Origin of the sequence: Pseudoalteromonas sp. CF6-2 (assembly GCF_021729425.1) — a bacterium.
Lineage (GTDB): Bacteria > Pseudomonadota > Gammaproteobacteria > Enterobacterales > Alteromonadaceae > Pseudoalteromonas > Pseudoalteromonas arabiensis.
In genome coordinates this window covers 305,514-363,184 of record NZ_CP091442.1, presented here as the reverse complement: position 1 = coordinate 363,184, position 57,671 = coordinate 305,514, and the positions used below count along the sequence as shown (strand labels likewise).

The following is a 57,671-nucleotide window of genomic DNA, read 5'->3' as shown; positions in this document are numbered from 1 at the left end:
ACCAATATGTAAGCTTGAAGTAGAGTCACCTCTCCAAAGGACTCAACACCTAATGCTTTCAACGAGAGGGCGACTGAGAAGAAGTTCAGGACAGACGCAGATAAATTTCCGCTGATCAGCGTTCCAGTCTGCCTAATTAATTTACTTAGCATTACCTAGGTTGTTCACTAATACAGAAGCAATAACAAAGCTATTGCTTAACTTTATGAGCCTTTCCCTCTGGCTGCTTTTTTGAAACACCAAAAAATCGGCGAGCACGTACTGTTAATCGCCATATGTTAACCATAACTTGATGATATACGATTAAACAGAAAATAAAGCCGTAAAACATGTAGTAGTCAGGAACAGCATTTAACTGGGCTAAAATACCCACTAACGCAAAACAACAACCTAGCATAGAAATAACAAACAAGGTCATCTTAGGGCCAACCCCTAATCTTTGCAGAATATGGTGTAAGTGCTCTCGGTCTGGCTTAAATGGAGACTGACCTTTTTTGATTCTACGAATAATAGTAGAAATTGCATCCATAATTGGAATAGCCGCCACCCATAGCCCTGTTACAGGATTAAAGGCTGCATTACCTGACTGTGAACCTTCGAGTAAAAGCCAAACAACACTAAAACCTATCACCGTGCTGCCAGCGTCGCCCATAAATATCTTAAAGCGCTGACCTAAAGGAATACCTAAATTCATTAATATATAAGGAATCGTCGCTGCAACTACAACCATACAAAATACAGCTAGCTGGACTTGACCATTAAAATAAAATAACAGACCGAGCGAAGCAAACGTAATGGTCGCTAATGCGCCTAATAAACCATCGATTCCATCAACCATGTTGTAGGCATTAATCGCCCCCACTACCACAACAACGGTAACGAGATAACTAAAATACGACAACTCTAAATCAAAGCCACCGACGATTTGCCCTGCATTGGTAAAAACCAATTCGCCAAACACCATCATCATGGTTGAAATAAACGCTTGTACTAATAACCTTAATCGGAAACTAATATCGTATAAGTCGTCAAAAACACCTATGACTAATAATATACTGGCGCAAAACAAATAAATAAAAGTGGAAGAGATTGAATCGGGGTAGATAACTAAATAACTGAATACAACAACAAAAACAGCCAAACCACCCACTAGAGGGACAGGGCCGTTATGATGTTTACGCATATTTGGCTGATCAACAAGATTTATATAAATGGCAAATTTTCGAAATACAAAAAGGCTCAAAAACGAGCACATAAAAAGTGCAATAGTTGTTAAAATCACAGAAAATAAACCTTAATCAACATGAAGTACCCCGAAACATCATCAAAACGCCTATCATTATAGATGATTACAAATAAAAAGACATAAACGTTTTAACAGCTGTAACCCTTGTTTTACTAAAAACCTAACTTTAGCTACCGATTAGTACCTATAAGCTATAAAACTAAAAACTAAACTTTAACCCACACATATAAATCGTACCCTTTACAGTTACAACCGAGACAAAGGCCGAAAATAATATAAGAATTACAATCACCTTACAAGCAAACATAAAAACAAACTGTAAAACTTCGTTACTAACATGTAATCATACAATTAAGAACTGAATTAAAGCTGACTTCCCCCTGTCAGTTAGCGCAACTTTTAATAGTGAGCCAAAAAACAGTTACTGTATGGTAGACAGCAGCGTTTGCCACATGTCTTTACTTTGCTGCTTATACTTCATCGCATAATTTTCTAGCTGAGACTTTCTTTCAGTGTTTTCGTTCAAACACGTATTGAGTAAAGCATCTAAACTAGCTGGTGAAACATTAGCAGGAAGCAGCGTTTCCTCAGAGCCGTACTCTTTGAAAAGCTCTTGATACTTGTGGCTCCAGCCAGTTGCAATACATGGAATAGCCTGAGAAAGCGCACTCACACAACCGTGAAAGCGTGAGCAAATAATCACTTTGCCTCTGGCAATTAATGCTTTGACTGACTCAGCATCTGCTGGCTCAACCACTTCGCAAGGCGTGTCTAGCAAGCGATTAATTTCATGGCACAGGGGGGCGTCATCTGCCCCACTGTGATTGAGAATAATCACCTTCTCCCCTTTTTTAAGAGCTTGGTTAGCCAAGTGAGCCAAGGTTGTGACATAGTTTTCTCGCCACCATGTGTTTTTATTTCTTTTACTGAGCATTTTTGAGTTAGGGATCAAAATAACATGATCCTGATATATGTCGTATTCAGGCTTGGCTGTTGGTACAAATAAATTCGTGAAATCAGGGGCTTGCTTAATATTAGTTGATTCACCCACAAGCTCTACAATGTGCTCATACGAAGGCTGTTCTCTTGCAAACACAAGGCTTGCATTAGAAAACGCGACCTTCGCATACTTTTTATTTTCATCGCGCGAGAAAGGCCCTAACGATTGCGGCATAAAAATATAATGCTTTGAGCGAGACTGAGTGCGTTTAACAACACTTGCCACTTGTCTTAAAACGAGATCAGACCATTGGTCGCCATAACTAAAACCTGACGCATCTAAAATCACATCAACATCCGCTTCAGTTACAATACCAAAGCGATTTTTAAAATAACGACGTATTGAAGACGGAATACAGTAAAATAGCCAATTAAGGTCAAGAATATTTTTGCACAGGTTGATCTTTTGGTATGCGCCTACTTTTGCTCGTTTTACATAAGGCGAGTTAGCATTATGCACTAAACAAATTTCAGCATTTGGTAACGCTTTATTTAACTGCGCAATAATCGATGCAAGCATCAACTCCGCACCCTTATTAACAAATTGAACACCCTTAATTTCAACTAACACAAGCAACCCAAACTGAATGAAAACGCAAAGCGAGTAAGAATATACAGCAATCTATAGTCATTCAAGCATTCCGTGCAATTTCTTTGATTTACGATAAACTACCCGTTCAAATAGGCAATAAAACACCTAAAATGAGCTTAAACGTTAAAAACTCACTACTGCTTATCATCGAAAAAGTTGTGCTACTCGGCCTTGGCTTTATAAACAATATTTTATTAGCACGGCTAGCAGGCCCTGACTTATTTGGCGAGTTTTCTTACATAGTTTCATTTGCCGCCATTTTCAGCCCATTGGCAGTCATGGGGCTTAATAATATTATTACTAAATACATCGTAAAATACCCTGCAAACAGCCACTACTATATAAAGTCTGCCTTAATTATTCGCTTATTAGGTGCCATTGTCTCGTTAGCGATTACTACCTTAGTGTGCTTATACGCCTTTAATTTAGAACATCAGCAAGCAGGGCTAATAATCATGTTAGTCGCTATGCAAGGTTTTACATTTTTATATGTGCTGGAGTTTTTCTATATAGCTAAAAAGCAAGTATCTCAGTTGGTAAAGCTACGCCTAGTAACCATAACACTTATTAATATTGCAAAACTCATCGCTATTATTAATGCAGCTGATTTAACAACGCTTATTTTTTTACAAGGGCTTGAGACCGTACTGATCGGCGCGTGTTACTACATTATGTATACCAGCCAAAAGCATCATCAGGTTTATAAACTACAACCCAAAAAGCAAACTTACCTTGCGCTTTATCAAAAAGGAAAATGGCTGTTATTTTCAGGCGTTGCAGCCGTTATCTATTTAAAAATAGATCAGATAATGCTTGCTAACCTCATTAACACAGAAGCAGTGGCTTACTATGCCGCAGCGGCTAAGTTATCTGAATTTTGGTATGTGTTTCCAGTATTAATAGCCAATGTTTATACAACACAACTTAGCCATTGTCGTTTTAAACACCCTACCCTGTATCAACAGTTACTACAGCGGTTGATCCTGGTGCTAACTTGCTCTGCCGTTATTTTAAGCTTAGCGACTTGGTTTCTTGCTGACAACATCATTGCACTGATTTATGGCTCAGCATACACAAGCAGTGCCGCTATTCTTAGTGTTCATATTTTTGCGAGTTTGTTTGTTTTTCAGCGAGCAGTGCTATCTAAATGGCTTATTCTTGAAAAACTTTATAAATACAGCCTGCTCTCTAACCTTTTAGGGGCTGTTGTAAATATTTTACTCAACTTATTACTCATACCTAAATACCAAGGGTTAGGGGCTGCATGGGCAACAATTATTGCTTATATGGTTGCAAGCTATGGCTTTTTGTTTATTAACGTAAAAACTCGGGAGTACGCAAAAGTATTGCACCAAGCTGTGTTACACTCTGTGCCAATTTTGACAAACCTCATTCACGATTTAAAAGTACAGTATGAAAAGCACAGTAAAAAAAATAATTAACCGACTTGGTTACGACGTTGCCTTTAGACGTATTGCTAAAAACAGCCATAACCACGCAAAACCAATCTGCTTTGTACACGTACCTAAATCGGGAGGTATTTCTATTGATTTAGCCATGCGTGAGCAATTTGCGATTGCTGGTCAACCTCGCTTTAGCCGCGAAGGTGCCATTGCCATGAGCCTAGCAGGTATGAACCGCGAAATTACTGATTTAGATAGTATTAGTGAGTTTAGCGATCACCATGCTAAACAATTAACTGGCTTGCTTGCGTACCACCTTGCACAAGACTGGCCCTATATAAGTGGCCATGTAACAACAAACAAACAATTGCTTAATCAATTTGCCAATCAGTATCACTTTGTGACTGTGCTGCGTGAGCCAGTAAGCCGATTTAAGTCGAACTACCTATACAATAAACTGACCAACTCATTGCCAATGATGGCACCAAACAACTTAAACTACGATAACCTCACAGCAGAGGTCGACACCATTTTGCAGCACCGCAGGGGGTGGCAAATGGCCAATGTTACCAGTATGTGTATTGCTGGCCGCTTCGCTAGGGATGAGCATGATGCTAAAACAATGCAAAGTGAGTTCAGTGATAACCTTGAAAAATACAGCGTGGTGAGTTTTTTAGATAATCTGGATGGGTTTTCTTCTAAGATACACACGTTAACAGGTAAGCAGATTAACATTGGCAGTCATAATACAACCGAAAGCCATTTAGATAAGCGCAAGCAAAGTGTGAAAGACACACTGCAAAATTATTTAAATGAACCGCACATCAACCAACAAATACAGCATTTATGCCGATTTGAAACCGACAACTACCTACGCGCAAAAGACAAGTACAGTACGCTTTAAAATCAGCATATGTAGAGGTGAGGGTGAGTAGAGGTGAAGAGTAGAGGCGAGAAGTAGACGATTTTAGAAAAGTTAAAATCGTCTACAAAAAAAGCATTAAAGGCTAAATGAATTTACCAGTTTAGTGTATTCGCTTTTAATTTCATCACTGACTTTTTCATTACCACTTACAGAAATGGTAATTACTTGGTTATTCTTCTTATCGATCACAGCAAGGTTATGAATCACTTGCTTATTACCCGCTTTATCACCTGTAAATATATACTCTAGATGAGTTAAGTCATCTTTATAGGTCGCGTCATCTGCACCTACTCGAGTAAATTTAAGGTCTTTAAAACCTGCTTTCAAAAGGCCTTGAATTGCGTTATCAATAAACTGAGCAAACTCACCTTCTGAGCCAGTAAAGGCATGCCCCGTCAAATGTTGGCACATTACATTAGACGCAATTTTTGCATTCTTGACTACTTTGGTGGCAACAAACTGTTTAATGTCCATCGTAACGGAAGGAGACGCGTTCACTGTTTGACTATTTTCTTTAGGTTTTGATGAAAACTCTATATCAAATTGACATGCGCTGTCATTGCTATCATTTGCAACCACCATACCTGAAACCAATAAAGAAGCGGTAAATAAGAGTGCTTTGTACATCGTGTCATTATCCTTAAGGTAGTTTAGAGGCTTATATACACCATACTGCGAAGTCGCCATCATATTAATAACTGCGTCTGTGGGCAAGCATGATAGGAAAAAATCAGAAAGGCATTTTAGATTGTATTTTAAGTTTAGATTGTATTTTAAGTGTTAAACAGTACTTAAAAAATAAAAAACCCAGCCTAAGCTGGGTTTTTATCACTAAAGATTAAGTAATGTTAATTACTTACCTTTTTGTTGTGAAGTTACTAGTGATTGACGACCAGTACCAGCGTTGCTGAATGCGTACGCATTAACTACACCGTCAGTTGCATCAATGTTAAACGTAACGCTTAACTTAGTTGCTGAAGTGATACCGAATGCTTTCATGATATCAGTTTGCTTGTATTTAGTTACTGTATCAGCAGCTAAATCACCCATGTCAACAGCGTCGTATACTTTACCGCTGTTATCGATAGCAGTCATGATTACGTTAACATCTGCAGAACCTTCATTCGCGAAGTGTACAGAAGTTGAAACACCTTCGTAACCTACTGGGAAGTAAGGAACATTGATGATAGTTGCATCAACAATCCATTTACCTGCATCTGCATTTGAGAAAACAGATGTTGTAGCAGGAAGACCATAGTTAACATCACCAGCTAGAGCGAATGAAGTTGCTTTAATACGTTCTGAAGCAGCAATACGTGTAGCATTGTCTAATGTTACAGTGATATCACCAGCGATACCAGCAGCACCAGCGTCTGTTACCGTGAAGGTTGCTAGAGAATCTGTTAATGCTGTAAGTGCGATAGTATCATCAGAAGCTGCGAATGCTACATCAGTAGTAGTCGCTACTGTTTGATCAAAATCACTAAAGTCACCAGCTAATTTAAATGTAGCTACTGCACCAGATGTAACTGCATCTAAAAGCGTTGTGTCATCTTTAAGTGTAAGCACTAATGTATCAGTTGCGTCAGCTGTACCAGGGAAACCTGAAATGAACTTATCACCGTCTTTACGCTCAATAACACCGTCAAGCGCTGTTTTAACAGTTGCAGAGTACTGACTACGGAACTTAAGGAAAGTACCTGTATTATCACCTTTAGTGTCTTTAGCAGAACCGTCTTGCCAGCTAACTGCAGAGTAAGTTACTGTTGAATTTGCTTCTGTTGCAGTAGCTTCGAATGTATCTGCAGCAACAACGATTTCGAAAGACTCATCAAGCTCAACTGTGTAACCAGTGTCTAGCTCAAGTACTACTGTACCTTTAGCGAAGTCACTAGCAACTGCGTCAACAGTGAATGTGTAGTCAGCAGTACCATTATTGATAGAGATTTGACCTGAAGAAAGTGCACCACCAGTGTAAGCTTCTACACCAGTGATGTTGTCACCAAAGCCTTTACCAAACTGAAGTGTGATTCTGTCGCCAGCTTCTAGCTTTTCACGAACGATAACACGTACAGAACGGTCATCTGAAAGACCACCTGCAACTGAAGCAGCAAAACCTTCAGCTGAAGTAAATTTAACTGCATCAGATACGTCAGCAGCATGTGCACCCATTGCACCAAATACAGCCGTAGCTAGTAGTGCTTTTTTGAATAGTTTCATTATTTCCATTCTCCTAGTTTCATGAAACTGGCATATTGTTAATGAAGGCAATACACCAAGATTTTTTATTGTTCCGGCTGGAGGTTTGCCAGATCAATGCAAATTTAAGGGCTTATTATAGAGATGTCAAGTAATTACAGCTAAATTGCAACTTTGTTCACAATTTAAACTACTTTAAAAAAAATTTTGTTTGCTGTAGAGAGTTTTTAACGCTTTTCACAACAAACCTACTTAACACTCACCTGTCATTTACAACCGATTATTGCATATAACGAATAACTAACCCAAGTATAAAATTGTTACTGGCATGTGTTTTTAAATCATTTTTTGATTTAAGGCAAACACACACCTTATAACAAGCCTACATTACAGTTTTATGTAATGTTGTTTAGTACGCACAGTTGTCGTTTTATTACCGCTTTTTTATTACGTAACTTAACTTTGACTGAACAACCTAAAGTTATCTTTTAAGGCACATCTTTTCAAGTGATTATTTATACAATTTTGCCACTTTCGCAGCCGTTTAGCTCTTTTTTTGTTCGATTAGAGTAATTATACAACTAAAGAACCAAACTTAATCATTTGGCAATGAACGCAAATCACCTTTTAATATAAAAAGCTTAAACTAACCTTAAACACTAAAGCTAAGCCGTTTAGTGTAACCATCACTAAAGGCACCTTAGTATTTATATCGCCACTCTACTCACAGTACTTTAGCAATTTACAACAATTAAAAGGCAATGTTTTCTAAGCCTTTAATAAAGCTGTCTTTTACCCGTTGCCAGTCTTCTCTGTTTTGTACAATTTTAGGGGTGACTAATATTACTAACTCGGTTTTATCTGAGCTACTGCTGTCTGTTCTAAATAAGTGACCAAGCACTGGTAGGTCACCAAAAAATGGCACTGATGAGGCACCGTTTGATTTATTCTCACTAATTAAGCCGCCCAGCATCACTGTTTGGCCGTTGCCAGCCACGACCTCTGTACTTAAGGTGCGCTCAAAAATAGACGGGTTATCACCTGCCCCGCTGCTATCTGGTGATATATTCGAAATATTTTGTTCAATAGTCATAATCACCGTGCCTTGGGCATTAATGGTTGGCGTTACCGTTAAATCAACACCGGTTTTACGGTACTCCACTTGTGTGGTTTGGCGGTCACCACTAATTGGGTCTGTGGTGGTGCTGCCTATAGTTGGAATATCGTCACCCACACTAATATTAGCAGCGACACCATCGCGTACCAATAGCGTTGGGCGCGAAAGTACATTTACAAGGCCATCTGTTTGCGATAAATTCACGCTTATATTGCCAGGTAAGCCAACAATCGAGTAATTAAATGCCCCTCCCCCTTCGGTATTAAAGCTAAAGCTTTCTTTTCGACCTGTGGCCTCACCGCTTTCAATAGCATATTGCACACCTTTAGAAAAACTGCCGGTGAGTTTTACCTCAGCAATCACCACTTCCATCATCACTTGCTTAGGCATAACATCAAGCTGGCGAATAATAGGTTGTAGTTCTTGGTAATATTGCCCTGTCGAGTAAAAAATAAGAGCATTAGCGCGCTCATCCACCACTAAGCGAATATCGTCACCTTCAATACTGCTTACTGTGTTATTTTGTGTTTGGCTTGATGCATTACTTGGAGTAGGTGCATCAGTTGCCGCCTTTTCGGGTGTTTTTTTACTATTAAAGCTGCCACCTAATAATGGTGCAAGGCTTTGCCCTAGGTCAGAGGCTCTTGCATATTTAGGGTGATAAATATAAAAACTTTGCTCTGCACCTGTTGCAGGCTTATCCAACTCTTTTTGCCAATATTCAACACGGTCAATTATTTCATCAGCGGTTGCAAACACAACAACCTGCCCTAAATGCTCAATAGGTATAAAATAAACACTGGCAGAGGTTGAACGGCTTGCTTGCGCATCAATCCCTTCAAGCGCTAATAGCTCGGTTACTTTGGTAATAAATGTTTGCGAGTCTATATAGCTAAACTTCATCAACGCCACCGCTTTTTTGTTCATTGCAGCGCTATCCATTAAGTTTATAAGGCTTATAGCCCTTAACACTTGCTCACGTTTACCTTTAATTGTCACCATGCCTTGGGCAGGGTCAATACTCACCTGTGCGTCAACCAAACCTGCAATGGCACTACGCAGCCCAGTGGATACACCATATTTTGTAGGCACTAATTGCACTATATCACTTGCAACATTAGGGACCGATGCAGGGGTGCGGCCAAAGCCAAAAGCAACATCCGATTTACTCCCTTTAGGGTCAGCCGGAAAAATATAATACACCCCATCATTCAATGTAATGCTAATTTTATTTTGCGTAAAGATTTCTTGTACTAGTTGAAAATAGCGCTGAGCGGTTACTTTTTCTTTCAGTTCTAGTGTAACAGGGGTGGCTTTTGATTTAATTGATGGCTCAATTAAATACGATACTTGCAACAGCTCACCTAACGAATAATGAATGAACTCATTTAACGGTAACGCATTAACAGATACCTGAAACTGTTTACTGTTATTAAACTGCTTTGATAGGTCAACTTCTAACGTCAGTGACTGCCCATCTTCAAGTGAATTGACACGTTCAAAAGTCGTTTTTTTCTCGTCTTGTTGTTCAACTTTTACAGGCGCTGTGTCTTTAATTCCGTCGTCATTATCTTTTAAGTATGAATTTGTAACATCGACTTTATTTGCTTTTACATTGCTACTAGGCTCAATAAGCGATGCACAGCCAGTGCTAAAAAATAAAATAGCAAAAAGTAATGCGCTTGATTTATGAAGGTGATTGTTCATGAGACTGCCGTTGAAAAAGTTTAAATTCTTTTGTTTGTGTTTCGTTTGCAAGGGTAATGGTGTTATTTGTTACAGCAATTAACTTTACATTGCCGCCCAGTGTATCACCTATTGTTGCTTTTACTAACTGCTGTTGGTCATTTTTTATAATCACAAACACATTGTTCTGCTGGTTAAAAATACCTAATAAATGAAAAACCTGATCGCCGAATACGAGTTCATTTTCAGCCGCTGTTTTTTTATTTTTGCTCTCGGCTTGCTTTTGCTCGGCTAGTTGCTGGCGTTTTATACTGTTTGCTTCGTTTTGCAATTGAGTTAATAATAACGACGGTGAATCTTGCTTTAATGCTGACTCAGAAATAGTTAATGCTGCGATATCAGTACTATTACTGGATTGCTCTGTGCTTGAGTCAAGCAATTCAGGAACAGCAAAAAACATGACACTCATAACAGAGATGGCTGCGATTATCCAATTCATGCTGCTGGCTCCTGTTCTTGTGGTTGGAGCACTTGACGGTTATTCCACATAATAAGATCAATATCACCCGTTAATGACTGTGTTGTACTTCCATTCCACTCTCGGCTGGTAAAATTATATTCTGCAAAGCGTATTAAAGGCGTTAATGACTCTAGCTTTTTAGTGGCCTTTACAACACATAATGCATCACCGTTGAAGCGCACATTGAGTCGCCACTGGCTAATGTTTTCACTTATTGGAGTTTCGCCTCGCCACGCAACCCGTTCTATTGAGCAATTAACAGGCTCTAAAGTTGACTCCAAAAGTGTTTGAGCCGTGAGTTTAAAGTCGCTCTCAGAGGGTTTATTAAACATAAGAGCTTGTAATTTCGTTTTATTTTGCTCGGCTAACGCCAGTTGCTCAGCGAGTACTTGTTGCTCAGAAAGTAAGGCTGTTAATTTAGTTTCACGCTTTTGATTCAGCGTATTCGTTTGTTTAAGCTCATCGTAGGCTAGCATTAATGGTTCGGTAATATATAAACCAAAAATTAAAGCAGCGGTGACAATTAAATAATGCTTATATTTTATAAGTTCAGCCATTCGCTTTTGCTCCTGCAGGTACTTCTGTATGCAAGGTTATCTCAATTTCAAACTTTTCAGAACCTCTGTACTTGCGCACACCTGATTTAAAAATGGCACTATCAACCTGAGATAACTTAGCAATTGCAGCGATTGTCGTATTCGCGCTTTTAGATTCACCACTTAATGTGATCACTCCTTGGCGTGATGAAAACTTGTCTATTAACATGCCTGTACTTAATGCGCTGTGGACTATATCCCAGTCTGAAAAAACGGCCGGATTTTGTTTAACCTGTGTTTCAAGTAAGGTAACTTTATTGTTCAAATCGTCAAGTTGCTGCTTTTGCGATAATAACTGGTTAGCATTGTCAGCTTGATTTTCAATTGCTTGCTTCGTGGCATTAATACTTAACCACTGCCATCCAGCCATAACAGCAAAGTACAAGGTAACACTAATGAGTGGCCCCCAGTATAGGGCATGTAGCTGTGTACTTTTAATTTTATGCTGGTAATTAAATACACTTATTTTGGCTAAATCAGCAATGGCTAATGCATTAAATTGCTCAGCCAAAAAGCGAAAATAAGCGGATTGACTAATAATTGTTGGCTCTATGTCATCAGCAAGGCCAATACTGTGTTTATATGCCGCTATATTTTGAATGAGTCCCTTGCAGTAGGCACTATGAGTAGTTGTTCCTGAACGACTAAAAAACAATACACCTTGTGGCGTATTAAGCTCAAAAAGCTGTTTTTCTGCCGTGCTTTGCTTAGATAGAATAGCCGTTTCAGGGATCAGCACTTTGCTTCCTGTAGCAAGTGCTGCACACTCTTGATCAAAGACGATAGTTGTTACATCAAAACCATCAATTTCTTTGTTGGGCTTTATTTCAACTAACGGTTTTGCATCACTGTATTGTTGCTGATTTATTTTCAGTAATGCCTTTAGCTCTGTCATGTTAAGCGCAGGATAACTTTTACGAGTGATGCTGTAGTGCTTTCTAGCAACCACTACAAAAAACGGCTTAAAGTGAGTGCAGTCCTCATAAATAGGGGTTATTCCCCCATTAGCGAGATAGCCTAAAGTATTTTTAAGCTGCGTGTTTAATAATCTTGATTTTGTAAGTTGATTTAATTTCACGATTTATTCCAGCTAACTTGAGAGAACACCATAGGTTTTATGTAAGAACGTGGAGTAGCATCTAAAATATATTGCTTGCTCAACTGCGCACCATTTAAAACAACACGTAATTGTACTCTTATTTTGCTGCCAGTGACAAAATTTATAAACTCACCTTCTTCAATGCCTGTTAGCAAATAAAAGTCATAACTGCTTAGTGTTCCTGCTGCTCTGCGTTTCAACACTTTATTGGCTGTCGATTCATCCTTTATTATCGCTTTTAAAATAGCCTCTGGTGCGTTAATTGGGTTAAAACCTGTCACCATTTCTGTTGAGAAATAGCGTGCAAAGTATTCTTTCGGTATTTGCTCAGCGCCTCGAATAAGAGCCGCTTCATTTACGCTTTGTAAATAACCATTACGGGGAACATAACGTTTACCTTGCTGCTTATAGAAGCTGGCCTCAGCACCATTGACACGACTTACATCGTTTTCGTCTTTCCAGTCAGTCAATGAGCTTACAAAGGTTTGTGCTGTGTTTTCTTCAACATTGAGTTGAACTAACAAATTTTTGATCAGATCAGGACTTGAAATATTCAAACTAAATAATGATTTCATGTCCATTAAGCTTATAAATATTGAATCGCTTAATCTAAACTCTTCACCATAGAAGTTCCAATTTTTAACTAGTTGGTTATTACTATTAGTGTCTGGGTATTTTTTATGGGCTAATAAGGCTGAAAATAGCTGAGTTTCGGCCTCTTCCAGCTCCAAACGCATTGCAAACTTGTTTTGAATTTGCTGCGTAACTTTAACTTGTTGTTGTATCGACTGATTAATAAAAATCCCTAATAAGGCCAAAATAAAGGAAATAATAAGGACTTGTATAAGTGCAATACCTGTCTGAGCTTTCATATTAAACGTCCAGCCTTAAGTGTCTAACGAGGTCAAGGTACGAAACGTTAATCAAATCAACTTGTATATGAGTAACTTGCTGTTGTTCATTTTCAAAAAACAGCGCTAACTTATTAGGTAAAAGCCTGTTGTTAGGGAGGTTATGTTCTGTATACCAACGCCTTTTAACACGCGTTTCTCCAATTGATAGCTCAGCACTATCAAGGTTACCAGCAACGGCATTTTCTAAGGTTTCCCAGCCGTAAAACTGAAAATTTATCTTCGCAATGTCGTTTACTAAGATATGTTGGTACTGCCAGTTTTCTTCTATCGGGTAGTTTAACAACAGTGTGTTGTTTAAAGGCATTTCACTATAAAGTAAGCTTTGTAGTCCGTTTTCTTGGTCAATTGCTTTAATATTAATAAGCGCAGTTTCATTCGAAAATAAGCCTGTGTTGGTGACAAGTGTGATTTCAGTTTGCTGGCCTGCAAATAATATTGAAAATTGCTCTTTTTGATCGCGAACAATATACACACTTGCCGCTTCTAATGTTCTTATAATTGCCTCTGTACCGAGTGCACTTTGGTTAAGCTGCCAAAAATGATCCGCTCGCTTTTGCCATTTGTCTGTATATAGGCTGTATGCAAAGTAACCTGTAAACATTACCATAGACAACAGCGCTGTGGCTATCATAAGCTCAATGAGTGAAAAGCCTTTTTGCTTTACCATGCAACCACCCTAAATTGAAAAGAACGCCCAGACTTTGGTGCTTCCACTTCAACTAGAAAGATAGGAAAACGAGCATCAGGCGGGAAGTCTTCATCAACTTCCATTGGCGGGGTTATCATTGTTTGCGTTGTTGCTTGCCATTCAAATTCGAAACCGAAAGCTTGTGTTACGCCACTGTACTCTTTTTGTTTTGTGGTTTGATAACGCTCTCTAAGCTGCGACTTTATATTCGTTATAACAAGCTCAGCGCTTTGATAATACTGAGCTGTGTTTGCTGCTTTTTCGGCAGATAAGCTGCTTGCACTGTAAAGTTGTGCTGTTATTGCCAGCGATGAGAATAATATAACCGCAGCTATGAGCACTTCAATTAAGGTGAAGCCTTGGTTAGTTTTCATAAGGGGTAAACATACTCTCGAGTTTGTATTCTTGAATTGTGTCTGCGCGCAGTATTTTATAGCTATTTGGGGTCACTAATGAGTTAGTCGCAACTAGGTAGTCGTTAGGTGAAAACACTAATTGCTCAAATTGCATGCTAGATACTTGCTGATTAACTGTAACCGTGATCTCACTGCCTTGCATACGAACATTAATAGGAAAACCAGAGTAGTAAGCTTGATAACTGAGGCGTTTAAATAGTTGCCTCACTTTTTGCAATTCAACTTGGCGTGTTTGTTGATCAACCGCCTTGGTGACTAACCCGCCGGTCAAACCCATAACAATCGCCATGATTGCCATCACAACCATTAGCTCAATAAGAGAGAAGCCAGCGGCTTTTTTAGAATGGAACATCATTAATAGAGACCATACTCATTAACATTGTTATGACGATACCACCTACAAAGCCCCCCATAAAAATAAGCATGATAGGCTCAAGCATAGTTGTCAGCTTTTTAATCACACTTTCAAGTTCGGCTTTACTACGCTGTGCAACCTCAGAAAACACTCTAGGTAGTCGGCCTGTCTCTTCACCCACTTTAATAATAGATAAGAAAAAGTCAGGAAAAATACGTGTTTTCTCTAACACTTGGCTCAGTTGCTTACCCGTTTTTAATTGTTTTAACGCTAGTTTTGCATCGCGTTTCAGCTCTGGGTGTTTTAAGGTATTTGCAGTGAGCTCTAGGGTGGTGTCTAGTTGTAGGCCAGCCTCTAGCATCATCGCCATAGATTGCGAAAAGCGAATACGTTCTGCTGTTAAAATCACGCTACCAATGCCAGGTAAGCGCGAGATTTTTATGTAAAACCAATTTTTAACCTCTGGCCGCTTTAAGCCATATGACAGCCCCATAATTGCAGCCACCACAGAGCCAATAATAATCACTTGGTAATCAACAAAAAAGTTACTCACATTGATGATCATTTGTGTGTACCAAGGCGCTTGGCTAAGGTCGGTAAAAATACCCGACATTTTTGGCACAATAAAGGTAAGCACAAAGTAAACCGCCATAATACACACAAAAAAGATAACGCTTGGATACGTTAACGCGGTACTAATTTGTGTGCGAAGGTCTTTTTGGAACTTCAAATCGTTTGATAGGCGATTAAGCACCTCTGGTAAGTTACCCGAGGTTTCACCTATTTTCAGTAAGCTAATATATAAAGGTCCAAATAAATGCTCATGTTCTGAAAAGGCTTCGCTCAGTGACGAGCCCTTTTTTAAAGAAGCCGAGATTTGACTCAATAGCCGTGTTAATGCTGGGTGACCATTTGCTTTTTTAATGATATCGATACCGCGGTCAACACGTATGCCACTTTCGAGCAAAAGCGCCAACTCACTGGTAAAAAACTCGAGCTGATCCAAGTTTACTTTTTGTGAAAATAAACTACTGATGCTTGAAGCACTTGCTATAGGCTTAATAGATAATGCATTTAAACCATCTGCGAGGAGTTTTTTTTGTGCCTCGGCTTGGCTGGCAGCATTGACGACACCTTGATGCCGCGCCCCTTGGTTATCAATGGCTTTATATTCAAATTCCATTAGCCTGCAACCCGCAATACTTCATCTATGGTGGTCACGCCAGTAACCACTTTATACAAACCATCTTGCATCAGGTTACGGCGCTTCAATTGCGCATTATGGGCTTGTGCTTTAGAAATAAATTGATCATTTTTAGGCAGTTGCTTGATTTCGTCATCGCATCGCAAATATTCGTTAATCGCAATTCGGCCTCTAAAGCCGGTGTGATTACAATGTTCGCAGCCAACAGCTTGCTTGATGTTTAATTCACTGATTGCGGCATTTTTAGCAACTTGTTCTAGCGGATACTGGGCAAGTAATTCGCTTATATCTTCTAAAGGTGTCGCACAGTGCTGACATAGGCGTCTAGCCAAACGCTGAGCAACAACAGACACCAGCGCCGCATTAAGTAAAAACTCTTCAACACCTAAATCGAGCAAACGGGTGTAAGCACTTGCTGCGTCATTGGTGTGCACGGTACTGAATACTAAGTGCCCTGTTAATGCTGATTGCAAAGCGATACGAGCGGTTTCCGCATCACGTATTTCACCGACCATGATAATGTCTGGATCTTGACGTACTATTGAACGTAAACCCGCAGCAAAGTTAAACCCTATATCGTTATTAACTTGTACTTGGTTTACGCCTTCTAGTTGGTACTCCACAGGGTCTTCAAGCGTAATAATTTTGACATCAGGGCGGTTAAGTTCATTTAAGAACGTGTAAAGGGTTGTTGTTTTACCTGAACCTGTGGGGCCCGTAAGTAAGATAACCCCTGTTGTTTTACGTAGGTCTTGCTGAATAAGATTTTGTGTATCATTAGACAGACCAAGTACCGACATATCATAGCGAATTGAGTCTTTTAATAAGAAACGTAAAACAATACTTTCACCATCATTAAGCGGTAAAGCAGAAACACGTATATCAAGCTCTTGGTTAGCGATACGCAGTTCTATTTTACCATCTTGAGGACGACGCTTTTCTGCGATATCCATGCCTGATAAGATCTTTAGACGCGTTGTGATAGGTAACTGCATTTTAGGCGCAAGTTTATCTACTTCATGTAACACACCGTCTATTCGATAGCGCACACGAAAGCGCCCTTGATGCGGCTCAAGGTGCATATCTGACGCGCCTCTTGCCAGCGCTTTGGTGATCAATGAGTTTAACAGGTTTACTGTTGGTGCTTCTGAAGCAAGCTCTCTTAATCTGGCCTCTTCATCACCTGTGAGTTCATCATCCTCAATATTATTTTCTGAGGTACTTTGAATCTCGTAAAAGAAGGTTTGTAGCTGTGACTCAGTTGCAACAAGTATGTTGACATCGACATCATGCTGCTGGATAAACTGTGCCAGCGATAACGAAAGCGGGTCCTTACAGGCTAAAGTCCATACATCGCCCACCTCAAGTAATACGCAATCTAGTTCCTTGAGCGATTGAAGTAGTGTTACATCCACCCCTTCAGGAAGTTGCCAATTAGGATAGTCATCGACAGAAAACAGCGGATAGCCTAATAACTTACTGTACAAAGGGGCTAAATCATCTTCAGTTAAACAGCCCATATTAACTAAAATTTGCTCTAGCCTACCATCGTATCTACTTTGATATGACTTTGCTTTGTCTATGTCAGCGGCAGATACTTTAAATTGCTCAGCAAGTAATTGGCTAAGATCGATCATTTATGAATCACATCCTCATTTTCACCTTCACCACCCGGTTGCCCATCTAGGCCATAACTCATGATGGTATAAGGTGCACCGTTTTCACCCGGTACTTTATAAATATATTCTTTGCCCCACGGGTCTAGCGGAATGTCTTTTGGTAGGTAAGGACCATCCCAACTTGCCGATTCGCTTCTACGTAATGCTTGTAATGTTGGTGGCACGGTGCCCATATCTAAACGATACGTGTCGATAGCTGTTTCAAACATCTGCATTTGTGCAACCGCAGTTTTAATTTTCGATGAGCTTACTTTTGAGAATAATTTAGGAGCAACCAAAGAACCTAATAGCCCAAGAATGATAAGCACTATCATTAGTTCCATTAAACTGAAACCTTTATTTTTTTTCATGAAAACTCCTTAAATTTAAATTTGCTTGAGTATATCAAGCAGGAAAATAGCTGTCGATATAACGAATTTTCAAGCATTAAAGCTGCTTTAAAATATCTTTCGCTTGCTTTTTATCTGAATAAGGTATCATTCCTGAATTAGCGGGATAGCCTACAGCAATGAACATCACAACTCGCTTGTACTGCGGTAAATCAAGTAACTTAGCGACTCGTTTATCTAAAGTGATAAGTTCAGGCCAGTTGATAGGACAACTACTCAACCCTAAAGTTTCAAGTGCTAGCATAAACTGCATGGATGCAAGCGAGCCATCTATATATATCACATGCCGGTCTCGCGAAAATGGATAATACGATAAATCTCCAACGACGGCGATCAAATGTGGAATATTGTCTGCGAACCCTGCCGTCCCACCTGGTAAGTTAGCCAGTTTATTAAGCAAAGGTTGTTCTGTAATAGAATAAAATTCGAAAGGCTGCCTATTACACGCACTCGGCGCTTGCAGTGCAGCAGCGAGTGCTTTTTCAACTTTTTCTAGCTCAACTTGCTTTTGCTCAAACCAACGTACAGAGGTACGAAACTTGGTTAACGCTAAAAACTGCTCATAGCTAACTTGGTGTGGCTCTTTTTGCTGGTAAGCGTACGGCTTTTTCAAGCCGCTATGTGCCGTTGATAGCTGCTGAAAGACAGCATAATTTTTTGCAACAGTTGAATGCTGTTTATCTACAACAGAAAAGTACTCGCTGAGGACATCCGTTGCCCATTGCAACTCTGACTGTTCCACATTTGATTGGGTTACTGCAAGTTGGTAAGCCGCTAATGTCTCTGTTAAATAATCGAGTGCAAAGACACTACGCCTAGGCTGCATTATGAGCCCCTTTTCTAAGCGGTGTATATTGCGTCTTAATAAGGCACTTGATTTACCATGCATGCCTTGTTGATTGTTATATGCAAGACGAGCTTTAAGTATTGCTTGGTGCTCGTAAAAAAAATCTCGTGAGAAAAAAGTAAAATACAACCCAGACAGTATTGGTGATTTACTGCATAAAGGTAATAGAGCAACTTGAAGTTGCTCTATTGCACGTTTAAGTAATTTGATTACATAAGCTTTCATCAAATAGTCTAGTTACCTAATGAGCTGATTGCTGCAACTGCTACACCCATTTGATACATAATTTGTGTTGCTGAACTCCAAAGAGTTAAGTTATCAATGTAATCGGTATCAAGAGGTACCACAATTGTGTCCCCAGGTGATAGCTCAAAGTCGTTATTAACCGCAAACCAAGAACCTCGGTTTGGTACTTCGACTAGACCACTGGCTTTAATAATATAGATACGGTCTTCATCAGCACGCGGTTTTAATCCACCACTGCGTGTTAGGTAATCATCTAAGCTCAGTTCATTTTGATATAAATGCGAACCTGAGAAGTTTACTTCACCCACAACATCAACACTGTTACGTTTTGAAGGAACATACAACACATCGCTGTCTTCAACTTGTAAATCGCGTTTACCACTGGCAATGGCTGGTAAATCGATAACCAGTCGGCCAACCGCTTTCACTTTAGCTAAGTCTTTAATCAAGCTATCCATATCTTGATAAGAAAGTGATGCATCAGTAATTGAGTTATTGAAACTTTTAGACGCAATATCACGACGTAAGTCTTCTGATATTTTATTTAATTGCTGCTGTTGTTGTAGTCTGATTGCTTCACGGGTAAATACCGCCCCTTCAGGGAAAGAAAAATCAGTAAAGCCGCCGGCACGTTTGATTACGCTCGATAAGCTTTCACCTTTTGCAATACTGTAGATACCTGGGAATTTAACTTCGCCAAGAATATTAATTTTTCTGTCTTGCTGCCAATTAGGAATTGGGTAAACATTAATTGTGTCTTTACTTTCTAAAGCAAAATGCTCTGTCCCTTGTTTTGTATTTAAGGTCGATAAATCAATACTAATATGCTGTAAGTCTGAATTTTCTGTGTATCGCGTTACCTCAGCATTTTGTAAAAAAGCGGACTCTTTTAAGCCACCAGCAGCTGCAACCGCATCGTGTACGTCTGCATTAACAGGCATCGGATAAACGCCTTCGTAAAATACTTCACCACGCACACCAATAATCTGCAAGCCACTGTCTTTAGTTGCTTGTTGATTTAACTTGGCTAAAATTGGTTTTAGTAATTTCTTACGGCTAAATACAGCATACTCATCATCTTCTAACTCATCTTTGTTTGTGAGCATTTCTGTAATTGATAAAACTTCTTCCTCTTCTTCTTCAGCGACACTAAGTGCTAATTCTTTATCGAATGACGAGCCTAAGTCGATGAATTCATAGAACTTACGCTCTTCGTATTCATCCCATAATCTGATTTTTTCTTGCTGCTTTAACTGCTCTTTAGTAAGTGCCATTGTGTTTAAAGCATTTTCTTCACTTTCAATTGATTGAAAACGGCTAAATACCACAACGATATCACGCGGCTTAAGCTCTAAATCTTGCTTACCATTTACTGCATCTAAAAGAGAAAACTGATGGACTTCAATATCACCACGGACATTGATTTCACGTACAATGAGTGAGTAATCGTAATCAGCAATTGGCAGTAAATCAGATTTAAGCGAGTTAAATAACTGGCTAACCGTTTTACCTTCATGCCATGAATAGTTACCTGGGTGAGAAACCGCACCAATTAGAGTCACCGCATCATCTAGCTCTTGGCTTGATGAAGGCACTTTTACTGTGTCACCGTTTTTTGGTGTATAGGCGTTTTTATCGAATAGGTTTAATTGCAATACAGTTTTTGAGCTGTGACCTGTATAACGTTCTACCACTGACTTTTGAGGAAATGCAGCGGCACTAAAACCACCTGCCATAGCAATAAGATCTTGACTAGACTCGCCTTCTTTCAATTCAAAAATAGCAGGGCGACGTACTTCACCATCAACAGTAACTTGCATACCTACAGGCGGAATAAATACCACATCGCCAGGTTTTAAGATTACATCGTTACTACTGTCACCTTTAATAAGTAGGTTATATAAGTCAAGTGTAGTGACCGTTTTGCCCGCTCTTTTTAGTTGTATATTACGTAACGAACCAATTTCTGAAATACCACCACTAACAAAAAGAGCGTGGGTAATCGAAGCAAGTGAAGGAACCGTGTAAGCGCCTGGTTTATAAGATTCACCTAACACCATGATTCGAATCGAACGTGTTTTACCCATTGATACAAATGCTTCTGCACCAATCATTTCTTGCTGAACTTTTGCTTTAATTAACTGAACTACATCAGCATACTGCATACCTGCAACAGTCACAGGCTTAAGCGAACCAACCGTTAAGCGCCCTTCACGGTCAATCGTTGCCTCTTCAGTTGAAGCTTCTTTACCAAATAGGTTAACCGTTAATGTGTCACCAGCACCAACAATGTAAGTGTCTGGTACCAGTGCGCTCTCAGTTGGCGCGAATGTTGTTGGTTCACCTGAAAACAACTCATAACCAAAAGGCTTAAGCTCATCAGGTTGAGGTTTGAATTTTTCTTCATCCGTGAGTTCTTCTTTATTATCTTTTTTCTCACCGAATAAATCTCTTGGCATCACTGAGCTGTTATTCTCATCGTCAAGCGACTCGCCATCCTTATTGGTAGAATCCAGCATGCTTATATCCAAGCCATATTTCTTTGCTATAGCTTCTTGCTGTGATTTAGGTAGCTTTTTAAATTGTTCAATTTGCTGCTTGGTCGGAGTGACGGAGTGCGCTTCTGTTATAAATAAAAGCGACATAAAAAGAGCGATTACAAGCCTAAAAAACTTCACAAAGTTTCCCTTCTAAGAAAATAAAGATTAACCGCCGCATACTACATCATTTTTTAAGCAAAAAAAATGGGTAAACAAGTTTACCCATTCAATCTTAAAATAAAGCGCTTAGAAACTATAAACTAACGTTAATGATGTTTCTGTATCGGTATTTTCTTTGTCGTCTGCTACATCTGAGTTGTGGGTGATGTTATACGCCACTTTCATTTGTAGTGAGCCGTTGATTTTCGCCAAAATAGCTGATTCAGAGCGTGTTTTGGTATTTGTATCACCGTATTCCACAGATACAAGCTGAGTAAAACGTGCGCTTTCTGAAATTTGCCAGTTGTAATCAACCTTACCTAACGCAATGACTTCACCTTCACGTTCACCGGCAAGTGAGTTACCGTTGTCATCCATTTCAGTGCTGTCATCAGGGTATTGGAAGTATTTATAACCTGGACCAATTTCAGCGTTCAGCCACATGTCAGAACGGTCGATTAAACGTAAACCGTAACCTGCGGAGATAACTGTTTCGTTACGATATGCACCAAAATAATCAGATACGTGCGAGCCGTAGATGAATAAGTGTGAGTGCTTTTCGTTTAATTTATAGTTACCTTGCGCAGAGAATGAGTACTTTTCATTAGTACGCTGCGTTTCTTTTTCGCCCGCATCATTCTCAACTTCATCTTCTTTATAAAGACCGTCAAGTTTGTATTCGTTATTCCAGCTTTCAAGATTGTGTAATACCTTAATACCGCCTTTTAATGTGGTTGTTTCAGTATTACCGCTAGTGATAATTGCACCCAGTTCGCTGGTTACATCCCACGTTTTAGTTTCGTCAGCTGCGAATGCGCTAGTTGCAGCTGATGCTGCAACTAGAATTGATAAAGCTTTTAATTTCATTAAAAAATAACCTTTACTGCTTTTTATTTGACGCTTGCGTCTTCTTTATGCAAATGAACATCCATTTGCGGAAATGGGATAGTGATGTCTGCATCATCTAATGCGATCTTAATGTTTTCTACAAGATCAAAGTAGGTCGGCCAGTAATCAGACGAGTTGACCCATGGACGCACCACAAAATTAACACTTGAATCGGCAAGTTCAGACACAGCAACGGTATAAGCAGGGTCTTTAAGTAGACGCTCTTCTTTATCAAGCACTGATTTTAGCACTGCTTTTGCTTCTTTTAGATCTGCATCGTAGCCAACACCAATCACTAAATCGATACGACGTGTTGATTCGCGTGAGTAGTTAATAATGGCATCGCCCATGATTTTTGAGTTTGGCATGATAATCACTTTGTTATCAGGCGTGCGTAACTCTGTAGAGAAGATCTCAATCTTTTTAACCGTACCTGCTTTGCCACCAGCCTCAACGTAGTCACCTGACTTGAAAGGGCGAAGTAAAATGATTAGTACACCTGATGCAAAGTTAGATAATGAACCTTGTAGCGCTAAACCAACCGCTAAACCAGCCGCACCTAAAATAGCGATGAATGATGTTGTTTCAATACCTAGTTGCGAAAGTGCCATTAGGATTGTTGCAGCAAATACGATCGCATACACAATGCTTGCTACAAATGAACCTACCGCTTTATCCACTTTTTTCTTGTCGAAAGCTTTTTCAGTTAACCCTTCACAAAATTTGGCGATACGGCCACCGATAAGAAAAATAATTAGCGCCAACACACCCTGAATGGCGTAATGTATGATTAAACCTGAATTCTCATTGATCCAGTTCATTATAGTATCCATGTTCTCTCCTGAAGTTCATTTTTAGCATAACGCTGTATAAATTATATATGATCTTTGGTTAAAAAATCATTAAATTACAGACTGATTAAAAATGAGTGATTGCTCTATTGCAGAGGGCGAAAGTCTAATCTGCAAAACTGAATGCCACCTGACTGCATGAGCATTTCTGAATTTTCCGAGCAAAGAAACTTTTTTATAGTTTTTTCTATTTAGGGCTTCACAAGGTGATATTAATTATGTAATATGCGCGCCACACCAATCGAGGTGTGTCTCAGTGGCGGCTGTAGCTCAGTTGGTAGAGCCCCGGATTGTGATTCCGGTTGTCGTGGGTTCAAGCCCCATCAGTCGCCCCACTTTTTCCTCTATAAATATCCTTATTTATCAAATTAAATTTCACTTACTCTTTAAACTTCTTTGAAGTGCGCAATGTCGGCAAAACTCTCTCTTTAAAAGTAGCGTTTTTGTAGCTGTAAGATTAAAAGCTTTCCTCCTAAAAATAAGCTCTAAGCCCTAATACTAAATGTAATGTCATTTTCAGGCTACTTAGATAGTAAGTAGCCTTTTCGCTGCTGGTTAGTTTTTGTTGAAGCTGTAATACCTAAAATGCACGTCTCATAAATAGCGTTTTAGAACAACGATACAGTAAACTTAACAGTGATTTAAAAGCTGCGCCTTGTGCACGATATTTATTAAAGTATTTCACTGACTCTAAATATTTATTTTGCAACACGCTTTGAGTACATAATTGGCCAAATATGTATTGTTTTCTTATTTTTACATTACGAGAATATTCAGGCTCAAGGTAACGCTCTAGTTTATCTAGAGACTCTATCATGCGTAAGTTATGCTTTTTTAATTTCACGGTATTATTTACTGTTTCAGAAGACCAGGAGTTCTGACTTTCACGTCTGTAGACACTCATTTTTTCATGTAGATAAACAATCCCATTAATCCCAGAGAAAGCCTCCAAGAAAAAGTCTCCGATTGGCGCATCATAAAAAAAACTAGGTAAGTTATCCAAGACACTTTTTCTTATAAACATTGATGCTGTTGGGCAAAACTGTGAGTGTACTTTGTATATTTCAGCATAATCAATGATATGAGTAGCTTCTTTTCGTGTAGGAAACTGATATGAAGAGTGTGGCTCCTCTTCAGAGTTTATAATGTATGCATTGTGTACACATAGGTTCAGATCGCTATGTTTTTTAAGTTCCAGAATCTGCCTCTGCAACTTACAACGATCCACCCAAAAGTCATCCCCTTCACAAAGGGCAACATATTCTCCTTGCGCAATTGCTAACGAATGTTTGAAAGGCAAGTTAATGTTGATCGAAAACTGATTTACATCTTGTAGTATGAGTTTAATTATTGATGGGTATTTTTGCTGGTACTCTTGGATGATAGCCCGCGTGTTATCAGTAGAGAGATCATCGTGAATAATAATCTCAAACCGATACTCTGTAACTTGAGCTAGAAATCCTTCTATTGTATCGCGGATATAGCTTTCTTGATTAAATGTTGTGCAAATAATCGAAGTGAAAACTTGGTCAGCATATAACCAGTGTTTAGTAACCTCTTCCTCGCAAGGTGCGACTAGTTTTTCGAACATAATTCATTTTCCAGCGTTTCACAATTTCTGCTGCGTTGCTTGATTTTTTTAGCGGGTTGCCCTGCATATACAAAACCAGCCTCAAGAGATTTATTGACCAAAGATAGAGAACCAACTGCAACGCACTCTTCAATTATCACCCCTGGCAAAATAATGCTTCCAGCTCCAATTAAACTATGCTTTTTGATTGTAACCGGTGCATGACTTACATTGGTATATTGACTTGGAACCGTTGGGTTCGTCATATATTCGCCTGAATAGTCATCATTACTAGAGTAGACTGAACATCTTGATGATAGACATGTATAGTCTTCCATCGTAATTCTTCCTGCACCTATCAATGACGTATAAACAGCAATATGCACGTACTTGCCTATGCTAATCCCCTCTTTTCCCGCTGATAAAACGCAGAAGTCGTCGATTCTACTGTTATCGCCAATTTCTATGTTTGCCGCATTGTAAATAGATGCTAATTTTGACAATTTGACATTCTTACCTACATGCTTGAATCCCAAAGCTTCTAATTCAATTTGTGTATAAAAAGCCATATTTTCTACAATCCTTTTTTTACATTTTCGATAACGGTTGTAATATCGTGTAGTTTTAAATGCGCATGTAAAGGCAAGCACAAGATACTTTCTGATGCTTTTAAGCTATTGGACGTTCCGTAATTGTGTTCATCTACAAAGATTCGGTCTAATGAAGGAGCAAAGTAATTGCGGCTTTGAATGTTATTTTCTTCTAATGCTTGAGTCACTTTCTTTAGCTGTTTCTCACTGTCTAACAAGATTGGCATATAAGCACCATTGGCATTTGCTTCTGGGTGCCAAGTAGGTAACTTAACTACATCCTTTAAACCTTGTCTATATGCATGAAATAATTCAGCTCTATGATCAAGCACATCATCTATTTCTTCAAGGTTAACCAAACCAACAGCTGCTTGATACTCATTCATTTTTGCATTTATGCCAACATGGTTCGAATCACTTGGGTTAGAACCAAAATTAATGAGTCGCTCAGCTCTTTCATAACTGTCTTTATCTTTAAAAATAACAGCTCCACCTTCAACCGTATGAAAAACTTTGGTTGCATGAAAACTCAATGTACTCGCATCCCCATACTTTAAAATTGATTGTTCATTGATTTTCACACCAAAAGCATGCGCGGCATCATAAATAATTTTAAAGTCTTTTTGTTCGCCAAGATCTTTTAATTTAAGAACATCACAGGGGTTTCCATACACATGTGTAGCAACTAAAGTATCAGCTTTACAGCCTTGTTCATAAGCAGCTTTAATTGCATCTGGGCAAATATTTAAACTACTTGAGTCAATATCCGCAAATGCCACTTCATCTTTCTGCCATTTAAAAGCGCTAACAGTAGCTACAAAGCTAAATGGTGTTGAGATTAGAGAGTGGCTGTTAAGTGCCCTACCTGCGATTTGAAGTGCTGACGTACCATTATTTGTCAGTAAAAGGTTTTCTACACATAAATAATCCTCTAACTTTTCAGTTAATTCTTTATGCATAGGCCCAAAATTAGTGAACCAACTATTATCATTTATTTTTTCGAGTAATTTTTGGAGCTTTTTTAAGTTAGGTTTAACAGGGTTGTTTAAGGCAATCATTTATAATGACTCCATATAGGGTTAATTTTTTAATGTGTTTTTTAAGGCAATAAGCAATGATCGCTGCATCAGAATTAGAATTAGAATATAACTTCCTAGAGCAACACCTAACATAGTGATAATTTGAATAATATTGCTGCTGAAGTTCATACCAACGCTGTATCCTAAAAAGGCCGAAAAAGCGGTAATAAGCGCAATCGGAAGCAAGGCTATCAGCTGCTTATAAGCCGTTAAGCTCGAAAGCTTACCTGTGTAGTAAGTATTGATAAACAATGCCAAGTAAGAGCTGACAACCATACCTATACACATTGCTTTAATACCCATAGGTACCGTCACAACAAGTATTAAGGTAATCGTTATCTTCTTAATTATTTCTAATTTTAAGAAGAGGTCAGAACGTCCCTTCACTTGTAACATGTTTAAATTAATAGCATGAATTGGATAAAGCACTAACGCCATTGTAATGATACTGACGAGCTCTGCAGTACCCTGCCATTCTTGCCCTAATAAGATTTCAATCAACGGCTTGGCAATAATGCATAAACCAAACATAACAGGGAATATGACTACTGCAGCAAATTGCAAAGTTAATAAGTAGGATGCATCAAGTTTCTTCGTATCGTGTTGTATCGCACTTAACATAGGAAAAGTAACTTTTTGAATTACCCCTGTCAAAGTAACCGCAGGTAAGCTAGACAATCTATTCGCTTGATTGAATAAACCAAGCTGAACGGCTGTAAACTGCTTACCGATAATTAGGCTATAAATATTATTGTAAATAGTATCTAACAGGCCAGATAAAAGTAGCTTTGAACCAAAACCAAATAGGTTTTTAAAGGATTCTTTAGAAAACTTGCGCTTAGGCCTCCATGGCACCAAAATATTTAGCATCAATACATTGATGATTGCTAATGCTAGTTGTTGAGCCACTAATGCCCATACACCATGATCAAAATAAGCCAAAGCCAATGCTAATAGACTGCTACAAGTAAGTGCAATGAAATTGCACTTAGCTTGCGTTTTAAAGTTTAAGCTTACACTGAGTTTGACAATGGGAATTGCCGAAAAAGTATTAATCACGACAACAAGTGCAATAACTCTGGTTAGTGTAGTTAGCTCTGGCTGCTGATAGAATTGGGCAATATAAGGGGCGCAGAAAAATAGTAATAGGTAACAGCCTATGGATACACCAAGACTGAAATAGAAAGTAGTCGCAAAATCAGACTCATCTCTGTCTGTCTTTCGTATCAATGCAGCGTTGAACCCGCTATTAATAAACACATTAGCAACCGCAATAAATATCGCTAGCATGGCAATTAAACCAAATACTGCTGGACCTAAGATATTAGCCAGAACTAAGCTTGTAGCTAAAGCTATTGCTTGTGTGCCTAAACTATCTAATGCACTCCAAATAAAACCACTTTTAATTTTTTTCTTGTCGTGCATGAACTTAATTACTGACTAATTGTACAAGGTACTTACCATACTCATTTTTTTTCATTGGCTCCGCCAGCGCAAGTATTTGTTCTGCCGTTAACCAGTTATTACGCCATGCAATTTCTTCTAAACAGGCAATTTTAAGCCCTTGGACATGTTGAATTGTCTGTACAAAATTAGAGGCTTCATGAAGACTTTCATGTGTTCCCGTATCGAGCCAAGCAAAGCCTCGACCCAATAGCTCGACATGCAGTGTACCTTCTTCTAAATACATCTGGTTAATACTGGTTATTTCTAATTCTCCTCGTAATGAAGGCTTTACTTTTTTAGCTTTCTCAACGACTGAATTATCGTAAAAATATAACCCTGTAACAGCGAAATTAGATTTTGGTTTAGCTGGTTTTTCTTCAATAGAAATAGCTTTTAAGTTCTCATCAAACTCAACGACTCCAAAACGTTCCGGATCCTTAACATGATAACCAAATACAGTTGCACCACTTTCACGATGACTTGCACTCGCTAATGTTTTAGGGAAACCTTGACCATAAAAGATATTATCACCTAAAACCAAACACACAGAACTGTTACCAATGAACTCTTCACCGATAATGAATGCTTGGGCAAGCCCTTCAGGGTTAGGCTGTACTGCATACTCTAGTTGAATACCAAAATCTGAGCCATCACCTAAAATTCGCTGAAAACTCTGAAGGTCTTCTGGCGTGGTTATAATTAAAATATCTTTAATTCCAGCCAACATTAAAGTAGATAATGGGTAATAAACCATAGGTTTATCATATAAAGGCAGTAATTGTTTGGAAACACCACGAGTTAAAGGATATAGGCGTGTGCCAGACCCCCCAGCTAGAATAATCCCTTTCATATTATTGCTCCGTTTTGTTGAGGTTTATTTCACCAAGGCGTTCTCGTTGGTAGGAACCATCTTGCACATTTTGACACCAGTCGAGGTTATTTAAGTACCACAGTACCGTTTTTCTAAGGCCAGTTTCGAATGTTTCAAGTGGCTTCCAATTAAGCTCTTTGCTCATTTTTGTTGAGTCTATAGCGTAACGTCTATCGTGACCTGGGCGATCATTTACATGCTTTATAAGTGAAGAATATGTAGTTAATAATTCACCCTCTTTCGATTTCAGCTCTTTAAGTTTAATTGGGGCTAACTCATCTAAAAGATCGCAAATCATTTTTACGACTTCTATATTCTGCATTTCATTATGCCCACCAATATTGTAAGTTTCTCCGACTTTTCCTTCTGTCACTACTTTATATAAGGCACGGGCATGATCTTCTACATATAACCAATCACGGATCTGATCACCTTTGCCATAAATCGGCAGCTCTTTCCCTTCTAAAGCATTTAATATCACTAATGGAATAAGCTTTTCAGGAAAATGATAAGGGCCGTAATTATTTGAACAATTGGTGACGATTGTTGGAAAATTATAGGTACGAGCCCAAGCTCTTACTAAATGATCACTCGATGCTTTACTTGCAGAGTATGGGCTACTTGGTGCATAAGCTGTTTGCTCTGTAAATAATGGCAAACTCTGAGGTTGCAGCTCATTTTCTTCCAGAGCAAGGTCTGCTGGGTGTGGCAGATCACCATACACTTCATCTGTCGAAATATGATGAAATCTAAATTTTTCTTTAGCATTACCTTCTAATGTATTCCAGTACTGGCGAGCAGCTTCAAGTAAATTATAGGTGCCGATTATATTTGTTTGAATAAACTCTGCAGGGCCTGTAATTGAACGATCAACATGGCTTTCCGCAGCCAAGTGCATCACAGCATCTGGTTGATATTGCCTAAAAATGCGATCAAGTTCTTCACGGTCACAGATATCTACCTGCTCAAAAGTATAACGCTCACTCGAATCAACCGATTTCAATGACTCTAAATTACCTGCATAAGTCAGTTTATCAACATTAATAGCGGAGTCTTTTGTGTTTTCAATGATATGGCGTATAACCGCAGAGCCTATAAAACCAGCTGCACCTGTTACTAAATATCTCATTTTAATCCTTTTAGGGGCTCTAGAGCTTACCCTGCTCTAAAGCTTTTACTAATAGCTACTTGATAAAGGCTCTATTGCCTATACCATTTCACTTATCTGCTGTATTTGCGAATATTACCATATTCGATGGCGTTTTAAATTCATCTAAATTTTTAATTAGGTAAAATGGCTGGGTATTCCTTAACGTGTTATCCAGCAAAGCATCATATCCACAAGTACTCATCTCAATGCGTTCCCCTGATTTCCATCCCTTCCATTCATTTAGTAAGCACCTTGCTTTTTTAATAAGCTTGGATAATGTTTGAGGAACAAAGACTTGATTTGATAAATAGCTATTTGGCTAAGTTGACTAAGCCGTAGAAAATCTTGAGATTATTGGCCTTGGATCATAAAAATGAACGGATACAACGGAAAAATCGACAAAAACGGGGAAAGCTCTCTTATTCTGTGAAGCAGTTTTACATCAATTTACGTACCGTTTAGCTTTGACAAAAAAATGCCACCTTTCGGTGGCATTACACACGGGATTATTTCTATTTACTAGAAATGCTTTTCACAGCTCAAGGTTAGTATTTGTATAACTTAACCTTAAGCTTATTATTACTTCCAACTTTTCATTTTATGCCCTTTTAAAGCATAGAAAAGGATAAATAAATAACAAGGCAACATCACAATATAGGCTGCCTGTTGGGCGTCAGCACTTTTAACTCCGCCACTTGCCAAACCCCAAAATAACGGGCCAAATGCACCACCGGCTATACCCATCACAAGTAAGCCCGAGCCTACACTCGTTAGTTTGCCTAAACCTGATAATGCTAACGGCCACACTGCTGGCCAAACAATCGCATTAGCAAAGCCTAGCACAGCGATGAGTAATAAGGTATCAGGAAGTACCGATTTTAGGCCTAGTAATGTTGAAATAAAAACAGACTCATTGCTTACTGTAACAATTGCTATTGTAAGCGCACAACCCAAAATCGCAGAAATTGTTAGTGCAACTTGCTGCGACAATATACGTGGAATTAATAAAATTCCTAAAAAGTAACCCAATACCATACACCCCATAGTGTATGAAGTCATAACACTATACCTTTCAACACCTAATGAAAGTGCGAAGCTGCCAATTGTATCGCCAGCAATTACTTCAACAGCTACATAAACGAATAATGCAACAATCCCTAACGCAAGGCTTGGGTGGCTCAGCGCCTCCTTTACTTGCCCTGGTTTTTGCTCATCAGCATCGTCGATTAGCTCTGGTAATGGCATTTTAGTGACGGCAAAACCGAGTACACCAATAAAAATCGCCATTCCTAAATAAGGGAGTATTAAACCATTTGCCATGGCATCGATATCAGCTTGGCTTAATTCTTTACCAACAAACCCCGTAAAATCACTTAAAATCAGCGCGGTAAAAACAATCGGTGCAATAACCCCAGCTCCTTTGTTGAGTATCCCCATGACACTCACGCGTGCTGCCGCGGACTCTTCTGGTCCAATTCTCACTACGTATGGATTAACGGCTGTTTGTAGCAAAGTTTGACCTGCGCCCATAACAAGTTGAGCAAATAAAAAGAGTGCAAACACTTGCGTTTTAGCCGCAGGAATAAACAATAACCCTGCTACCATCATGGTTGCCATTCCCAGCGCCATGCCATTTTTATAGCCCACTTTTCGAATGATCATCGCCGATGGGATCGCTGTAAATGTTACTGCAATATAAAATGAGAAAATTATCAGTGATGCCTGAAACGGTGAAAGCTGTAAAATTTGTTGTAAAAACGGCATTAACGAGCCATTTAACCATGTGGCAAAGCCTAAAATAAAAAACAGTGTCGCAACTATTGCCATTGGCACTAAGCTGCTTTGTTTATTCGTTTCTGACATAACGTTTCCCAATCACAGCATGCATTGGCCCTGCAATGCTGCTCATTTAGATTAATTATATAAAATTGATATTAAATATTTATAACACTATCGCAACAAAAATGACAGCGCTGACATATTTCTTTTAGCTATGAGCTTAACTCACGCAAAGGTACACATTGTGCAACCGTTAAAAACGCGCCATATAATAAGCGCGAATTTATTTCGCGCGAAGGAGCCACACTCTGCAACCGTTAAAAACGCGCCATATAATAGGCGCGAATCTATTTCGCGCGAAGATGCCGCACTCTGCAACCGTTAAAAACGCGCCATATAATAGGCGCGAATTTATTTCGCGCGAAATACCTTAAACATTACTCTCCAACAAAAGTAACGCGACTGGTTTGCTGCTCATTTAAGCGAGTACGCAGAGCTACTTTTGCCTTGCTATCAACCTTTACTGGCTCAGCATAAGACTGCCAGCTTTGGCCGTTATCGAGGCTGTACTCAATGCTCAAATAAGCAAAGGCGCTGTTGGCATACAGCTTACCATTTTCAATCACTCCACCTGGCACAGGCAAGTGTAAATTAATGCCACCTTGAGCTAGTTTTTCAAGCTCTTTTAAGCCAACGGCACTTGAAAACTCCGCCCAATCTTTTGCTTGTTTTTTGCTATCAACGCTTTGCCCTTCCCAATCAGCTTTGTGCCATGCACGCTCTGCAACCGATAAAATACGTGGGAAGATCATCGCTAGCACTTGATCTTCGGTACGGATTGTTTCTGACCAAACTTGACCTTGCATACCTAAAATATTCTCAGGTTTTTCAAGCTTAGGTAACGGGCGACCAACTAACGCCTCTAGATTAACAATTGGCTCGCGAGTGCGTGTGTAATCAGCATTGGCATACACATCATCTGGCATGTAGTTGAACGCTTTTTTGGTGTCGGTGTAACGGGTTGCCCAGTAATAACCACGCTCTTCAGGGTTTGCCTCGTACGGGTGATCAAAATACAAATGCGTACCATGCGATAACACCACTTGGTAACCGGCATTAGCTAAGCGATACGCCCTATCTGCAACCCCCCACTCCCAGATATTATCCCATGTATTAACGGTAAAGGTTTTATTTGGAAACTCATCACGCTTAAACGAGTTTTCACGATCATACATAATGCCATCTTCCCATATACCCGGAGAGATGCCACGTTTCTCAAGTAAGGTCGCAACACGCTGAGTAAAATAGGGTTTTAAATCTGCAGGGCCTGCAACACCATTATTAGGATCAGCAAACAGCGCCTGACAAATCGGCGAGCCAATCCACGAACCGGCCCCGACTTCATCACCACCTATGTGTAGATTTTTTAGCTGCACACCTGCTTCGCGGTACATCTGCTGTAGTTCATAGGTCACTTTATCTAAGAATGCGTAGGTTGAGTCCATACATACATTCATCGAGTTATCTTTGTAGTTTTGAACTGTCATGTACACAGAGGTGTCTTTAGGATCGGTCAATAAATATTGTGTTGCAGGGCCAATATCTACATTTTGAATTTCCTTATTAGCTGACTGTGACTTGATGTTATTTTTAGCTGTTTTTTCTGCTTCTTCAAGCAGGTTATGGTATCGCGCTTCCATCGCTTTAATTGAGGCACGCGCATGACCAGGCCCTTCAACTTCTGGGATAATTTGAATATGGCGATCTTTGGCAAATTTTAATAGCTCAACAAATTCATCACGTTTTAAGTAGCCATTACCTGAGCCTGATTTAAATGGCCCTGTACCAAGCTGCGTTAATAAACACTCGCGCTCTTCTAAATCAAAACAGCGATAACCGCCAACGTCTGTGAGTTCAGGTAAGCCTGGGATTTCAAGACGCCAACCTTCATCTTCAGAAAAGTGCCAATGTAGCTTATTCATTTTATAGCGAGCCATTTGCTCAACAAGTTTGAATATGGCTTCTTTGCCATGATAGTTACGACCGTTATCGTAATGCATGCCACGCCAGCCATAACGCGGAGCATCTTCTAATTCAAGCTGTGGTAAATTTGCAGAGTCTTTGCTGCCTGCTGGAATTAGGTTTAATACACTTTGCATCGCATAAAATACACCGGCATTATCACTGCCCACGATATTAATGACATCATCGTCAATTTCCAGTGTATAACTTTCTGCTTTACCTGTGTTTAAAGCAGGGTCAACGTTTAGGCGAATGATTTTTTCTTTGCCAAGGTTTATATGGTCAGGTTGAGCTTTTAAACTAATTCCATAGTCATCTTGCAGGTCTTGCATGAATACCATGACTTCATGTTTAAGCTGACCTTGGTAACTAATTTGCCAATCACTGTTAAGTGTTGTTGTGCCGCGGTTAAAATCAACTTTTTGCGGTTTTGGAATAATTCGTTTTAAAGCATCGTCTTTATTTACTTCGACTTTATCTTTTTGGTTTCTTTCAAAACGCACTTTTGCCGTTGCCAAAACGGATAAATCTCTTGGTTCGTTGTAACGGTATAGTTGGTTATCACGAGTGAATGGCGTAACAAACTCTTTAAAGTCCTCAGTGTCTGTATTTGCAAAGATGGCTGGCTTACTCTTACCTGCCACAAAAAATGCACGCGGCATAAAATCACTGTATGCAACAATCCATACTTGCGCATCGAAAGGAATATCTAAACTTTCGCCTGCTGCTAACCCTTTAAATGAGCTGGTTGGTACAAGACGATGTAAGTCACCATTTACATGTTCAACATTGAGGCCTGCGACATGCTCTGTTGAAATTTTACGAACCGAATGGATATAAAGTTGCCAATCACTTTCGCCTGCAGGTAACGCAACATCAGAGCGGTTGTTAAGGGTGATTTTTCCTAAAAAGCCCGCGTCTCTGTTACGAAAGTTATCTTCAACTGAAAACAGTAACTCGGTATCTTTAGCAAACTGATTTACCTGCGACTGTGTGAGTGCCGCGTTTGCCATTATAGGTGCTGCCATTATCATTGCAGCGAGTGCAGACTTTTTAAAACCCATTACTTTCTCCTCGTTTATGCCCTGAGTTTACGGTATTTTTTCCGTATTACTTGTCATTTTTGTTTATTATTCATACCTATCATATAAAAACTAAAATGACAGCGCTATCATTTTATCGGAAATAAACGGGAAGATGTCGGCGTGAAACTGGTTTGGCACAGAAATTTAAACGCGCCATGCAAGCAAGACGCCTACCGGTGTAGGCGTGAAATTTATTTCGCGTGAGATTAGACCTTAATGCAAAGATACTTTTCTTCAAGGTACTCATTTAATCCTTGATGACCACCTTCACGGCCAAGACCAGATTGCTTTACACCACCAAATGGCGCAACAGGGTTTGAGATGAGTCCTTCATTAATACCAATCATGCCGTATTCAAGTGCTTCGCTTACGCGATAAACTTGCTTGATATTTTCACTGTAAAAATACGCAGCTAAACCATACGGCACATCGTTAGCAAGCTGCAAGACTTCTTGTTCATCATCAAAAGCAATTATGCTTACTACAGGACCAAACACTTCATCATGGTAGATATCCATCTGTGGTGTCACACCAGTTAAAATCAATGGCGCTTGAAAGCTACCTTCAAGTTCGCTGTTATCACCAATTAATGACGCCCCTTTATCTACTGCATCTTGCACAAGTGTTTGCACTTTCTCTTTTGCTTTAGGATAAATTAATGGGCCAATATCCACCCCGTCATCCAAGCCATTGCCTACCTTTAACTCAGCCACTTTGTCTGTGAGTTTTTCAAGCACCGTCTCTAGCACTGAACGCTGAACAAAAATTCGGTTTGCTGCCACACAGGTTTGCCCTGCGTTTCTGAATTTAGCCCCCATAAGGCCAGCAACAGCTTCATCTAAATCGGCATTTTCAAAAATAATAAACGGTGCATTACCACCAAGTTCCATCGATGTTTGCTTTATTGTTGATGCGCACTGTGAAAGTAACTGCTTACCTACAGCGGTTGAACCTGTAAATGTGAACTTACGTACACGCTCAGATTCAGTCATGATTTCGCCAACCATTTTTGCATTCTCTGAGACCACTACATTTAACGCCCCTTTTACAAACCCTGCTTTATCTGCAAGGTAAGCCAAAGCAATTGCACATAAAGGGGTATGCTCAGAAGGCTTAATAACAAAACTACAACCCGCTGCATATGCAGGGGCAACCTTACGGGTGATCATGGCGATTGGGAAGTTCCACGGTGTAATACCAGCAACAACACCGATTGGCTGCTTTATGGTTGATAGACGATGTTGGCTGTCTGTAGCAGGAATCGTGTCGCCGTAACTACGCTTGGCTTCTTCGCTAAACCATTTAATAAAGCCCGCACCGTACTCCACTTCACCCAATGCTTCTTTTAAAGGTTTGCCTTGCTCTTTGGTCATCAGCTCAGCAAGTTGCTGTTTGTGCTCAATAACCAACTCATACCAGCGACGCAACGTTTCACTACGCTCAGTTGCCGTTGTTTGTTTTAGCTTGCTAAATGCCTCGTCAGCACTTTTAATGGCCAGCTCAACGCCAGCTTCATCAATATCAGACACATCAGTAATTGCTTGTCCGGTTGCAGGGTTATCTACACTAAAGCGCTGGCTCGTAGAATAAAAGTCACCATCGATAAACGAATCAGAAAAAACTAAATCAGACATAAAACCTCCTAGTAAAGCGGACCGCAAAAAACAAAAAACCGCTGTAGAGACCAAGCAACTACAGCGGTTTTTAGGTATTCAAAGCCGTTAAGAATTAATGCTCTTCATTAACGATATTGAGATTATACTTTGGAATTTCAACTACCAGATCTTCATCTTTAATAATTGCTTGGCAACCAAGACGAGACTCAGGCTCAAGACCCCATGCTTTATCCAACATGTCATCTTCTAGCTCATCACTTTCATCTAAAGAGTCAAAGCCTTCACGGATAATTAAGTGGCATGTTGTACACGCGCATGACTTTTCACAGGCATGCGGAATACTAATACCATTTTTAAGCGCAACATCTAATACGGTTTCGCCTGTAGGAGCTTCAATAGCAGCGCCTTCTGGGCATAACTCTTCGTGTGGAAGAAAAATAATTTGTGGCATACCTTACCTCGTTAAACTTCGTCTACTGACTGCCCTTGCAGCGCTTTTTTGATTGATGCATCCATTCTACGCGCAGCGAACTCGCTACTTGCATTGTCGACAGCTTCAATTGCTGCTTTAATTTCTGCCGGTGTTGTTGCGCTTTCGCGTACCGCAACAAGTTTAGCAATTTCTGCTTTTAACGCAGCTAATTCTTGTTCATCAAGTAATGCACTGTCAGTTGCGAGTGATGCTTCTAGTGCTTCAACAACGCGTAACGCTTCAACTTGTTGCTCTTTAAGCATACGCGCTTGCATGTCGTCTTTGGCATTACTCATTGAATCTTTTAGCATGTTCGCAACTTGGTCATCCGATAAACCAAATGATGGTTTTACTTGGATTTCAGCTTGCACACCGGTTGATTTTTCCATTGCCGATACGCTTAACAAGCCATCTGCATCAACTTTAAAGGTTACGCGAATATGCGCAGCACCTGCGGCCATGGCCGGAATACCTTTTAAACTGAATTTTGCCAGCGAGCGGCAGTCATCAACTAGCTCACGCTCACCTTGTAGTACATGCAGCGACATCGCCGTTTGACCATCTTTAAAGGTGGTAAACTCTTGTGCACGTGCAACAGGAATAGTGGTATTACGTGGAATGATTTTCTCAACCAAGCCACCCATGGTCTCAAGACCCAATGACAGTGGTAATACGTCTAATAGCAGCATGTCTGAATCTGGTTTATTGCCAACCAGTACATCTGCTTGTAATGCTGCGCCGAGTGCAACGACGCGATCAGGGTCAATTGAAGTCAGTGGCTCTTTATCAAAAAATGCCGCAACTTGAGAGCGTACAATTGGCATACGTGTCGAGCCGCCAACCATTACCACTTGCAGTACTTCTTCGTTTTCGATACCCGCATCTTTTACCGCACGGCGACAAGAACGCAGTGTTTTCTTCACAAGACCAAGTGCTAGTTCATCAAAGGTTTCGCGGGTTACTTCAACTTTGTGGCTTTGACCATCAAATTCTAAGCCTACATTGACAGTTTGGTATTGGCTTAGCGCTTCTTTACAGGCTTTTGCTTTATTAATAAATAAACGCAGTACCGATGCAGAAAGCTCGCTCACACCGGTTTGTTTTTTGAAGTAATCCACTAACAGTGAGTCAAAATCATCACCACCTAGGCTTGAGTCACCGCCTGTAGCAAGGACTTCGAACACACCTTGGTGCAGGCGTAAAATAGAAATATCAAACGTACCGCCACCTAAATCGTATACGGCGATAATGCCTTCTTGGCCTGAATCAAGGCCATAAGCAACCGCCGCCGCTGTTGGCTCGTTTAATAAACGTAATACGTTGATGCCAGCAAGTTCAGCGGCATCCTTGGTGCTTTGTCGCTGTGCATCATCAAAATACGCTGGTACAGTAATAACCGCACCTAAAATATCTTGCCCTGCAAAGCTATCTTCTGCACGCAGTTTCAAGGCTTTTAAAATTTCACTCGATGCAGTTACTGGGCTAATTGCGCCCGCAACGGTGCTGATTGCTAACGAGCCATCATGCTCACAAAATTGATACGGCAGTTGACCATAACTTTTTTCGATTTCAGCCTGCGTTTTACCTAAGAAACGCTTCACTGAGATCAAAGTATTAGCAGGGTCTTGAGTGGCAGCTGCCGCCGCTCGTTCACCCACCACGATGCTATCTGCTTGGTATTGCACAACCGATGGAAGCATCGCATTGCCTGCTAAATCAGTCAGTGTGCGGGCTTCGCCGCTTTGCACTGTTGCAACTAACGAGTTGGTTGTCCCAAGGTCAATACCGACTGCTAATTTGTGCTCATGTGGTGCCGCGCTCTGCCCCGGCTCAGCAATTTGCAATAATGCCATAATGCTCTTTTTAAACTCTTAAATAGCTGCTTTATACAACTAATAATTAATCATCAAATAAACTGTCTTCAATGCGCTCAAGTTCATCTCGCAATTTATAAACGAACTTTAATTTACGAATATTATCCGCAGCTGCTTGCCATTGTTGTTCATCATTACTGGCTAATTGCTCAGCAAGTTCGCGACTATATTGCTTGTCTAACTGTTTAATTTGCGTTTCAAACTGCGCGATGGCTGCATCAGGATCTGCGGCATTTTCAAGCTCTTCGAGTTCTTCGCGAAGTTCCATTTGCTGCATTAAGAAATGTGGGTCTTGTAAGGTTTGCTGTTCAGCACGAATATCCACACCTAGCTCACTCAACATGTACTCTGCGCGCTTCACGGGGTGTTTTAAGGTTTGTAACGCATCATTGATTTCAGCCGCATTTTGCACAGCAAGTAACTTATCGCGGCTGCTTGAACTGGCATGGCGATCAGGGTGAACTGCGCGTTGCAGCTCAAGGTAGTGTTTATTTATCGTCGCTAAATCAATATTGTAATCAACTGGAATTGCAAATAATTCAAAGTAACGCATTACATTATCCAACTAGGTGAACAGGAAATAACAAAGCCCTACATAGGCAGGGCTTCAAGCGAGGAAAATTTTTTGAGCTTAAACCGTGAAGCTTTCGCCACATCCACACTCATCAGCTTGATTCGGATTATTAAACTTAAACCCTTCATTCAAACCTTCTTTGGTGTAATCAAGCTCAGTGCCATCAATGTACACTAAGCTTTTCGCATCAACGATTACTTTTACACCACGGCTTTCAAAAATTTCGTCGCCTTCTGCTAAGTCGTCAACAAACTCAAGAACATAAGCAAGACCTGAACAGCCCGTCGTTTTAATGCCAACGCGTAGGCCAATGCCTTTGCCGCGATTTGCTAAAAATGATTCTACGCGGTTTGCTGCCGCATCTGTCAATGTCACTGCCATGAAATTATCTCTTACTTCGCTTGTTTGCTTTTGTAGTCAGCAATTGCTGCTTGAATTGCGTCTTCCGCTAAAATAGAACAGTGAATTTTCACTGGCGGTAACTCAAGCTCAGCACTGATATCAGTGTTTTTGATTGTTGCCGCTTCGTCTAAGGTTTTGCCTTTTACCCACTCAGTTACAAGTGAAGAAGAAGCGATTGCACTACCACAACCATATGTTTTAAATTTTGCATCTTCAATAACACCTTCTGGTGATACCTTGATTTGCAATTTCATTACGTCACCACACGCTGGTGCACCCACCATGCCTGTTGCAACTGACGGATCGTTTTTGTCTAATACACCCACGTTACGTGGATTTTCAACATGATCGATTACTTTATCACTATAAGCCATAATACTATCCTCACTACCTGCTAGCGGCGGTTCATCACTAATTAGTGATGCGCCCACTCAACTGAATCTAAATCAATACCTTCTTGATGCATTTCCCATAGAGGAGACATCTCACGTAAACGGCCGATCGAGTTTTTGATTAGTTCAACGGTGTAATCAATCTCTTCTTCAGTCGTAAAGCGGCCAATGCTGAAACGAATTGAGCTGTGTGCTAACTCGTCATTACGGCCTAATGCACGTAGTACATAAGAAGGCTCTAAGCTTGCTGAGGTACAGGCTGAACCTGATGAAACAGCAATGTCTTTAACAGCCATTAATAACGACTCACCCTCAACAAAGTTGAAGCTGATGTTTACAATACCTGGCACTGACTGGCTTGGTTCACCATTAAAGTAAACTTCGTCCATATCAGCCATGATGCCATCAATCAAACGCTTACGTAGTGCGCTGATGTGTGCATGATCTTTTTCGAAATCTTCTTTCGCGATTCTAAATGCCGCACCCATACCTACTAACTGGTGAGTAGCCAGTGTACCTGAACGCATACCACGCTCATGACCACCACCGTGCATTTGTGCTTCTAAACGAGCACGTGGCTTACGGCGAACGTAAAGTGCGCCAACCCCCTTCGGACCATATACTTTGTGGCCAGAGAACGACATAAAATCTACTTTTAACTGTTGCACGTCGATAAGTACTTTACCTGCGCTTTGTGCAGCATCTACGTGGAACATAATTTTGCGCTCACGGCACATTTCGCCGATTGTCGCGATATCTTGGATAACACCTAGCTCGTTATTTACGTGCATGACACTTACAAGCACTGTGTCATCACGCATTGTTTCTTCCAGCTTTTTAAGGTCTAGAAGGCCGTTTTCTTCAACGTCCATATAGGTTACTTCAAACCCTTGACGCTCAAGTTCACGACATGTATCGATAACAGCTTTATGTTCTGTTTTAACCGTAATAACGTGCTTACCTTTCTTTTTGTAGAATTGCGCCGCACCTTTAATAGCTAGGTTATTTGATTCTGTTGCGCCAGAGGTAAACACGATTTCGCGTGGATCAGCATTAATTAGATCAGCAATATCTGTACGCGCTTGATCAACCGCTTCTTCAGCTTGCCAACCAAAACGGTGTGAGCGTGATGCAGGGTTACCAAAATTACCGTCCATAGTCAGGCATTGCATCATTTCTTTTGCCACACGTTCATCAACAGGCGTGGTTGCTGCGTAATCTAAATAAATCGGTAACTTCATTTCTCTCTCCGCTTTCGTCAAGCTACAGTTGACAGCTTACTTGAATGTTTTCCAGTTGCTTAATTGCATTATTGATGCTGTTATCTTGGCGAGATGCGACTTCTTTTACGTCTGATTTCTCAACCAATTCAGCAAGGGTAATACTATTTAAAAAATCTTCGATACGTGCGCTCAAATCAGACCACAGAGTATGAGTCAAGCAGCGCATGCCGCTTTGGCAGCCACCCGTTGCACCATGGCAGCGAGTTGCATCAACAGATTCATCAACAGCATTAATAACATCACCAACAGAAATTTTATCTGCGTCACGCCCTAATAAATATCCGCCACCGGGGCCACGCACTGAACTCACTAAGCCATTTTTTCTAAGTCTGGCAAATAGCTGTTCTAAATATGATAAGGAAATCTCTTGTCGTTCTGATATATCGGCCAGGGGCACTGCACCCACATTTGTATGGAGTGCAACATCCAACATGGCGGTTACTGCGTATCTGCCTTTTGATGTTAACTTCATGGAGCCCCCGATATTACTGCACGCTAAGGTGTGCAAATTTTAATTACCAGACCAAAATAGTCAAGTATTATCATCTGATAAAAATAGATGTTCATCATTGATAAAACCGAATACCTGACAAAAATAGTCAAGTACTAGGTGTTATTGTAATTACCTGAGTAATTTAGTCAAGTATTATACTTATAACCAGTGATTATTTTATAGACTTATTAATTGAGGTAAGAATACCGCGCAGAATATTCATTTCGGCTTCTTCAGGACGTGCGCGATTAAATAAACGACGTAATTTGGTCATCACTAAACCTGGGTGTTGTTTAATGATAAAGCCAGTGTCATTCAATGTTTGTTCTAGATGCTCGTAAAACAACTCAGTTTGTTTAGCACTTGGGTAGGTTGCTTCATCTTCTTCTTGCGCTTTTGGTTGTGTATTCAAGTAAGCCATGCGTGTTTCATAGCATAGCGTTTGTACAGCCATCGCTAGGTTGAGTGAGCTATATTCAGGGTTTGCAGGAATACATACATGGTAATTACATTGCTGTAACTCTTCATTAGTTAGACCACTATTCTCACGACCAAACACAAGTGCAACTGGGCCATTTTCAGCCTCTGCCACGAGCTTTTCACCGCATTCACGCGGCTCTACCATAGGCCATGATAACGTACGCGAACGCGCGCTAGTACCAATTGTTAGAGAGCAATCAGCAATGGCATCGGCAAGGGTATCAACAACCACCGCTTTGCCGAGCACATCGGTTGCACCCGCTGCAAGCGCACTGGCATGACTATCAATTTCACAAGCAGGATCAACAAGGTATAAATTTGATAAACCCATCGTTTTCATCGCTCGTGCTGCTGAGCCAATATTACCAGAATGAGATGTGTTAACTAATACGATACGAATATCATCAAGTGTCATTGCGTTGTTACTTACTGAATGTCAAAAATTGCGCGAATTCTAGCACGAAAGCAATTCTAGAGGCTATATAGATCGTGCAGTCAATCATAATTGATCGTAGATCATGTTTGCGATTTATCACGTTTATTGGTGATAAGTCGGGATGAATTAGAGCACGAAACTGCGCTAAAAGTTTTTCGCTGTTAAAATTTATGAGGTCGAAATTTAATTTAAAATCAGCTCAGTACAAAAAACAACCAAAACTATTTCTGCTTTGTTGTTTACTTTGCAGTAAAAACCGCTAGAATACGCCGGCTTAAATATATTCGTTCTTTTACAACCCAAAGGTAATGCTATGCATCCAATGTTAAACATTGCGGTTCGCGCTGCGCGTAACGCAGGCAAAATTTTACTTCGTGCAAGCGAAGATTTATCAAAAGTTGATGTACAACAAAAAGGCACTAACGACTTAGTGACTAACATCGATAAAGAAGCTGAAGCCGCAATTCGTGACACTATTTTAAAATCTTACCCAGATCACAGTATCGTAGGTGAAGAACTTGGTGAGCACAAAGGTAAAGATGCAGATTACCAATGGATTGTAGACCCACTTGATGGCACAACAAACTTCATCAAGGGTATTCCTCATTTCGCAGTATCAATTGCACTTAAAGTTAAAGGTCGTTTAGACCAAGCCGTGATCTATGACCCTATTCGTGGTGAATTATTCACTGCATCACGTGGTCAAGGCGCACAGCTTAACAGCAAGCGTTTACGCGTAACTAAAACTAACGAGTTAGCAGGTTCTATCCTTGCAACAGGCTTCCCATTCAAGCAAAAGCATCACTTAGACGCATACTCAGAAGCGTTTAAAGCACTTTTCGTACACACTGCTGATATTCGCCGCGCAGGCTCTGCTGCATTAGATATGGCTTATGTTGCTGCGGGTCGTGTTGATGGTTTCTTTGAAATTGGCCTTAAGCCATGGGACACAGCAGCGGGCGAGCTTTTAGTAAAAGAAGCTGGCGGTATGGTTGTTGATTTCGCAGGGGGTATTAACTACAACCAAAGCGGCAACATCATCTGCGGTGCACCTAAGTTAACACAAGCGATCATTCGTGAAATTCGTCCTGTATTAACTGAGTCACTACTTCGCTAACAGCGGTTGTAATCTAAAAAAGGAGCTAAGGCTCCTTTTTTTGTGGCCGAAAGTACTCATTTTCCAATGCAATTTCAAGCGTATTACCTTCTTTGAATGGCAAGCTCGCTAAACCTTCAGCAAAGTATCGATTAAACATTTCATCAAACTCTCCCGATGCTTGCATCGTTTGCAATCCTTTCAACAACGCTTTCGCTAGCGCTGGCTTACGATGACTGACAAAGAAATAAAATGCAGTTGGGTAACTAATATACACATCGGGAACAATCATTAGCCGCTCGTCATTTATCTGCTCAAGCTCAGACATAACTTCTATAAAAGAGCGAGGAAAATAGTCAACGCGCCCAGCAATAACTAAGCTAAACATGGCTTGATAATTAGCTAATGGCCTAACCGATAGACCATTTTGAGCTAAAATTTTTGTATCAGGCCAGTCATGCCCCTGTATAGCAGTGAACTGGGCGAGGTCACGCTTATTTTTAAGCTGGGTAAAACGAGGCAAAAATGACCGTTTTGTCAGTAATGCCCGCTTACCAATATACCCTTTGAATAAAGGGACTGGCACGGCAATGGCTAATTGCTCACGCTCTGGGCTGGTCATACTCCAGTAGATATCAGCTTGATTAGCATCAAGCCTTAGCAAGGTTCGTTGTTGATGGGGGTGAACCAACACTTTGTTTATCTTAACAGGGAATTGAGCAGCCTCTAAGGCTTTAAGTAACAGCTCATTAAGGTAATCATCACGTTTATACAGAGGACGTTGTTCAACTGCTAGATTAACAACGGTATCGGCATACACATTTGGGCTGCACATTAGTGTAATTAATACAAAGGCTACGGCTGTTAATTGCTTCATTATTATTTTTATCATTGTGTTTTTTTTAAGCTACACCTAGCCTTTAAGTGGTACAAGTAAAATTAGTCCAACTTAAAATTAATTCATAATCCGATACGCGCTGTGTCATCACTTGCACAGCTAAGCCTGACCACCGCGGGGGCAGGACGACTGCGTTTACAGACAAACAAATGACTCGTTTGATAACGTTTAGCTTCTTTTTTAGCATCAGTCGCCAATGCAGCAACTTGATGGCTATTGATACAAAGCTCTAAATCGGGCTTCACAAGGCCTATCGATAATGTAAGCAATGGCACAAACTGCTTTTTACCTTCTCTATTGCTGGCCCAATAACCGCCTTGCTCAATATGCTCTGGGGTAAAAAAGGCACGCGATTTTTGCTCAAATAAAGCTATAATGTTGTGGCAAACGGTGTGTGCATCCTCTTTATCAAACACCACCATAAAGTCATCCCCCCCTATGTGGCCAACAAACCCTTTACTGAGACTAGATGCGTCAACAATAACCTCTGCTAATAATTTGATAACACTGTCACCGCTTGCATAACCGTATAAATCATTAAATTGTTTAAAATGGTTTAGATCGACATAGGCGAGTGAAAATGGGTATTTATTGCGAAGTCTCAACTCAATCGCTTCGTTAATAGCGACATTACCTGGCAGCATAGTCAATGGGTTTGCATGTTGAGCATGGCGTATTTTTTCTTCTGTAATATGCTTTAAAATATTACGCAATGGCGCTAAACCAAGATATTGCTGTTCACGGGTAATGACAATATGCCGGCGAATATCAAATTCAAACTCGGTAATTTGCTGACTTACCGTATCCAGTAACTCATTTTCGTCAACGACCAGAGGTTGCTTGTCCATCAAGGATGTCACCGGTTGTTTATCATAAAGTGCATGCCCATAAGGTGCGGCGAATACTTCTGTTAGTTGGTCTCGGTGTAGTAATCCAACGGGAATGTTGTGCTGAAGAACAGCAAGACTTGTAAGCGATTTATCCTGCTCAAAAAGGCTATGCGCATCTTTGCAGCGTGTGGTTGTTTCGATACTGGCATATTCCACAGCTAACCAGCCAATAGCCATCGATTGCTCAAAACTACTCGGATTATCAGATGACTCTAAATGTGCTAAGCACTGAATATTAATTTGATAGCTGGGCTGTAAGCTTGGTCTTTCCAGTAAAAACCCTTGTGCATGTTGAATCCCTAACCCCTCAAGCAAGCGTAACTCCTCTGCCCGCTCAATTCCCTCAGCAATAACTTGCGTGTTTGTTGCTTTGGCAAGCACAATAATTGATTTTAGAAACTCTTTTTTCACCACACTCTGGTCGCAGTGATCAATAAAGTAGCGATCTATTTTTACAAAGTCAGGACACAATTCAGACCATTGCTTTAAACCTGAATAGCCTGCCCCTAAATCATCAATAGCAATGGAAAAACCGAGTTCACGATAATGGCCAATAGTCTTTAATAATAAAAAGCCATCTTCCACTTTTTCTTGCTCAGTGACTTCTATAACAACACGATTCGCCGCCAAACCAAAATGTTCAACAAGATGTAATGTTTCTCCTTTAGGATGGCACGGGTCGAGTAGAGTCTTTGGGCTTACGTTTAAAAAGAGCTTACCTTGTAAGTTTAACTTAACGAAGTTTTCTATCGCCTTACTTCGACACAAGAGCTCTAACTCTGAAATTTTATTGCATGCAATTGCTTCGCGAAACAAGGCGCTAGGCATTTCTAATTCTGAGCCTTTTGGACCACGGCTAAGGGCTTCATAACCCAAGATATGCTGATTAGAAATATCAAAGATAGGCTGAAATAAGGTTTTTATTTCACTGTTATCTAAAATTCGCTGTAGTGGTTCGCTCACCTTTCACCTAGCGTCTGTTTTAAAAGTAGGCAATTAAAGTAGCAATTCTGTATGACAATTTTATGGCAACTTAACTTATCACCATGATGATTATTCAATTTAGTTGTTTAATACGCGCAATACTATCAATCATTTTTAACTTAGCTTGATGGTAGTCTTGTTCAGTTATTGCAGCCTGCTCTGCGATAGCAAAAACGGCTAAAGCGTTAAGCAGTAACTGTTGCGTATGGTAACAACGAGGCTCTGTAAAATCGGGTAACGCAGGGGCGTGCTTCATCGGCGTCGACTGTACCGCCTTTGTCGCTTTCATCTTAGACACATAATCAGCCATTGCTAGCAAACTAGCTTCACATTCTGGTAGCTGTGTTTTCATTGCTAAAAATAGCGACTCAGATGAGTTTATCAAGCTATCGATAGCTTCTTTAACCGTTAATTGATCCGACTCAGCTTGTAGGCTAGTTAACACCCTCCACACTAAGCCTTCATAGGCTATTAGTGGTTGTTGTAAAGTTGCCTCTTGTGATTGTTGAGCTGCTGTTGATTGCTGCTCTTGTTGGTCTTTACAGGCACTCAATAAGTAGATAATACATAGACTCATTAAGAGATGTTTCATAAATTTGTTCCAATAAAAAACCGCCCAACAGGGCGGTTCTTGTCAAGCTAGGCTTATTAAGGCATAGGATCGAGATCCGCACCTTCTTTTTCAATTACTTCTGGAATTAGGTCTTCTTTGCTGACACCCATTGCAATCGCTACTGCTGAAGCAACGTATACAGAAGAGTAAGTACCGATGAACACACCAAATAGTAATGCTGTCGCAAAACCGTGAATCGTTTGACCACCCCATACGAACAACGCAATCAATACTAAGATCGTGGTGATTGATGTAACTAAGGTACGGTTTAGGGTTTGCGTTAATGAAATATCGATAATTTCAATCGTGTCATCAACACGTACTTTACGGAAGTTTTCGCGGATACGGTCAGATACAACGATGGTGTCGTTGAGTGAGTAACCAATTACCGCCAAAATGGCCGCAAGAATCGTTAAGTCAAACTCAAGACCAAGCACTGAGAACAAGCCCAACGTGATAATAACGTCGTGTAAAAGCGCAGATACCGCACCTACCGCAAAGCGCCATTCAAATCGAAACGCAACGTAAATCAAGATACAAATAAGCGCAGTTAACATGGCAAGGCCACCCTGCTCTTTTAAGTCTTCGCCTACGCTTGGACCAACAAACTCGATACGGCGCATTTCAACGCTTGAATCTGTTTGCTTTAACGCCGTAATGATTTGATTACCAATCACCTCTGCTTTTACGCCATCCCCTTGTGGTGCAAGACGTACTAAAATCTCTTTACTTGAGCCAAACAGCTGTACTGAGAAGTCTTCAAAGCCACTTTCAGTAATGGCTTCACGCACTTTTTTCAGATCGGCAGGCTGTGCAAAGCCCACTTCAACCGCTGTACCGCCAGTGAAGTCGAGACCGAAGTTCAAGCCTTTAGTAAAAAACGATACGAAAGAAGCCAAGATCAACAAAGTTGATACTGTCATGGCAAACTTACGTAACTTCATAAACGGTAGTGTTTTACCACCTAGTTTTAAAATTTGCATGCTGACTCCTAAATCGACAACTTATCAATACGCTTACCACCAATGAATAAGTTGATGACCGCACGGGTACCAACAATGGCTGTAAACATAGAGGTGATAATACCAATCGCAAGTGTGACTGCAAAACCAGCAATCGGGCCGGTACCCACTGCAAACAGGATCACGGCGGCGATAAGCGTTGTGATATTAGCATCGAAAATGGTGCTAAATGCGCTGTCGTAACCAAAATGAACGGCTTGTTGCGGGCTACGGCCATCAGCAAGTTCTTCACGAATACGTTCAAATATCAGTACGTTAGCATCAACGGCCATACCGACTGTCAGTACAATACCAGCAATACCCGGTAGCGTTAACGCTGCACCTGGAATTAATGACATAACACCCACAATTAGCACTAAGTTAGCACCTAGGGCAATATTAGCGACCATGCCAAAGCCTTTGTAGTAAGCAAGCATAAACACAAGTACAAACGCAAAGCCAAGTGCAACCGCAGTCATACCCGCTTCGATATTCTCTTGACCTAAGCTTGGACCTACTGTGCGCTCTTCAACGATTTGAATTGGCGCAACTAATGCACCGGCACGAAGTAATAAGCTTAAGTTATGCGCTTCAGCAGGGTTATCGATACCAGTAATACGGAATGAACGGTCAAGGCGGGCTTGAATCGTTGCCACGTTAATGACTTCTTCCACTTTAATTGGTGGCAGTGCTTTACCGTTTTCGTCTGTTTTACCTGATGGCTTGTATTCAATGAATACCGTTGCCATGCGTTTACCGATAGCACGCTTAGTGAAGGCATTCATTTTAGCGCCGCCTTTACTATCTAAGCTAATGCTTACTTGAGGACGCTGATATTCATCCATACCTGATTGCGCGCCAGTAATGTGACTACCTTCAAGGATGATGCGTTTTTTCAGCACCACAGGATAACCTTCACGTGCCATAATCACTTCTGTGCCAGGCGGTACACGACCTTGCATAGCGGCACTTGCATCTGCATTTTCGTCTACTTCACGGAATTCTAGTGTTGCTGTTGCACCCAGAATTTCTTTTGCACGGGCAGTATCTTGAACCCCAGGAAGTTGCACGATAATACGCTCAGCACCTTGGCGCTGTACGTTAGGCTCTGCAACACCGATTTGGTTAATACGATTACGAATGATTGTTTCGTTTTGCTTGATAGCGTAGTCACGAATTTCTTTAAGCTTTTGTTCGCTCATGCTCACGTAAAAAGCATTATCACTGCTGCTATCATCAATATAAACATTCAGTGGGTAACGGGTTGATAAGAAACGCTCTGCCGCATCTTTATCTTCTTCGTTACGCATTTCAACCCGGACACGATCGCTATTTGCTACGCGGCGAATGGTGCGATAACGTAGTTTTTCTTCTCGTAAGTCACTTTTAAAATCTTGTTCCATTTGCTCAAGCTGAGTATCAACCGCCGTCGCCATGTCGATTTCCATAGTAAAGTGAACACCACCGCTTAAATCTAGGCCTAGCTTCATTGGGTTACCGCCCAATGCTTTTAACCACTCAGGTTGAGCTGGTGCCATATTGATTGCAGAGATGTAATCTTCACTAAGGGAATCACGCAGTAGGTCTTGCGCTTTTAGTTGCTCTTCAACATTCTTAAAACGAACCAGGATCTGTCCGTCTTCAAGTTTGCTTGATTTAACAGTAACGTTATGTTCTTTGAGGGTCGCATTTACTTTATCGAGTACGCTGAGGTCAGCATCAGTACCTTTAGTGCCTGATACTTGTATGGCCGGATCACGGCCATACAAGTTAGGTGAGGCATATAAAATACCAACGACTAACACAACAAGAACAAGTAAATACTTCCATAATGGAAACTTGTTTAACACGTGTGAGTCCTTATTTTTATTGTTATAGCGACTTCATAGTGCCTTTTGGCAGTACTGAAGAAACAGCTGATTTTTGTACTGTTACTTCAGCTTGATCGTTTAATGAAATCACGATGAAGTCTTTATCATCAGCGATTTTAGTAATCTTACCCACTAAACCACCTTGCGTGAGTACTTCGTCGCCTTTCGCCATTGCGCTCATTAGTGCTTTATGCTCTTTTACACGCTTAGCTTGTGGACGGTAGATTAAGAAATAAAATACCAAACCAAAAATACCTAGCATGATTAGCATTTCCATGCCTCCACCTGCTGGTGCTGCACCTGCCGCACTTGCGTGGGCGTTTGAGATGAATAAACTCATTTCTCTTCCTCTTTAATTTTTCTAAAAATTTAATCTGATGTATCTGCAAGCTCTGGCACTTCTTGGCCGCGGCGTGCATAAAAATCTGCAACAAATTCGTCTAGTTTGCCATTACTGATGGCATTACGTAAGCCTTCCATCACGCGCTGATAATAACGTAAGTTATGAATCGTGTTTAGTCGTGCGCCTAAGATTTCATTACATTTATCAAGATGATGCAAGTATGCACGTGAATAGTTTTTACATGTATGACAATCACACTCAGGATCCAATGGACCGGTGTCTGTTTTATGTACTGCATTACGGATTTTAACAATGCCGCCAGTAACGAATAAGTGGCCGTTACGGGCATTACGCGTAGGCATTACACAATCAAACATGTCGATACCACGGCGAACCGCTTCAACTAAGTCTTCTGGTTTACCAACACCCATTAAGTAACGAGGCTTGTCTTCTGGCATTTTGTAAGCACAGTGATCAAGAATATTGATCATCTCGTTTTTCGGCTCACCGACCGATAAACCACCTAATGCATAACCATCAAAGCCGATTTCTTCTAGGCCTTTTTGTGATTGTGCACGAAGCTCTGGGTACATACCACCTTGGATAATACCAAATAGCGCAGCAGGGTTATCACCATGACCTTCTTTTGAGCGTTTAGCCCAACGAAGTGATAACTCCATCGAATCTTTTGCTTCTTTTTCAGTGGCAGGGAATGGCGTACATTCGTCAAAAATCATCACGATGTCAGAGCCTAAATCGCGCTGAACTTGCATCGCTTTTTCTGGCGAAAGCATGATTTTTTCACCATTCACAGGTGAGCTAAACATCACGCCTTCTTCGGTGATTTTGCGCATTGCGCCTAAGCTGAATACTTGGAAACCGCCTGAGTCAGTTAGGATTGGGCGATCCCAATTCATAAAATCGTGTAAATCACCGTGTTGCTTAATGATTTCTGTGCCTGGGCGTAGCATTAAATGAAAGGTGTTACCTAGGCAGATTTGTGCGCCGGTCTCTTTCACTTCGTCAGGTGTCATACCTTTCACAGTGCCGTAAGTACCTACCGGCATAAATGCGGGTGTTTCTACTACACCACGCTCAAAAATCAAGCGGCCGCGGCGCGCTTTACCGTCAGTGCGGTCTAATTCAAATTTCATATTATCCTCAGTGTCGGAAAAACAGTCCAACAAGCTATAATTTAACCGCTCGATTCTACCCTGTTTGCGGGTTTATTACTATTAATTGGGCTAAATTCGAAAATAAAAAGCCCGCTAGCTAAACTCTTCCCACGATGCAGAATTCAGCGCTTTGCAGAGGCTTCATATCAACACATAACTTAGTAAGAATGGTTAAAAAATAAAAACCCAGTGAAATGCTGGGCTTTTTACGGGGTGATAAGATGACTAACGCTTATTTACGCGTTAAAAACATCGCATCGCCATAGCTAAAGAAGCGATACTGCTCCTTAATAGCCGTATGGTAAGCACCCATAATGTTATCTTGCCCTGCAAAGGCACTCACTAACATAATCAAGGTTGATTCAGGTAAGTGGAAATTTGTCACCATAGCATCAACTACATTGAACTGATAACCAGGGTAGATAAAGATATCGGTATCACCAAAGTAAGTATCTAGTTTGCCGCCATGTACTTTAGCAGCAGATTCTAACGAGCGTACTGAGGTAGTACCTACGGCAATGACGCGACCGCCTTTTGCTTTGGTTTCTGCTACTGCTTTAACCACCTCATCAGGTACTTCGATGTATTCTGAGTGCATTACATGTTCATCAACCGAATCAACACGCACAGGTTGAAATGTCCCTGCACCAACATGCAAAGTAACAAATGCCATATTAATGCCCTTATCTTTTAAGGCCGCCATTAACTTATCATCAAAATGCAGGCCCGCAGTTGGCGCGGCTACGGCACCAGGCTTTTCACCGTAAACGGTTTGGTAGCGTTCACGGTCTGCTTCGTTATCAGGGCGGTCAATGTAGGGGGGTAATGGCATATGACCAATATCGTTTAAGATATCTAACACATTTCCATCTTTGGCAAATTCAAGTTCAAATAGCTCACCATGACGGGCAACCATGGTTGCCTCTGCTTTGCCTTCGAGAATAATTTTAGAACCTGGCTTTGGCGATTTACTCGCACGTACATGAGCCAGTACACGGTGCTCGTCGAGTACACGCTCAACCAACACTTCAAGCTTACCACCTGACTCTTTTTGCCCAAACATACGCGCAGGGATCACTTTGGTGTTATTGAAAACCAATAAGTCATTTTCATTAACAAGCGATAAAATATCGCTAAATACTTTATGCTCTACTTGGCCTGATGGGCCATCAAGCGTGAGTAAACGACTGCTTGTACGGTCCGCTTTCGGAAAACGAGCAATTAATTCATCTGGAAGGTCAAAGCTAAAGTCGGCCACGCGCATAGAGTGTATCTCTTATAAATAAAAACGCGCCAAGTTTACTCTGATACGCTCACTACCTCAAGCAAAGCCAAGTGCATATTGACCTAGGGTAAAAGTCGTGCAATTTTAACAGGCTTATTAGCCATTTTAGGTAAAGTTTGCTTGTAGATTAGACAAAATGTCATTATTCTAACTTATTCATTAAACATGGGTTAAGTTAAGAGGTAGTAGCGCCATGGCAAAGCAGTTAAAACTGCTAATTTTAAACGCTAGCGTTGCAGAACGTGAGACAATTAAGTCAACACTCAATAAACTTAACGTCTTTTCGTTTATTGAAGTAAGCGACTCTCAAGACGCGTTAAAAATCCTCAAAACTCACCCTGTAGATATTATAATTACAGGTCTTGAAGTCGGAAAAATAGACGGTTGGCGCTTCTCTCGCATGATCCGCTCTGGGCTATTAAAAACACCGAAAAACACCCCCATTTTACTTACGCCGCCGATTTATTGTGAGCGTATTGCAGAGACTACAGCTCGCAGCTACGGTATTGATGCTGTATTACCATTTGAACGCCAAGATATGCTGCCACAAGTGTTAGCGAATGTGCTTTCAACTCATTTAGAAAAAAGCAGTCGGCTAAACTTATTACTTCTCGAAACTGATAATAGCAAAGCACATAGCATTACTGAGCAACTTAAGTTGAGCTTTGCAGTGACGCATACAACGTCGACAAAAACAGCACTTGCTACTTATTTACAGCAAAAGTTTGCAATCGTGTTGATTGATGCAACTCAGTCTCAGTCTGATCCTGCTGGCACGTTAATTAGTGAAATTTTGCAGCATAATCCAAAACAGGCGATTGTCACCATCATTGATAACAATGATGCAGATTACGCGGAGCAGTTGTTACTTTCTGGCGTTACTGATTTTATTCGTGCGCCTTATGATCAGTCTTTATTGAGTAAAGTGTGCGACCACGCCGCCCGTCGTGAAGACTTTATGGTGAGTTATGCTGAGTTTGCTCAAAAAGTGGAGCAGTTAAGTCAAAGCCAAAGCCGCTATAAAGAACTGTTTTCAGCTCACCAGCGTATTTTGCTTCACCTTAATACTGTGGTACTTGAATTTGACCAACAAGGGCATATTCGTTTTATAAACCCTGCATGGGAAAGTCTGACTGGCTACGGTATAAAATCGAGCTTAGCGAAGTCGCTTGCAGATTTTTGTCTGCCTCAATGCCAACACAAATTACAAGATACCGTACAAAGCATCTTACATGGCGGTGCGCAACAGCAACAAGTTGAAATACAGCTGAAGCATAAAAATGGCAATGCTATTTGGGTCGAATGTCGTATGCAACTGATTAAAAATAGCCGCAACTCAGCCACGATTACGGCAACGATAGACAATATTCATGAACGCAAACAAGCTGAGTTACAATTACGCCACTTAGCCCTTCACGATACCTTAACTGAGCTGCATAACCGTTACTACTTTGACCAGCAATTACAACGTATTTGCCAAGCTAAATATACCAGTAACGATGCTGAACATGCACTGATATACATCGACCTAGATCACTTTAAAATTATCAATGACAGTAAAGGTCATCAGCAAGGTGATATTGTCCTAAAAGAAGTGGCCCAGTTATTTACAGCCAATATTAGCGAAGAGCACTTAGTCTGTCGTATTGGTGGTGATGAATTTGCAGTCATTTTAAAAAATACGACCCTGCTCGATGCTCACTTAGTCGCAGAAAGCATTTGTATGGCAATTGAAAAACATCAATTTCACTCTGAAGGACAAGTTTACTCAATTAGCTGTTCAATTGGTCTGACGCAGATTACCGCACAAAACAACGACCCAAGCGAATGTCTTAAACAGGCTGATATTGCGCTTTACGTAGCAAAAAGCCTAGGCCGAAATTTAGTCCATTGCTACTCAAAAGAAGACAGTAGCCACAATAATCTGCAAGCTGGTTTAGAGTGGGGACATAGTATTCGCCAAGCGCTACAGCATGATTCAATTGAACTTCATTATCAGCCAATATGGGATTTTAAACGCAACCATGTTGCCTATTTTGAAACTTTATTACGCTTAAAACTTAATGATGAACTGGTTTACCCTAATCAATTTATTCCTGCATTAGAGCTACTTAATGACACTTATTTGATGGATCAGTGCGTCATTAAAAATGCAATTAAAAGTGTTGCCGAGTACCCTGAGCTGAATCAGATCGCTATTAACTTATCGGCGCAATCATTTTTAGATGAGCGCTTATTACCGCATATCGAATCAAGCTTAGAAGAATACAACGTTGAGCCTACGCGTATTATTTTTGAGATCACAGAATCAGCCAGTATTAATAATTTAGCCGCAACCAGAGCAATGATAGAGCGTCTCAATAGTTTAGGTTGCCATTTCTCTATCGATGATTTTGGTACAGGTTTTAGTACGTTTAACTACCTTAAACAACTACCCGCACAGCATGTGAAAATTGATGGATCATTTGTACGTGACATGCTCAACGACCCCATTGATTTAGCGTTAGTGAAAGCAATTAATGATATTAGCCGCTCCCTAGATAAGCGCTCAGTTGCAGAATATGTTGAAAATAAAGAAATATTTTTAGCACTAAAAGAAATAGGCATCGATTACGGGCAAGGTTACTTTATTGCCCGTCCAGTGCCTGTTGAAAAAATTACTAGTGAGCTTGAAAGAATATCTACGGATAAACTTTTTAGCTAACAATTAGCTAGCAAACGCGCACCTAGAATTGATACATTTTTAAACAATTTTATTGGTTTTTTAACTTTCATCCTGATAATACTCATCTATAATTAATTCACACCAACACAAAATGTCACGCTTTTATGGTGATACAACCAAAAAAACATGACATTAATTATTAGATCACACATACTGAAAATAACTTAACATCGTTAAGTTCATGTATTATCGGTATAAAGGAGAAAGTAATGACACAATTAATCGTTTTGTTGCTGATCATTAACCTAGGGATAGCTTATCAATGTTACCGTAATGCAACTTTTAAGGGGTACCCAGTTAAAGTATTCACAAGCTTAGGGCTAGTGCCCTACTTTAATCTGGTTGTATGGGTTTACTTACTCTTCTTACCTAACTTAAAACCTTTTACAATGGATGAAAAGCAGCCACTATAGGCTGCTTTTTGTTGAGAACGTTTTCACCATTTCAAAACTCATACTGGGTTGCGCGATTAAGTAAAGCATCTGCTTTAATATCACCTACCACACATTTTTTAATGTCTGATTTTTTAAACACTTTAATTTGCTCGCCCTTGTGCTCGCTCATGCCACGAATGATAAAACTAACATGCTCATCATTCGGCAGCGTTCTTAATCCACTACCGTAATCACATAAAGTCAATGACAAGCTTTTATCCACCCGCTGTGTAAGCTCTGCCAACTGCTGCTTTTGCTCTGTAATACGTGCTTGTTTTTTTTCCGCTAACTCTTTACGCATTGCTTGTTGCTGTAAAGACAACTTTTGCTGTTGTTTTTCAAGCTCCTTAATTGATGCTTGCAGCTCTTTTTTACGTTTTTCAAGCTCTTGTTCTTTTGCATCTTTATCGTGGCGGCGATCAAATTCAAGGTCACGCTTTTCACGCTCAAGATCACGAATTTCTCGACTAACATCACGCTCTTGCTCTGCGACTTCGCGCACACGCTCTGCACTTTCACGCATCATCTCCATCGCGTGTTGATAGGCTTCTTGCGTTTTTACAACAACGGCATCGCTAATAACTTGTACATGTTCACCTAATACTTCAATTTCGCTGATCTCTTCAAAGTCAATATCAGGCAATGGTGGAAGTGGTGCATCGGGCACGGATGCGAATACACTTGACCAGCGAGAATGGCTTCGCACGTCAAAGCTAAATACCACACCTTGATGCTGTAAATAACTTGCTGAGACATTTCTAACTTTGTTATCTGTATCCTGCTTTAAAGCCGCTGTTAGGATTTTTTCCATGATCCCGACTTCACGCTGAATTCTGTCTAATTCCTCTGTACTTTGGGCAGACACAGGGTTAACTGCTGCTATACCACATAACAATAGCACTGCACTGGTTATCATGTTCTTTGACATTTTAATACTCCACATTGTTGGCAACGGTTGGCAATGGCCTGCCGTCCACTTGCTCTGCTAAATCATTCAACTGCATACGCAAATATGCTTGGTCTTGAGCACGCTGCGTTTTGATATACGCAAGCACGCTGGCAATATCTTCTTGACGCTCTATTCGCCCTGTTTTGATTGCTTCTTTGGCTAGTTGATACATATGTTGCTGCTGTACTTGGTTTTGCGCCGTTAAAATATTTTGTAACTGATCAATTTGCTTTTG

General features: G+C 40.4%; 52 protein-coding genes and 1 tRNA gene (2 of these 53 cut by a window edge). 6 read left to right on the top strand and 47 right to left on the bottom strand.

Annotated features, from left to right (window positions below; translation table 11 throughout):
- The 3 genes from L3Q70_RS01755 to L3Q70_RS01745 form a co-directional block, all read right to left on the bottom strand.
- Positions 1-152: the 5' end (the start) of a lipopolysaccharide biosynthesis protein gene (locus tag L3Q70_RS01755; protein ID WP_237114753.1), read on the bottom strand. 1,129 nt of this gene lie to the left of the window's left edge; only the first 152 of its 1,281 coding nucleotides appear in the window; its start codon is at positions 150-152; the stop codon falls past the left edge of the window.
- A 38-nt stretch (positions 153-190) separates the two neighbouring features.
- Positions 191-1,282, bottom strand: a complete 1,092-nt coding sequence (wecA, locus tag L3Q70_RS01750) for a UDP-N-acetylglucosamine--undecaprenyl-phosphate N-acetylglucosaminephosphotransferase (RefSeq protein WP_267145285.1) — start codon at positions 1,280-1,282, stop codon at positions 191-193.
- A gap of 385 nt (positions 1,283-1,667) precedes the next feature.
- The gene (locus L3Q70_RS01745; RefSeq protein ID WP_267145284.1) at positions 1,668-2,816 is read right to left on the bottom strand and encodes a polysaccharide pyruvyl transferase family protein; all 1,149 of its coding nucleotides are present in this window, start codon (positions 2,814-2,816) and stop codon (positions 1,668-1,670) included.
- A gap of 131 nt (positions 2,817-2,947) precedes the next feature.
- Here L3Q70_RS01745 and L3Q70_RS01740 point away from each other — a divergent pair, with 131 nt between their 5' ends.
- Entirely contained in the window at positions 2,948-4,279 is a 1,332-nt protein-coding gene (locus L3Q70_RS01740) for a flippase (protein WP_237114751.1), read from the top strand.
- On the top strand, positions 4,251-5,144 hold the full coding sequence (locus L3Q70_RS01735; protein ID WP_237114750.1) for a sulfotransferase family 2 domain-containing protein: 894 nt from the start codon (positions 4,251-4,253) through the stop codon (positions 5,142-5,144). The genes L3Q70_RS01740 and L3Q70_RS01735 overlap by 29 nt, the downstream gene beginning before the upstream one ends.
- Positions 5,145-5,240: 96 nt before the next feature.
- Here the strand turns inward: L3Q70_RS01735 and L3Q70_RS01730 are convergent, their stop codons facing one another.
- The 17 genes from L3Q70_RS01730 to L3Q70_RS01650 all read right to left on the bottom strand — a co-directional run bounded on the left by L3Q70_RS01730 (position 5,241) and on the right by L3Q70_RS01650 (position 23,540).
- On the bottom strand, positions 5,241-5,792 hold the full coding sequence (locus L3Q70_RS01730) for a hypothetical protein (RefSeq protein ID WP_193988215.1): 552 nt from the start codon (positions 5,790-5,792) through the stop codon (positions 5,241-5,243).
- A 225-nt stretch (positions 5,793-6,017) separates the two neighbouring features.
- Complete coding sequence (locus L3Q70_RS01725) at positions 6,018-7,385, bottom strand: hypothetical protein (RefSeq protein WP_237114749.1); 1,368 nt, start codon at positions 7,383-7,385, stop codon at positions 6,018-6,020.
- 730 nt (positions 7,386-8,115) lie between these two features.
- Positions 8,116-10,188 carry a secretin N-terminal domain-containing protein gene (locus L3Q70_RS01720; RefSeq protein WP_237114748.1) on the bottom strand — a complete coding sequence of 691 codons (2,073 nt, stop codon included), beginning with the start codon at positions 10,186-10,188 and terminating at the stop codon, positions 8,116-8,118.
- Positions 10,169-10,666: a hypothetical protein gene (locus L3Q70_RS01715; protein WP_193988212.1), complete on the bottom strand. Its 498-nt coding sequence runs from the start codon at positions 10,664-10,666 to the stop codon at positions 10,169-10,171. Before L3Q70_RS01715 ends, L3Q70_RS01720 begins: the two co-directional genes overlap by 20 nt.
- Complete coding sequence (locus tag L3Q70_RS01710; protein WP_193988211.1) at positions 10,663-11,244, bottom strand: hypothetical protein; 582 nt, start codon at positions 11,242-11,244, stop codon at positions 10,663-10,665. Before L3Q70_RS01710 ends, L3Q70_RS01715 begins: the two co-directional genes overlap by 4 nt.
- Entirely contained in the window at positions 11,237-12,361 is a 1,125-nt protein-coding gene (locus tag L3Q70_RS01705; protein WP_237114747.1) for a hypothetical protein, read from the bottom strand. The genes L3Q70_RS01710 and L3Q70_RS01705 overlap by 8 nt, the downstream gene beginning before the upstream one ends.
- Complete coding sequence (locus tag L3Q70_RS01700; RefSeq protein ID WP_193988209.1) at positions 12,358-13,254, bottom strand: type II secretion system protein GspK; 897 nt, start codon at positions 13,252-13,254, stop codon at positions 12,358-12,360. Before L3Q70_RS01700 ends, L3Q70_RS01705 begins: the two co-directional genes overlap by 4 nt.
- A 1-nt stretch (position 13,255) precedes the next feature.
- Entirely contained in the window at positions 13,256-13,963 is a 708-nt protein-coding gene (locus L3Q70_RS01695) for a prepilin-type N-terminal cleavage/methylation domain-containing protein (RefSeq protein ID WP_237114746.1), read from the bottom strand.
- Positions 13,957-14,358, bottom strand: a complete 402-nt coding sequence (locus L3Q70_RS01690) for a type II secretion system protein (RefSeq protein WP_193988208.1) — start codon at positions 14,356-14,358, stop codon at positions 13,957-13,959. The genes L3Q70_RS01695 and L3Q70_RS01690 overlap by 7 nt, the downstream gene beginning before the upstream one ends.
- A complete protein-coding gene (locus L3Q70_RS01685; protein ID WP_237114745.1) occupies positions 14,348-14,755 on the bottom strand; it encodes a type II secretion system protein in 408 nt (135 codons plus the stop codon). The genes L3Q70_RS01690 and L3Q70_RS01685 overlap by 11 nt, the downstream gene beginning before the upstream one ends.
- The gene (locus L3Q70_RS01680) at positions 14,739-15,938 is read right to left on the bottom strand and encodes a type II secretion system F family protein (RefSeq protein WP_193988206.1); all 1,200 of its coding nucleotides are present in this window, start codon (positions 15,936-15,938) and stop codon (positions 14,739-14,741) included. The genes L3Q70_RS01685 and L3Q70_RS01680 overlap by 17 nt, the downstream gene beginning before the upstream one ends.
- Positions 15,938-17,596 (bottom strand): GspE/PulE family protein, encoded by a 1,659-nt coding sequence (locus L3Q70_RS01675; RefSeq protein ID WP_237114744.1) that lies wholly within the window; start codon positions 17,594-17,596, stop codon positions 15,938-15,940. The genes L3Q70_RS01680 and L3Q70_RS01675 overlap by 1 nt, the downstream gene beginning before the upstream one ends.
- Complete coding sequence (gspG, locus tag L3Q70_RS01670) at positions 17,593-17,988, bottom strand: type II secretion system major pseudopilin GspG (protein ID WP_130151605.1); 396 nt, start codon at positions 17,986-17,988, stop codon at positions 17,593-17,595. The genes L3Q70_RS01675 and gspG overlap by 4 nt, the downstream gene beginning before the upstream one ends.
- Positions 17,989-18,064: 76 nt before the next feature.
- A complete protein-coding gene (locus L3Q70_RS01665; protein WP_193988204.1) occupies positions 18,065-19,099 on the bottom strand; it encodes a nitroreductase family protein in 1,035 nt (344 codons plus the stop codon).
- Between the two features lie 8 nt (positions 19,100-19,107).
- Positions 19,108-21,798: an SLBB domain-containing protein gene (locus L3Q70_RS01660; protein ID WP_346657787.1), complete on the bottom strand. Its 2,691-nt coding sequence runs from the start codon at positions 21,796-21,798 to the stop codon at positions 19,108-19,110.
- A gap of 108 nt (positions 21,799-21,906) precedes the next feature.
- Entirely contained in the window at positions 21,907-22,686 is a 780-nt protein-coding gene (locus L3Q70_RS01655) for a DUF481 domain-containing protein (RefSeq protein WP_130151602.1), read from the bottom strand.
- Positions 22,687-22,709: 23 nt separating this feature from the next.
- Entirely contained in the window at positions 22,710-23,540 is an 831-nt protein-coding gene (locus tag L3Q70_RS01650; protein ID WP_062567247.1) for a mechanosensitive ion channel domain-containing protein, read from the bottom strand.
- A gap of 277 nt (positions 23,541-23,817) precedes the next feature.
- On the opposite strand from L3Q70_RS01650, the gene L3Q70_RS01645 reads away from it, so the two are divergent.
- Positions 23,818-23,893, top strand: a tRNA-His gene (locus L3Q70_RS01645).
- Positions 23,894-24,138: 245 nt separating this feature from the next.
- Here L3Q70_RS01645 and L3Q70_RS01640 read toward each other — a convergent pair.
- From L3Q70_RS01640 to trmJ, 17 genes are all read right to left on the bottom strand, one after another.
- Positions 24,139-25,149 carry a glycosyltransferase gene (locus L3Q70_RS01640; protein ID WP_237114743.1) on the bottom strand — a complete coding sequence of 337 codons (1,011 nt, stop codon included), beginning with the start codon at positions 25,147-25,149 and terminating at the stop codon, positions 24,139-24,141.
- A complete protein-coding gene (locus tag L3Q70_RS01635; protein ID WP_193988202.1) occupies positions 25,134-25,697 on the bottom strand; it encodes an acyltransferase in 564 nt (187 codons plus the stop codon). Before L3Q70_RS01635 ends, L3Q70_RS01640 begins: the two co-directional genes overlap by 16 nt.
- A 5-nt stretch (positions 25,698-25,702) precedes the next feature.
- Entirely contained in the window at positions 25,703-26,776 is a 1,074-nt protein-coding gene (locus tag L3Q70_RS01630; protein ID WP_193988201.1) for a DegT/DnrJ/EryC1/StrS family aminotransferase, read from the bottom strand.
- 21 nt (positions 26,777-26,797) lie between these two features.
- The gene (locus L3Q70_RS01625) at positions 26,798-28,222 is read right to left on the bottom strand and encodes a lipopolysaccharide biosynthesis protein (RefSeq protein WP_237114742.1); all 1,425 of its coding nucleotides are present in this window, start codon (positions 28,220-28,222) and stop codon (positions 26,798-26,800) included.
- A gap of 4 nt (positions 28,223-28,226) precedes the next feature.
- Complete coding sequence (rfbA, locus tag L3Q70_RS01620) at positions 28,227-29,093, bottom strand: glucose-1-phosphate thymidylyltransferase RfbA (RefSeq protein ID WP_130151597.1); 867 nt, start codon at positions 29,091-29,093, stop codon at positions 28,227-28,229.
- A 1-nt stretch (position 29,094) separates the two neighbouring features.
- Positions 29,095-30,243, bottom strand: a complete 1,149-nt coding sequence (rfbB, locus tag L3Q70_RS01615; protein ID WP_237114741.1) for a dTDP-glucose 4,6-dehydratase — start codon at positions 30,241-30,243, stop codon at positions 29,095-29,097.
- Positions 30,244-30,843: 600 nt separating this feature from the next.
- Positions 30,844-32,127, bottom strand: coding sequence for a sugar MFS transporter (locus L3Q70_RS01610; RefSeq protein ID WP_237114740.1), 1,284 nt, complete (start codon positions 32,125-32,127; stop codon positions 30,844-30,846).
- Positions 32,128-32,480: 353 nt separating this feature from the next.
- On the bottom strand, positions 32,481-35,129 hold the full coding sequence (locus tag L3Q70_RS01605; protein ID WP_237114739.1) for a family 20 glycosylhydrolase: 2,649 nt from the start codon (positions 35,127-35,129) through the stop codon (positions 32,481-32,483).
- A gap of 227 nt (positions 35,130-35,356) precedes the next feature.
- On the bottom strand, positions 35,357-36,784 hold the full coding sequence (locus L3Q70_RS01600; protein ID WP_237114738.1) for an NAD-dependent succinate-semialdehyde dehydrogenase: 1,428 nt from the start codon (positions 36,782-36,784) through the stop codon (positions 35,357-35,359).
- A gap of 94 nt (positions 36,785-36,878) precedes the next feature.
- A complete protein-coding gene (fdx, locus tag L3Q70_RS01595) occupies positions 36,879-37,217 on the bottom strand; it encodes an ISC system 2Fe-2S type ferredoxin (RefSeq protein ID WP_062567243.1) in 339 nt (112 codons plus the stop codon).
- A gap of 11 nt (positions 37,218-37,228) precedes the next feature.
- The gene (gene hscA, locus L3Q70_RS01590; protein WP_237114737.1) at positions 37,229-39,091 is read right to left on the bottom strand and encodes a Fe-S protein assembly chaperone HscA; all 1,863 of its coding nucleotides are present in this window, start codon (positions 39,089-39,091) and stop codon (positions 37,229-37,231) included.
- Positions 39,092-39,137: 46 nt separating this feature from the next.
- Positions 39,138-39,665: a co-chaperone HscB gene (gene hscB / locus L3Q70_RS01585; protein ID WP_062567241.1), complete on the bottom strand. Its 528-nt coding sequence runs from the start codon at positions 39,663-39,665 to the stop codon at positions 39,138-39,140.
- A 78-nt stretch (positions 39,666-39,743) separates the two neighbouring features.
- Positions 39,744-40,067, bottom strand: a complete 324-nt coding sequence (gene iscA, locus L3Q70_RS01580) for an iron-sulfur cluster assembly protein IscA (RefSeq protein WP_062567240.1) — start codon at positions 40,065-40,067, stop codon at positions 39,744-39,746.
- Between the two features lie 11 nt (positions 40,068-40,078).
- Positions 40,079-40,462 carry a Fe-S cluster assembly scaffold IscU gene (gene iscU, locus L3Q70_RS01575; RefSeq protein ID WP_062567433.1) on the bottom strand — a complete coding sequence of 128 codons (384 nt, stop codon included), beginning with the start codon at positions 40,460-40,462 and terminating at the stop codon, positions 40,079-40,081.
- Positions 40,463-40,503: 41 nt separating this feature from the next.
- Entirely contained in the window at positions 40,504-41,721 is a 1,218-nt protein-coding gene (locus L3Q70_RS01570; protein ID WP_062567239.1) for an IscS subfamily cysteine desulfurase, read from the bottom strand.
- Between the two features lie 22 nt (positions 41,722-41,743).
- Complete coding sequence (iscR, locus tag L3Q70_RS01565) at positions 41,744-42,235, bottom strand: Fe-S cluster assembly transcriptional regulator IscR (RefSeq protein ID WP_062567238.1); 492 nt, start codon at positions 42,233-42,235, stop codon at positions 41,744-41,746.
- Positions 42,236-42,428: 193 nt separating this feature from the next.
- Positions 42,429-43,151: a tRNA (cytosine(32)/uridine(32)-2'-O)-methyltransferase TrmJ gene (gene trmJ, locus L3Q70_RS01560; RefSeq protein WP_062567237.1), complete on the bottom strand. Its 723-nt coding sequence runs from the start codon at positions 43,149-43,151 to the stop codon at positions 42,429-42,431.
- A gap of 334 nt (positions 43,152-43,485) precedes the next feature.
- Here trmJ and suhB point away from each other — a divergent pair, with 334 nt between their 5' ends.
- Complete coding sequence (gene suhB / locus L3Q70_RS01555; protein WP_062567236.1) at positions 43,486-44,289, top strand: inositol-1-monophosphatase; 804 nt, start codon at positions 43,486-43,488, stop codon at positions 44,287-44,289.
- A gap of 25 nt (positions 44,290-44,314) precedes the next feature.
- On the opposite strand, the gene L3Q70_RS01550 is transcribed toward suhB, so the two are convergent.
- The 8 genes from L3Q70_RS01550 to queA all read right to left on the bottom strand — a co-directional run bounded on the left by L3Q70_RS01550 (position 44,315) and on the right by queA (position 53,307).
- The gene (locus tag L3Q70_RS01550) at positions 44,315-45,145 is read right to left on the bottom strand and encodes a transporter substrate-binding domain-containing protein (protein WP_237114736.1); all 831 of its coding nucleotides are present in this window, start codon (positions 45,143-45,145) and stop codon (positions 44,315-44,317) included.
- An 83-nt stretch (positions 45,146-45,228) separates the two neighbouring features.
- Positions 45,229-47,019 carry a bifunctional diguanylate cyclase/phosphodiesterase gene (locus L3Q70_RS01545; RefSeq protein ID WP_193988193.1) on the bottom strand — a complete coding sequence of 597 codons (1,791 nt, stop codon included), beginning with the start codon at positions 47,017-47,019 and terminating at the stop codon, positions 45,229-45,231.
- A gap of 94 nt (positions 47,020-47,113) precedes the next feature.
- Positions 47,114-47,632 (bottom strand): hypothetical protein, encoded by a 519-nt coding sequence (locus tag L3Q70_RS01540; RefSeq protein WP_062567233.1) that lies wholly within the window; start codon positions 47,630-47,632, stop codon positions 47,114-47,116.
- Between the two features lie 56 nt (positions 47,633-47,688).
- Positions 47,689-48,636 (bottom strand): protein translocase subunit SecF, encoded by a 948-nt coding sequence (secF, locus tag L3Q70_RS01535; protein ID WP_062567232.1) that lies wholly within the window; start codon positions 48,634-48,636, stop codon positions 47,689-47,691.
- 8 nt (positions 48,637-48,644) lie between these two features.
- Positions 48,645-50,504: a protein translocase subunit SecD gene (gene secD / locus L3Q70_RS01530; RefSeq protein WP_193988192.1), complete on the bottom strand. Its 1,860-nt coding sequence runs from the start codon at positions 50,502-50,504 to the stop codon at positions 48,645-48,647.
- A gap of 22 nt (positions 50,505-50,526) precedes the next feature.
- Positions 50,527-50,865, bottom strand: coding sequence for a preprotein translocase subunit YajC (gene yajC / locus L3Q70_RS01525; protein ID WP_062567230.1), 339 nt, complete (start codon positions 50,863-50,865; stop codon positions 50,527-50,529).
- 29 nt (positions 50,866-50,894) lie between these two features.
- Positions 50,895-52,022: a tRNA guanosine(34) transglycosylase Tgt gene (gene tgt / locus L3Q70_RS01520; protein ID WP_237114735.1), complete on the bottom strand. Its 1,128-nt coding sequence runs from the start codon at positions 52,020-52,022 to the stop codon at positions 50,895-50,897.
- Positions 52,023-52,275: 253 nt separating this feature from the next.
- Complete coding sequence (gene queA, locus L3Q70_RS01515; RefSeq protein WP_062567228.1) at positions 52,276-53,307, bottom strand: tRNA preQ1(34) S-adenosylmethionine ribosyltransferase-isomerase QueA; 1,032 nt, start codon at positions 53,305-53,307, stop codon at positions 52,276-52,278.
- Between the two features lie 214 nt (positions 53,308-53,521).
- Here queA and L3Q70_RS01510 point away from each other — a divergent pair, with 214 nt between their 5' ends.
- Together L3Q70_RS01510 and L3Q70_RS01505 are read left to right on the top strand one after the other, a co-directional pair.
- On the top strand, positions 53,522-56,032 hold the full coding sequence (locus tag L3Q70_RS01510) for an EAL domain-containing protein (protein ID WP_237114734.1): 2,511 nt from the start codon (positions 53,522-53,524) through the stop codon (positions 56,030-56,032).
- Between the two features lie 230 nt (positions 56,033-56,262).
- Positions 56,263-56,466: a hypothetical protein gene (locus tag L3Q70_RS01505; RefSeq protein WP_062567226.1), complete on the top strand. Its 204-nt coding sequence runs from the start codon at positions 56,263-56,265 to the stop codon at positions 56,464-56,466.
- Between the two features lie 31 nt (positions 56,467-56,497).
- On the opposite strand, the gene L3Q70_RS01500 is transcribed toward L3Q70_RS01505, so the two are convergent.
- Together L3Q70_RS01500 and L3Q70_RS01495 are read right to left on the bottom strand one after the other, a co-directional pair.
- Positions 56,498-57,415: a hypothetical protein gene (locus tag L3Q70_RS01500; protein WP_237114733.1), complete on the bottom strand. Its 918-nt coding sequence runs from the start codon at positions 57,413-57,415 to the stop codon at positions 56,498-56,500.
- Position 57,416: 1 nt separating this feature from the next.
- A protein-coding gene (locus L3Q70_RS01495; RefSeq protein WP_062567224.1) for a hypothetical protein crosses the window boundary here: on the bottom strand, positions 57,417-57,671 show its 3' end. Its footprint extends 345 nt past the window's final position; only the last 255 of its 600 coding nucleotides appear in the window; the start codon falls outside the window, past its right edge; the stop codon is at positions 57,417-57,419.

What these genes read in the sequence shown, in the direction of transcription:
- L3Q70_RS01740 (WP_237114751.1), top strand. Translation starts at nt 2,948, where the DNA reads ATGAGCTTAAACGTTAAAAACTCACTACTGCTTATCATCGAAAAAGTT.
- L3Q70_RS01735 (WP_237114750.1), top strand. Translation starts at nt 4,251, where the DNA reads ATGAAAAGCACAGTAAAAAAAATAATTAACCGACTTGGTTACGACGTT.
- L3Q70_RS01730 (WP_193988215.1), bottom strand. Translation starts at nt 5,792, where the DNA reads ATGTACAAAGCACTCTTATTTACCGCTTCTTTATTGGTTTCAGGTATG.
- L3Q70_RS01725 (WP_237114749.1), bottom strand. Translation starts at nt 7,385, where the DNA reads ATGAAACTATTCAAAAAAGCACTACTAGCTACGGCTGTATTTGGTGCA.
- L3Q70_RS01720 (WP_237114748.1), bottom strand. Translation starts at nt 10,188, where the DNA reads ATGAACAATCACCTTCATAAATCAAGCGCATTACTTTTTGCTATTTTA.
- L3Q70_RS01715 (WP_193988212.1), bottom strand. Translation starts at nt 10,666, where the DNA reads ATGAATTGGATAATCGCAGCCATCTCTGTTATGAGTGTCATGTTTTTT.
- L3Q70_RS01710 (WP_193988211.1), bottom strand. Translation starts at nt 11,244, where the DNA reads ATGGCTGAACTTATAAAATATAAGCATTATTTAATTGTCACCGCTGCT.
- L3Q70_RS01700 (WP_193988209.1), bottom strand. Translation starts at nt 13,254, where the DNA reads ATGAAAGCTCAGACAGGTATTGCACTTATACAAGTCCTTATTATTTCC.
- L3Q70_RS01695 (WP_237114746.1), bottom strand. Translation starts at nt 13,963, where the DNA reads ATGGTAAAGCAAAAAGGCTTTTCACTCATTGAGCTTATGATAGCCACA.
- L3Q70_RS01690 (WP_193988208.1), bottom strand. Translation starts at nt 14,358, where the DNA reads ATGAAAACTAACCAAGGCTTCACCTTAATTGAAGTGCTCATAGCTGCG.
- L3Q70_RS01685 (WP_237114745.1), bottom strand. Translation starts at nt 14,755, where the DNA reads ATGATGTTCCATTCTAAAAAAGCCGCTGGCTTCTCTCTTATTGAGCTA.
- L3Q70_RS01680 (WP_193988206.1), bottom strand. Translation starts at nt 15,938, where the DNA reads ATGGAATTTGAATATAAAGCCATTGATAACCAAGGGGCGCGGCATCAA.
- L3Q70_RS01675 (WP_237114744.1), bottom strand. Translation starts at nt 17,596, where the DNA reads ATGATCGATCTTAGCCAATTACTTGCTGAGCAATTTAAAGTATCTGCC.
- gspG (WP_130151605.1), bottom strand. Translation starts at nt 17,988, where the DNA reads ATGAAAAAAAATAAAGGTTTCAGTTTAATGGAACTAATGATAGTGCTT.
- L3Q70_RS01665 (WP_193988204.1), bottom strand. Translation starts at nt 19,099, where the DNA reads ATGAAAGCTTATGTAATCAAATTACTTAAACGTGCAATAGAGCAACTT.
- L3Q70_RS01655 (WP_130151602.1), bottom strand. Translation starts at nt 22,686, where the DNA reads ATGAAATTAAAAGCTTTATCAATTCTAGTTGCAGCATCAGCTGCAACT.
- L3Q70_RS01650 (WP_062567247.1), bottom strand. Translation starts at nt 23,540, where the DNA reads ATGGATACTATAATGAACTGGATCAATGAGAATTCAGGTTTAATCATA.
- L3Q70_RS01640 (WP_237114743.1), bottom strand. Translation starts at nt 25,149, where the DNA reads ATGTTCGAAAAACTAGTCGCACCTTGCGAGGAAGAGGTTACTAAACAC.
- L3Q70_RS01635 (WP_193988202.1), bottom strand. Translation starts at nt 25,697, where the DNA reads ATGGCTTTTTATACACAAATTGAATTAGAAGCTTTGGGATTCAAGCAT.
- L3Q70_RS01630 (WP_193988201.1), bottom strand. Translation starts at nt 26,776, where the DNA reads ATGATTGCCTTAAACAACCCTGTTAAACCTAACTTAAAAAAGCTCCAA.
- L3Q70_RS01625 (WP_237114742.1), bottom strand. Translation starts at nt 28,222, where the DNA reads ATGCACGACAAGAAAAAAATTAAAAGTGGTTTTATTTGGAGTGCATTA.
- rfbA (WP_130151597.1), bottom strand. Translation starts at nt 29,093, where the DNA reads ATGAAAGGGATTATTCTAGCTGGGGGGTCTGGCACACGCCTATATCCT.
- rfbB (WP_237114741.1), bottom strand. Translation starts at nt 30,243, where the DNA reads ATGAGATATTTAGTAACAGGTGCAGCTGGTTTTATAGGCTCTGCGGTT.
- L3Q70_RS01610 (WP_237114740.1), bottom strand. Translation starts at nt 32,127, where the DNA reads ATGTCAGAAACGAATAAACAAAGCAGCTTAGTGCCAATGGCAATAGTT.
- L3Q70_RS01605 (WP_237114739.1), bottom strand. Translation starts at nt 35,129, where the DNA reads ATGGGTTTTAAAAAGTCTGCACTCGCTGCAATGATAATGGCAGCACCT.
- L3Q70_RS01600 (WP_237114738.1), bottom strand. Translation starts at nt 36,784, where the DNA reads ATGTCTGATTTAGTTTTTTCTGATTCGTTTATCGATGGTGACTTTTAT.
- fdx (WP_062567243.1), bottom strand. Translation starts at nt 37,217, where the DNA reads ATGCCACAAATTATTTTTCTTCCACACGAAGAGTTATGCCCAGAAGGC.
- hscA (WP_237114737.1), bottom strand. Translation starts at nt 39,091, where the DNA reads ATGGCATTATTGCAAATTGCTGAGCCGGGGCAGAGCGCGGCACCACAT.
- hscB (WP_062567241.1), bottom strand. Translation starts at nt 39,665, where the DNA reads ATGCGTTACTTTGAATTATTTGCAATTCCAGTTGATTACAATATTGAT.
- iscA (WP_062567240.1), bottom strand. Translation starts at nt 40,067, where the DNA reads ATGGCAGTGACATTGACAGATGCGGCAGCAAACCGCGTAGAATCATTT.
- iscU (WP_062567433.1), bottom strand. Translation starts at nt 40,462, where the DNA reads ATGGCTTATAGTGATAAAGTAATCGATCATGTTGAAAATCCACGTAAC.
- L3Q70_RS01570 (WP_062567239.1), bottom strand. Translation starts at nt 41,721, where the DNA reads ATGAAGTTACCGATTTATTTAGATTACGCAGCAACCACGCCTGTTGAT.
- iscR (WP_062567238.1), bottom strand. Translation starts at nt 42,235, where the DNA reads ATGAAGTTAACATCAAAAGGCAGATACGCAGTAACCGCCATGTTGGAT.
- trmJ (WP_062567237.1), bottom strand. Translation starts at nt 43,151, where the DNA reads ATGACACTTGATGATATTCGTATCGTATTAGTTAACACATCTCATTCT.
- suhB (WP_062567236.1), top strand. Translation starts at nt 43,486, where the DNA reads ATGCATCCAATGTTAAACATTGCGGTTCGCGCTGCGCGTAACGCAGGC.
- L3Q70_RS01550 (WP_237114736.1), bottom strand. Translation starts at nt 45,145, where the DNA reads ATGAAGCAATTAACAGCCGTAGCCTTTGTATTAATTACACTAATGTGC.
- L3Q70_RS01540 (WP_062567233.1), bottom strand. Translation starts at nt 47,632, where the DNA reads ATGAAACATCTCTTAATGAGTCTATGTATTATCTACTTATTGAGTGCC.
- secF (WP_062567232.1), bottom strand. Translation starts at nt 48,636, where the DNA reads ATGCAAATTTTAAAACTAGGTGGTAAAACACTACCGTTTATGAAGTTA.
- yajC (WP_062567230.1), bottom strand. Translation starts at nt 50,865, where the DNA reads ATGAGTTTATTCATCTCAAACGCCCACGCAAGTGCGGCAGGTGCAGCA.
- tgt (WP_237114735.1), bottom strand. Translation starts at nt 52,022, where the DNA reads ATGAAATTTGAATTAGACCGCACTGACGGTAAAGCGCGCCGCGGCCGC.
- queA (WP_062567228.1), bottom strand. Translation starts at nt 53,307, where the DNA reads ATGCGCGTGGCCGACTTTAGCTTTGACCTTCCAGATGAATTAATTGCT.
- L3Q70_RS01510 (WP_237114734.1), top strand. Translation starts at nt 53,522, where the DNA reads ATGGCAAAGCAGTTAAAACTGCTAATTTTAAACGCTAGCGTTGCAGAA.
- L3Q70_RS01505 (WP_062567226.1), top strand. Translation starts at nt 56,263, where the DNA reads ATGACACAATTAATCGTTTTGTTGCTGATCATTAACCTAGGGATAGCT.
- L3Q70_RS01500 (WP_237114733.1), bottom strand. Translation starts at nt 57,415, where the DNA reads ATGTCAAAGAACATGATAACCAGTGCAGTGCTATTGTTATGTGGTATA.